Below are 57,671 nucleotides of genomic sequence, written 5' to 3' on the forward strand. Positions count from 1 at the left end.
CATTAAAGGAAATCATAAATCCGTTATTGAAAACCTCTATCAATCAGGAAGAATCCTGACCACTGGTGAAGACGGGCAGGCAGACTTAAGTCTGAAAGTCGAGATCATTGGTTTGGAAAATGACCCGATCACTAAAATTTCAACCACCACTGCCCCTACCGAACCGGAGATTGTAGAAACGGTTTGGAATCCAATGGCGAATCCGGATAATGAAGGAGCAACATCGGCTTCCTGGAGTGTGGCAGCCAACTGGACCGAAGGGGTGCCTACTCCAAAAGTCATCGCCAAATTTAATATTCCTGATGCCATCAACTGTTATATTGATCAGCGCGTGGGAGCAAAACAATTGATTTTGGGAGATGGTGGAGAGGAAGCACAGTCCGCTAAATTGATTGTGAAAAACGGAGGCGCATTGCAAACCTCGGAAGAGTGGTCCGGCTTAGCCTGGACGGCCAATTACGCCGCTGAACTCGTTGTTGAAGAAGGTGGGGAAATAAACTTTGGGGGGCATTTTTGGAATGGCTGGGATGGCCATGCCACTGTCTTCATTCAAGGAGGAATCATTAATGTGAATCAAATGTATGGTACCGCTTTTGATGAGTCCTCTGCCGGAACGAGTATCACCTATGTTGAAGCCGGGGAATTAAACCTGATCGATTTTCATCCGGAAAAGTCGCTTCCTGATGGTTCCGTATGGAACATTACGGCAGGGAGTATTTACATCAAAGGCGACCATCGGGCTACCCTGACCAGCCTGCAGGAATTGGGCAGAATTGTTACTACCGGTGAAAGTGGGGAGGAAGACCGGGAGCTGCTAATAGAGGTTTCCGGGGAAGGAGAACAAGCCTTGACGCGCATTCATACGAAAGAAAAGGTAGGCACTCCTGAACCTCCGTTATCCACGGTGGAGCAACGAGTGATCCTTTCTCCGAATCCAACTAGCGGTATGGTTCTGATTAATGTGAAAAATCAGCAGGAGGGCGATAACTTTGTGGTTTATAATAGCGCGGGCCATATGGTTATGCAGGGAGCTTTAACACCAATGCAAACCAATGTCAACCTACAGGACCTTCCGGCAGGCGTATATTATGTTACTGTATTCACCAGCGGACAAAGGACTAGTCATAAATTGATGAAGCGATAAATGGAACTTTCAACCACGAATTAGCTGTTTAATTGAAGTAAGGGCATTTTTTAGGCACTTTTTGGGGCTTGAAAAATGCCTTTTTTGTATTGAATGAAGAGGGTTTTGTAAATATTCAAAGAATATCTTCTGAAGAGTAAAAAACTAGCACCACGACTTTTTATGATGGCGTAATAATATTTAAATTTAATTTTTATCTTAACCGTTTTAGAAAAGGTAAAATAAATTTGCAGAGAAAATTTTTTTATATGAAGAAACTGTACCTAATCGCTCTGTTTTTTGTAACCTCCAATTGGTGTTTAGCCAAATACGGATTACGGCTTTTTGGTCAGGAATATCCTATTGATGACCGAACGATGTGTCAATTTTTCATCAATCAACCTCCTGAGTTATCGGATAATTTCACGATAGCCTTTGACTTCGCTACGATTGATGATTCCTACAATGAGTTTGGCTATATATTTCGTTCTTTTTCCAATAATGGCAAGAAGATGGACCTGATTTATCAGGTCGTTGATGGTGATTTTATTAAAGTAAGCCTACTCATTGGAAATCAGAAACAAGGGGAGATTTCCTTACGGATTGATCGAAACACCTTAAAATCCTGGACGCGCATCAAGCTTGATTTTGATCTTCAAGCTCACAAATACCTGATTGCAATAGGGGAGCATTCCAATCAGCTCCATTATCAATATTTTAGTTCCGAGGATCGCCTGAAGTTTTATTTCGGCATTAATGACCATCAGTCCATAGCGACACGTGATGCGATTAACATGAAAATCCGAAATGTCGACTTTATTATTGATGGCGACTTTGAAGCAAGATGGCCCCTGACTAATGTGGATGGCTTAAAGTGCCCCTCAGAGGGAGGGCAGTATTGGGCACAACTCCGAAACCCTAAATGGATTCGTAAAGACTTTACCTTTTGGAAGCCATTGATCACTAAAAAGTTGGAGGGCTATGCCGAGGTGGTTTTCAATACGGACCAGCATAAATTATACTTTATCGGAGGAGACCGTTTGTTGGTGATTGACCCGGAAAATATTGCCGAAGACAGTATGGTGCTCTACCAAAATCCGGTTGAACTGGAACGAGGGCATCAGAATTTTATTTATGACGGGATTCGAAAGCAATTATTGGCCTATTCGGTAGATCATATGAGGCTTTATCCTTTTGATAAGGAGCAACTTGAGTGGTCGGAAGAGTTTGATTTTAGTATGCCGGATCGTACGGATTACTTACACCACAATCGATACATCAGTCCGATAGATTCGGGTTTGTATACCATCTTTGGTTATGGGCACCATATGTTTCGTAAATCCATATCCAACTTTTTGGATCGAACCAGAGATAAAAATACGGATCCTTTTCCACGGTATTTGGCAGGTTTTGGACTGAATCAGGAAAATCAGAAAGGATATATTTTGGGGGGCTTTGGTAATGAATACGGTGAACAAAAATACAGCCCGCATTACTTCAGTCAGCTGATGGAATACGATCTCTCTAACCAGAGTTTCAAAGTATTACATACCTATGACACCAGTCAAAGTCAGGGGTATTTTACCAGTGCCAACAGCCTGGTTGTAGAGCAGGATCAGTTTTATGCTATGCTTTTTAAGAAAAATCAGTTCCAAAGTACCCTACAGCTTTTTAAAGGGAGTATAGAAAATGATAGCCTGGAAGCGTTGGCAGATGGCATCCCCTATAAGTTTCATGATATTCGTTCTTTTGCAGACTTATATTACAATAAATCTCTGGATAAGCTGTATGCGGTCACGACTTTTTGCTCGGATAAGGAAACCGTGCTAAACGTCTACAGCATCAACCTTCCCATCCATGTACCTGCGCTCCAACAGGCGAGTGGACACGGGATTTCAGCCTTTTGGAAGATGATGCTTGCCTTTGGAGGGCTACTGCTGTTAGGGATGACTTTTTGGTATATCAGGAAAAACCAATTATCCGTTAAAAAGCCTGCTGGGCTCGCTGAGGAGGAAAAGACCGAAGAAAGTGCAAAAGTGAATCTGCCGACTCCGGCGGTGCAGAAAGAACAAGTGCCGGATCATTCCTTTATCAAGATTCTGAGTGGGTTCTCGGCCTATGACCAGGAGGGCAATAGTATTTCTAAAAAGTTCTCCGGCTTACGTCAGGAATTATTTATCATCCTGGTGATGAATTCAGTGAATGGGAAAAATGGGATCTCTTCGGAGTATTTGGTCGAATATTTTTGGAGTGATAAAAATGCCAAAGATGCCAAAAACAATAAAAATGTCAATGTATCCAAACTAAAGGAATTACTTAAAATGGTTGGCGGACTCGAGGTGGTAAATAACTCGGGATACCTTAAACTTAAAGTGGATGAATCTGTCGCCTATATTGATTATGTGAAATTCTGCAATTTGATAAAGGAAGAACAACTTAGCGAACAAAATCTGGCTCAATTTAAGGGGATTGCGGAAGGACTTTCTAATATCAGATCGCTCAATACCAACGACTGGTATGACAAACTGAAAGCACAGGTAACCACCAAATTATTGGAGTATATTTCCGCACGCTTACATCAGCCGTTACCTAAGCATATGGTCATTGATATGTGTTCAGTGATCTTAAAACTGGATACAGTTAATGAAGAAGCAATGTCCGTGAAGTGCCAATTTTTGGTGGAAATGGGACGGCACAGTTCTGCCAGGGCAACTTACGACAAATTTGTAGAAGAATACAAGACCTTATTTGCTGAAGAATTTGACCTGACCTTCAAGGAGGTCCTTAAGGAAAGCTTTAGTGCCTAAGGCTTTGAGTGCATAGAGTGGTAAGGGCTGCTTCATTGGAGAAGCAGCCCTTATTTATTAGGAAAAAATCTTTTGGAAAACAGGAGAGCGGAGGGCAGATAGCCCTATTAAAATGGGGAGCCGGACATTATTTAAACCGAATTTGGTATGCTTTATCCTTGTTTAGCTACAATGCGGGAAAAAGGAAGGAGTTGTTGCTGTTTCGCTTTTTCCAGCGAAGGGGATGAATGAGCGGAAAGTAAGCTAAAGCGGGTGTTTAAAAGCACTCCATCCGGCTGCAAGTTCGAATTATTGAAAGCAATTTTGGATAATTTCTCCACAAAAGCGATGCTATTCTATCAAAACAATCGGGGATTGCTTATGCAATACTTCAAATATTCGCTGCGAATTTGAGCTTTTAAATGTGCTCTAACTTAATTGGGGCTATTAAAAATCAAAGAAAATACCGGGAATAACTTGAGGTTAAATAACATGAGGTGATCTAATCAATTTAGCGGTGAATAATTCATCTTAAAGGATTTTTAACAAGGTTTTATGCCTGACTTTTCTTCGGTTAAGCAATAATTATGTTCTGTTTAATCGCTGTTATGGTACTACAGGGAGTATATTGCACCTTTTCTGATTGCGGATGATAGCATAAAGATTATGGGGAATGAAACTTCTGCAGGAAGGTTTTCTACTATTTTTTTGCTCATGATGGCGATTTAAAAGTACGGTTAACAATTAAGTAACCCATTATTAAGGTCATTATATCGGGATTAACAGAAGGCTAAGCGTTGCGCCTATATTTGAATCAAATAATTTTTTATTTCATTCTCGACTAAACAATATGAAAGGCATTATAGCATATTTTTTTGCTGTTGGAACGTTGTTGTTCTGTGGGTGTCAAATTCAGAATACCAGTAGTAATACCGCTGGTGTGGCAGGACAAGAGCCCGTGGATTTGGTTAACCCTTATATCGGCAATATTAGCCACTTATTGGTACCTACTTTCCCGACAGTTCATTTACCTAACAGTTTTCTAAGGGTAATCCCTGAAAGAGCAGACTTTACTTCCGATCGGGTAAAGGGGCTTCCCCTGATCACTACCTCTCACCGTGGAGCCTCTGCCTTTATCCTTAATCCTTCCTATTTTAGTGGAACGGAGGCGATAGAGCAGGTAAGCCATTACAGCTATGATCAAGAGACCATCACCCCTTATAGTTATGATGTCCTCCTGGATGAAAAGCAAATTGAGGTGAACTTTACCCTTTCTCATCAATCAGGAATTTATCACCTGACATTTGAGCAGGCGCAAAAGCCTATGTTGGTTGTACATAATAAAAAAGGACAGCTAAAGATTCAGGATGGCGCGATCTCCGGTTATCAGGTAGTAGATAATGAAATTACAGAGAACACCACCAAAGTATATTTATACCTGAAAGCAGATAATGAATTACTACGAACAGGGGTAGTGGAGTCCGGTAAGATTAATGAAGAGCTGAAGGCGCTGAAATCTGAAAAAGGGAGTATTGCAATGGTATTTGATCAGTCTGATAAAAAAGTGGCGGTTCGATACGGTGTTTCCCTAATTAGTGCGGAGCAAGCCAAAAAGAACCTGATGCGTGAGCAAAGCGGAAAGTCTTTTGAGGATTTGAAATCGGCCGCTCGAAATAGTTGGAATCAGGCTCTGGGTAAAATTGAGGTGAGTGGCCCCAACCATGAGGATAAAGTTTTATTTTATACCTCCGTCTACCGGACCTATGAGCGCCCGGTTTGTATATCGGAGGATGGACAATATTTTAGTGCCTTTGACGGAAAAATTCATGATGATCAGGGGAAGCCGTTTTATACTGACGATTGGATTTGGGATACTTATCGTGCTACCCATCCGTTACGCGTGCTAACCGAAAAGGAACTGGAGACTAATATTTTACACTCCTTTATGCGGATGGCGGATCAGATGCCGAATCAATGGATGCCAACTTTCCCGGAAGTGATGGGAGATAGTCGGAGAATGAATTCTAACCACGGCGTGGCCACGGTGTTGGACGCTGCGGTGAAAGGATTAGATGGCTTCGACCTGCGCCATGCTTACGATATGTGCAAAAAGGGGATTACCGAGAAAACCCTTGCGCCATGGTCAGGGAAGCCCGCGGGGGATTTGGATGCATTCTTTTGGGAAAATGGCTATTTCCCCGCACTACGTCCGGGACAACAGGAATATAGTGATTTGGTGCACCCTTTTGAGAGCCGACAGCCCGTAGCGGTCACTTTGGGTACTGTATATGACCAGTGGTGTCTGTCAGAAATTGCGCGTATTATAGGGGAAGAAGAAGATCACCAGTATTTCTTAAATCGCTCCTATGATTATCGTAAGATTTATAATACGCAGACCGGATTTTTCCACCCAAAGGATGATCAGCATCAATTTATAGCGCCCTTTGATTATCGATTCTCCGGCGGGCAGGGACTTAGAAATTATTATGGTGAGAATAATGGTTGGGTTTACCGATGGGATGTTCCTCACAATGTAGCGGACCTGATCAGTCTGATGGGTGGCCGGGAGCAGTTTATCCAAAATTTGGAAGCTACCTTTAATGAGCCTTTGGGCAGAAGTAAATTTGATTTTTATGCGCAAATTCCGGATCATACCGGTAATGTGGGCCAGTTTTCCATGGCCAACGAGCCTTCCTTGCACATTCCGTATTTATACAATTATGCAGGACAGCCCTGGAAGACTCAAAAGCGGGTAAAAACACTGATCCGCCAATGGTTCCGAAATGACCTGATGGGGATTCCTGGTGATGAAGATGGGGGCGGAATGTCTGCCTTCATTATCTTCTCTCAATTAGGATTTTACCCTGTTACTCCTGGTATGCCGGTGTATAATATCGGTACGCCATTTTTCAATGAGGCTACCGTTCAGCTGGGCGAAGGAAAAACCTTTACGGTGAAAGCCAATAATCTGACGGAAGAAAATAAATATATTCAATCAGCCAAACTGAACGGGGAGACATGGAATAAACCATGGTTTCCGCATTCAGCCCTGGAGAATGGTGGATTGTTGGAGCTGGAAATGGGGGCACGCGCCAATTTTGAGTGGGGTGCCCGCCCGGAAGATGCGCCGCCATCTGCAGCCAAAATTATTAAAGGATAAGTAAAGATGATGCAAAAAATGTAAGCCAAATCGAGTAACTAATAATAGTGGCGCCCTTAGCGCCACAACCCTTCAACCCATTACCATAGGACTCAAAAAAATTGTTCAACCTGCTGATTTTTTAGAAAGAGGTAATGGAACCAACTTAACTAGATTATTTTTTTATTAAAAAATCCTATTTATGAGAAAATTACTATTTTTTTTCATGTTCTTCCTCAGCCTTTCGGCCCTTGCACAGCAACGGATTTCCGGAAGTGTGGTGGATACTAACGGGGAACCCTTACCCGGAGTAAATGTGTCGGTGGTAGGAGCCACCGGTGGTACGGTAACGGATGTTTCCGGGGAATTCTCTTTGGAAGTTTCCGGTACCAATGTCGAATTACAGTGCTCTTTTATAGGGATGAAGTCGATCATTGTTCCGATCAGTAAAGCGCAAACTTCTGTTTCCATTACGATGGAGGAAGACTTTGTGACCCTTGATGAGCTTGTGGTAGTTGGTTATGGTACGCAGAAAAAAGGATCCGTGACCGGTTCTATTTCAGCGATCAATAACGATGATCTGGTCAAAGTTTCAGTGCCAGATGTTAACAACTCGCTTGCAGGTCGCCTCCCCGGTGTTCGTGTGCAGCAGTTGTCCAGTGAGCCCGGTGTTTTTGACTCCAATATTGATATTCGTGGTTTAGGACAACCCTTGTATGTAATTGATGGGATTTCGCGTGATCCTGCAACTTTTGCTAGATTAAACCCCAATGAGATCGATAATATCTCCATTTTGAAGGATGCTGCGGCAGCCATCTACGGGGTACAGGCCGCTAATGGGGTGGTATTGGTGACCACCAAAAAAGGTACAGAGAAGGATTTTGAGGTGGACTATTCCTTCCGAATGGGAATCAACCGGGTGACACAGTTTCCCCGACTGGCAGATGCTTACCAGTATTCCACCATGTTCAATGAGTTGCATTATAACGACTTCTATAGCTCTGGTGAATACAAAGGAGAGCCTCGTTTCACCCCGGAGGAGATCGAAATGTATCGCACCGGAGAGTTACCAAGCACGGATTTCATGCGTCTGATTATGAAAGACCAGTCCACCCAAACCCAGCACAACATTGGGTTCTCAGGGGGTAATGAAAAAGTACAGTACTATACCTCATTTGGTTTCTTCGGAGAGAATGGCTTGTGGAAAACCAATTCGCTAAGCTCGAACAAGTATAACTTCCGTACGAACGTAAATGCTAAGCTGACCAAGGACCTGACCTTTGGGGTTAATCTGGGATATATCCAAACTACTCAGGATGGTCAGTCGGAAAGTACCTGGAAAGTATTCCGTAATACCTGGCGTATCGCGCCTACCAACCAGGCCTATGCCAATGGTAACCCGGCCTACTTGCAGCACCCTTATGAGGGAGGAAATAACCCACTAGCCTATGTAGACCCTGAGATCAGTGGTTTCCGAGATCGTAAAGAGAGCTTCTACCAATCTACCTTTAATCTGGACTATGCTGTTCCCTTTGTGAAAGGATTGAACCTGAAAGCGGTGGCTGGCTATGACACAAAAGATGGATTGGATCGCCGATTTAAAAAAGCTTATTCTCAATATGATTATGATGCGGACAATGACCAATACAATGAGGTAGCCAAACTGAATGATCCTTCGGACTTGTCGGAAGGCCGTTGGAAAGAGTTAAACACGACGCTACAGTTGATGGCCAACTACAATAAAGAAATCAACGGACACACTATTGGCGTATTGGCAGTGGCAGAGCAGCGTTTAAAGAAGCTGAGAACCAACAATGGTTATGTTCAGTTTGGTGTTGATGCAATTCCGGAATTGGGTGCGGGTATTATGGAAACCAGTACAGTAGGAAGCCATGTAGAAGAGGTGGCGCGGCAGTCCTTGATTGGTCGTGTAACTTATGACTACAAAATGAAGTACTTGTTGGAGGCCAGCTTCCGTTATGATGGTTCTTCCTTATATCCGGAAGATGGACGTTGGGGGCTTTTCCCTTCAGTGTCTATGGGTTATAACATCGCTGAGGAAAGCTTTATTAAGGATAACGTGAACTTCATCACTAAATTGAAGTTGAGAGGTTCATGGGGTAGAATGGGGGATGATGGTGGAGCCAGATTAGTAGACCACGAGATTGGTTATGTGTATCCCGATGGAGGTTATTATTTCGGAAACGGATTCAAGCCGGCTTTGGGTATCAGAAACTCCGTGAACCCTAACTTTACCTGGTATACCTCCGATACTTACAATGCAGGTATTGAAGCCAGCTTTTGGCAGGGTAAAGTAGATGTAGAGTTTGACGTTTTTGAGCGTCAGCGAGATGGACTTCCTGCCTATAGAAATGCCACCCTGCCAGGCTATGTAGGAGTAAACCTTCCGCAAGAAAACCTGAATGGTGACATTACCAGCGGTTATGAGATTGTCCTAGGGCATCGCAATAGCCTGAATAAAGACTTCAGCTATTTTGTGCGTGGGAACTTGAGTTATACCCGTACTAAGCACGCTTATGTTGAGGAAAACCCGGCAAGTAATCAAAATGGGGAATGGAGAAACACCAGATCCTATCGTTACAATGACATCATTTGGGGCTACAAGACTGATGGTCAGTTTCAGAACTATGATGAGATTTACAATCACGCCATCATGGATGGTGCCGGTAACAGAACGATTCTGCCTGGTGACTTCAAATATGTAGACATGAACGGCGATGGGGTCATTGATGGAAATGACGTTACGCCTATTGCCAATGCTGGAGGCAAGCCATTGCTGTACTTCGGTCTGAATCTGGGCGTGTCTTATAAAAACTTCGATTTTTCAGTCCTGCTACAAGGCGCCGCCAAGTACCGCGTCAAGTATGATGACCAGCTGGGACGTCCTTTCTTCTGGGGATTCGCCACGCCTATCACCGAATTCTGGGATAGATGGCACCTGAATGATATGACTGATCCGGAGAGTGGATGGAACCCTGGCCGTTATCCTGCCATGGGTGAGCGTCAGAACTACAGAAATTCTGATTTCTGGTGGAGAGATGCTTCTTACCTAAGAATTAAAAACGTGGAAATTGGCTATACTGTGCCGGAGAAATTGTTGACTAAGATCCACACCAAAGGCCTGAGATTTTATTTCACCGCCTTCAACCTACATACCTTTACCAGAGGGTTGGATTTTGTAGATCCTGAATATACTTCCAGAGCCTACAGCTACAATTACCCGATCACTATGAATATGAACTTTGGTGTTGATATTAAACTGTAATTGACATGAGAAATTTTTTAATATTATGTTTATCGTTGTCTTTTATGATGACCTCCTGCTCTGATTTTTTGGATCGAGAGCAGGCCAACAGTATGAGTCCTGATGATGTATTTAATAGTCCTGATGCTATTGAAGCTTACTTCATTTCTCTATACAAAGATTTACCGATTGAGTCTTTTAACTTTTGTCAGGGGCATTTGACCAACTTCCCCGGGCACGGAAACCGTTACCTGGCCAACTGGACACAGGAAGCCGTATGGAGTACTACTTATGGCGGGGGCGAGTTTAATAGCAACTGGAATAAGTGTTATACCAACATCCGCCGAATTACCGAGATGATAAAAATCCTGGAATCAGGTGCATTGCCAGACAAGCTGAAAGACAGCTATGATGCCCTGATGGGAGAGGCCTTGTTCCTGCGGGCGTATAACTATTTCACCTTGGCGAAAATGTTTGGTGGCGTGCCGTTGATCACGGAGTTATTAGATCCTACTACTCCTTTAGAGGAGTTGATGATGCCCCGTGATACGGAGTTGGCCGTTTGGAACCTGATTGCGGAAGACTTGGAGTTTGCAGCAGCTAACATGCCCGAAGAAAGCATATATGGCCGTGCTAACAAATACGTAGCCGCGGCTTTGCTTTCCAGATCGATGATTTTTGCGGCTTCTGTAGCACAGTACGGTCAAGTGCAATTGGATGGAATCGTTGGAGTGCCTATTAGTGAAGCGGAGCGATTCTATAAGCTGAGCATCAAGGGTGCAGAGCAAGTAATCAATAGTGGCAAGTATGGCTTAATGACCGGCCCGGATCCGGCACAAGCGTTTTACGAATTGTTTGTTTATCCTGATAATCAGGAGTCTATTTTTGTGAAAGGTTATGATTTCCCGGCGACTCGTCGTACGCACTCTCATGATTTGATGATCTTGCCTGCTCCGATTAATGCTCCTTTGAACTACGGTGGTCGTTTGTCCCCAACCCTTCAAATGGTGGAAGCCTTCGGCTATACGGATGGTAGCTCCGGAGAGTTGAAAATCTATGATGAAACCGGCGCGCCGATTGTTTATGAAAATCCGGAGGATATTTTCAATGGTAAAGATCCGCGCATGTTTGGTTCTTTCATTACCACTAACTCTATGGCTAAGGGTACTCAGATTGTAATTCAGGATGGAGTGGCCTACCGCGAGAATGGGAACTTGAAGATGTTGGTTGGACGTGACCCAAACTTGTACTTTGATGTAGAAACCAAAGACTTTGTGGAAACCAAAACAGATATCCTGGGCACAGGAAATGCCCTGGATCGCCGTAACCTGTCGGGTGTTTTTGCCAAAAAATATATGGATCCTGAGCGTCCGGCAGCCCTTTGCCTGGACTGGAGATCGCAAACCCATTGGATTGACATCCGTTATGCAGAAATTCTATTGAACCATGCCGAGGCCAACTTCCAGTTAGGTAACAATGATAAAGCCCTGAGTTCCATTAACCAGGTACGAGCGCGTGCAGGTATGCCCGCTCATGAATTTTTGAACTTCGATAAGATCAAGAATGAGTGGTTGGTAGAGTTCGTTTATGAAAACAAATACTTCTGGAACCTACGTCGTTGGAGAAGCCTGGTGCCGGATTTAAATACCTTCCAGGCGCAGCGTATCCGATATTTCTATGATATTGATAATGATGGCTATATCTACAAAGTAGAGAACAGAGACGGGATGAAAAATTATCAGGATCGCCATTATTATAATACTATTCCCGGGGATCAAATTCAGGTCAATCCGCTGTTAGTTCAAAATCCTGGCTATTAATCTGTAAATGAACATGAAAAATTTAGCAATATTTTTACTGGCAGCCTTTACCTTGTCTGCCTGTATCAAGGAAGATAACTTTCCCCAGCCAAATGCGACTTTTTATGGAAAGATCATTGATGTTGAAACCGGTGAACCCATCATTACCAGTACTCATGGAGCCGGCGTGGTGCGCTTAATTGAGATAAGTGAAAAATATCCGGACAATACCGCTCCACAGGATATCAATATCGGTGGAACGGGCTCCGGCTTATTTCGCAACACCATGATTTTCTCCGGAACCTATAAGGCCACTTTGCATAATGGACCCTTCCAATATTTGGGTGATACCATTGAAGTGCGTCTGAATGGCACTACCGAGCAAAATTTTGATGTATTACCCAATATGAGAATCAGGGTGGTTAAGGATAGTGAAACCAGCATTACCTATCAGGTGGACCGTCCTGAGGGCATTACCGGTGACTTGCAAAAAATTGCCGTTTTGTACAATACCTGGGAGACGGTGGACTTAGGTACCTCCAACCAGGTATTGGGCAATGCCGAGTTCATCAATGCGCATAGTGGAATGCTTGGTCGCGAATTCAGCTATGATTTCGGCACCAAGTTCGAAGCAGGTAATGATTACTATGTTCGAATCGCCGCCAGTATGTATGGGCAGTGGAATTATAGTCCGATCATACATTTTGCGCTATAAATATTTAGCCCCTCAATGTAGAGGGGCACTCCTATTTCACTACTTATAGTAGAAAATTTAATAATCAGAATTTTTTGATTTTATCCATATGAAGTACCTATATATTTTTATTGGTTTATTATGGCCTTTCTTTAGCCTGCAGGCTCAGGACCTGAAGCATAAAGTCGTAGACAATGACGGATACGAAGGTAAGACGATGTTTGGCTACCAAGGCTGGTTTGCATCGCCTGAAGATGAAAGTGTACGGGCCACTTGGTGGCACTGGGGTAGAAATTTCTATTCTACCGATATTGAGGATCGTACCGTGGATATGCTCCCGGACCTGCGTGAGTTTCCGAAAAATGAAAGAATGAGTACGGGATATGTTTCCAAAGAAGGCCAACCAATAGAAGTATTTTCTTCAGGAAAGAAAGCAACGGTCAAAAGACATATGAAGTGGCTGCGGGATTATGATATCGACGGCGTGTTTTTGCAGCGTTTCATTAGTGAAAACGGGGATGCGGGCGTAATGCGTTTTCGAGATGAAGTCACCAAATCCGTAAAAGAAGGCACCGCCGATTATGGCCGTGTATTTAGTGTAATGTATGATGGTGTGGCCGGAAAATCCAAAGATATCATTGCGGATTGGAAACACCTGGTAGACGACCTTAAGATTACAGAAGGTACCAACTATCTGAATCAGGATGGTAAGCCATTGGTTGCCCTATGGGGATATACTGTTCGGGAAACCGCCACCCCAGCAGAATTGGAGGAGGTGATGGATTTCTTTGAAAATGCACCCGAGGAAAGATACCGCGCTTCGGTCATGCTTGGGGTGAATGATAACTGGTTTAAGAAAACGGAATTCATGCCAAGTTTGAAAAAAGCAAAGGTGATCAGTGCCTGGACGCCTGGTAGATATCGCGACCAGTCGGGCTTTGATGCTTATGTTTGGAATCAATTACGCCCTTCTTTGAACTTCTGCCAGGAGCATGATATTCTTTACGTTCCGGTAGCTTTCCCTGGCTTTTCTTGGGTTAACCTTCAGAATGATGATCCGCAGCACCCACTGAATGCCATTCCACGCCTGGGGGGCGATTTCTTCTGGATGCAGCTTAAAGGCTATGCCGAAAAAAACGTTGGCGCCCTTTATTTGGCCATGTTTGATGAGGTGGATGAGAGTACCTGTTATTTCAAAACTTTAGAGAAGCAATCCGAGCTACCTACTGAAGGACAGTGGTTGGCATTGGATCACGATGGCTATGACCTGCCAAGTGACCATTACCTAAAGCTTGCGGGTAGAGCACGAAAAATCATCGCAGGAGAAGCACCAATTACTGATGAAATTAGCGGGCTGGAAGAGGCCATTATGACGTTGAGAATTATCGATGATGCCAAAGTGGAATTGATCTTCCCAAACTATGGGAATTCCAGTGAATTTGAAGTAAGTGTGGATGGCGGCCAAACTTTTACCTATAAAGTAAAGGCTGCTGAGAGAACTTATATGATTGAAGATTTGGGTTGTGGCACGTTCAATTTTGTAATCAAAAATGCCCAGGGAGAGCACATTCCGATGGGGGAGGTGTCTTTGGAAACTGAAGTACCCGCAAGCCCGATGCCGGCTTCTAATACGGTGAATGTGGCTCCGGACCAAACGTTCAGCTGGACGCAATGCCCTGCCGGGCCTGTGAAGTTCACCAAAGTATTTTTGGCAAAAAATAAGGATTTCAGTGATGCCAGCCTCCAAACTTTTGATGGGGATCAGGCTACGGCCACTTTCGATAATTTGGACATGTTGCAATCTTACTTCTGGAAAGTAGAGATTATCCTAGAAACCGGGCAAAAATTTTCCAGCGAGGTGTGGAGCTTTAGTACTAAAGGCAAGTTGGAAGTGGAGCCTGCAACGGCACCTCTACCTGCCATTGGCGCAGATGAGGTAAGCCTGAGGCCACTATTAGAGTGGGCTGTCGGAGATGAACGCACGGACGCCTTCCGTGTATTGATGAGTGACACGGAGGCTTTGGACGAAGGAGATATCCTTGCGACTGACCTGACCACCCCTGAATTTGAAATTACCAATACCCTGGCGCATGGGGTAACTCACTATTGGCGAGTAGACCAGCAGGTAGCGGGAGACTGGTACCCCGGACAGGTTTGGCGCTTTCTGACCACCTCCAATCCACTTCAAAGCATTCGCCAGCGAGTATTTGCCTATCCGAATCCCACCACTGGTATATTGAACATCAGTGTGGACAATCTTCAGTCCATTAGCGTGATGAATGCTGCCGGACAGCAGCAGCCCGTGAAGGTGCAGGGCTCAAAAGTGGATATGAGTGCACTGGAAAGTGGTATGTATTTTATCCGGGTGGTGGCTGGCAATGAGGTGAATACCATCAAGGTGTTGAAAACATTCTAATCCATAGCCCCAAACTTACTGCGCTCAGCTATTGCCTCGTGCATTTTTGGGGCAGTGACCCTACTTTATTGAGGTGTACATAAATACCATAGTGTATAGAAAGCAGTATGGTATTTGACCTTTTTTTATTTAATACTCCTTTTTTTGAAGTGATTATGAAGAAGTTATTTTTTGTTGTTTTTGTATTATTTTCCCTTTCTGTTTCCGCACAAAAAAATCCGATGTACCCTTCCTATAACAATACTCCGTAGAGTTTTGAGCTATTGTAAAAAAAATGGTGACCTGTATATTTGTATCGCCAAACACCAACATACTAAGTCACCATCAAGAGCATCGAAACACTCCTAGCGCAAATATTCCATAAAATGTTAGACATTAACAAATGGGAGAGGGATTTCATGATAGAAAATTTGAAAGGACTACTGTCTTTCCGTGGTCGTAATAATTTCACCAACATGAGTCGGTATCTGCGGTACAATGAGGCCACGATTAGATCATGGTATGAAAAATATTTCAATTACCTTTTTTTCAATATTGAGCTCATTAAGACACTTAAAGATGAATTGCGCATCATTGCCTTTGATCCAAGTTATGTTTCCAAAAGTGGTCAACTCACCCCAGGTTTAGGGTACTTTTGGTCAGGCTGCGATAATTCAACAAAAAGAGGTCTAGAAATTACTGGAATAGCAAGTGTTGGCCTCGAAAGTAAAACCGCAATGCATTTAGAGGCCCATCAAACCTTTAAGAGTGAGGACGAGTCATTTAATTTGCTGACCTTTTATGCCAATTTGATTTTGTCAAATGTTGAATTGTACAAGCAAGTATCAGATAGTGTGGTTGTTGATGCTTACTTTTCGCGCTTTACATTCGTCGATCCAATAGTAGAAAAAGGGTTTATTGTCATTAGTAAATTGGCTAAAAACGCATTTCTTCGTTACAGAAATACCGAACCACCTACCGGAAAAAGAGGGCGACCCAAGGTCTATGGAGAAAAAGTGAAATTTAATAATCTTGACCAAAGACACTTTACACTATGTTTCAAAAATGAAAACTCGGAGGCTTTCGAAGCAGAGGTTCATAGTAAAAGTCTTAAACGATGGATCAAGTGTGTGGTCGTCGTTACTGAGCTTGACAATGGGAAAACCAGACGAGAAATTTTATTCAGTACAGACATTAATCAAAGCGGTTCCGCAATAATTGAGCGTTATCGACTTCGATTTCAAATTGAGTTTCTATTTCGAGATGCCAAACAATTCACCGGTTTGACTCACTGCCAAGCAAGGAGTAAAAATAAGATACATAATCACATCAATATGTCCCTAACGGCGGTGTCCGTGGCAAAAGCGCTTCACTATTTTGATAATAAAACCGAAGAAAAGGAACCCTTCTCATTATCAAGTATTAAGATGCTATATTTTAATCGAAACTATATCCAAAGAATATTTAAAGGGTTCGGGATTGCCCCCGAACCGTACAATAATTCAGAGCAAATGCTCCAAATAGAGAGATTTGGCTGTATTGCGGCCTAATTCTTTACGGAGTATTGCTATAAAGGACTGGTGATGTGTGGCTATCAAGGGTGGTTTAAAGCTGATGGAGATGCGCTGGGCAAAGGCTGGGGGCACTTTGGTACACATGGGAAGTTTGACCCAACCCACCTGACCATTGATATTTGGCCTGATATGACTGAGTATAAAGACCAGCACCAGACCGCTTTTATCAATGCGGATGGTAGTGCCGCATCTATTTTTAGCTCTGTAGATCAAAGTACCACCGATCTGCATTTTAAATGGATGAAAGATTACCAGATTGATGGTGCTTTTATGCAACGTTTCTTTTCTTATATCAATAGCGAACAAGCCAAAGTTCGCCCGGATGTGGTCATCAAAAACGCCCTGGAGGCTTCTCAAAAGCATGATCGTGCCTTTGCCATGATGTACGACTTGTCAGGATTGAAGGCGGGCCGTGATGACTGTGCCACCGTCATCGAAGACTGGAAGCACCTGGTAGATGACCTGAATGTATTGAATAAAGGTAAAAAACAAACCTATCTGCACCATAATGGCAAGCCATTGGTCGCCATTTGGGGTGTTGGGTTTCCGGACCGTGCTTATAAAATTGATCAGATCAAGCTGGAGGAGCTGATTGATTTCCTAAAAAATGACCCGGTATACGGCGGTTGTTCCGTGATGCTCGGTATTCCTACCTACTTTCGTGATTTGAAAACAGACTGTGTCTCCGATCCTTATTTGCATGAGTTGATCAAAAAGGTGGATGTGGTGATGCCCTGGATGGTTGGCCGTTTTGATAACAATACCTTCAAGCAGGCAGCAAACTATAAGCAGCATATTGCAAAAGACATGAAGTGGTGTGCCGACCGTGGCGTAGATTACGTACCATGCGTTTACCCTGGATTTAGCTGGGGGAATTTGAGTAAAAATTCTGAAAAAAGGAAAGTTGTATATGAGCAAATTCCTCGTCAGAAAGGTGCGTTCTATTGGAATCAAATCTATCATGCCCTGGATGCTGGCGCGGAAATGCTTTACGTGGCCATGTTCGATGAGGTAGATGAAGCTACCGCGATCTTTAAATGTACTGACACCCCACCGACCAATGCCCGCTTTATTGATATGGAAGGCATGCCTTCCGATCATTATTTGCGCCTTACCCAAAAAGCAGGGCAGGCCTTGCGTAAGGAAGTAGAACTGTCCAACCCTGTCCTAAAAATGAGATAGTCATGAAGTTGAAAATTTTAATAGGAGGGATCCTACTGGCCTCCATTGGTTTTCTGGGGGTTTCCAGGGTTAACAAAGTGGAATCACCCGACAGGGATAAGCCCAATATTGTCCTGATTGTGGCCGATGATATGGGCTATGGGGATTTGTCATGTTATGGGGCTGCTCAAGGCTTAACCCCAAATATCGATGTGCTGGCAAGCAAGGGGGTGAAGTATACTCACTTCTATGCTCCTACTCCTTATTGTGCCCCTGCAAGGGCCTCCATCCTTACCGGAAAGCAGCCACTGCATCACGGACTGTTGGAAAACCCGGCTCCGGACGCAGGCATTGATGAGCCGGGCCTTGCCCCCGAAGAAGTTACTTTGGCAGAGCACCTGGTGCCACACGGTTATCGATCCGCCATTATCGGGAAATGGCATCTGGGACATCAGGAGCAGTTTTTTCCGAGGAATCAGGGTTTTGATCATTATTATGGTATCCTGTATTCTAATGATATGCGACCGGTACAAATTTGGGAGAATGAAACGGTAGTGCAGCCGGTAGTAGATCAGCGGTATATCACACAAGACTACACCGATCAGGCCATTGATTTCATTAATCAAAATCAGGAGCAGCCTTTTTTTCTATACCTGGCACATGCGATGCCCCATAAGCCATTGGCGGCTTCCCCGAAATTTTATACCCCTGATACGCCGGATGACCTCTATCAGGATGTGATTCGGGAACTTGACCATCATGTGGGCAGGTTATTGAAACATATTGATGATCAGGGATTGAGAGATAACACCATCATTATTTTTATGTCGGATAATGGGCCTTGGTTTGGGGGAAGTACCGGTAATCTTAAGGGCATGAAGGCCACCAACTGGGAAGGAGGAATCCGGATTCCATTTATCATTGATTATCCTGAAGGGCCTGCTGGGCAAACGGTAGACCAGCCTGCCTGGATTCCGGATATTTTGCCCACTGTTGCGGACCTTGCCGGCCTGGAGATTGATGATCAACAGTTGGACGGCCGCTCGATCATTCCTCAGATTGAAGGAAAAGAGCAGATTGATCGGTTGATTCCCAGTATTCATAATGACCGGGTCATTACCGTCCGAAAAGGAGACTGGAAGCTTTTTGTTGATCAGCCGACCCATTTTAACCTGCCAAAGGATTGGGTTGATCCTCGTGCACCTGATGGTAAAACCATTATCGCTCAAAAGGAACAGTCCCGGCCAGCAGCGTATCCGGGGCTTCGTCCTGACGAGCAGGCCAAAAAAGGCGCATTATTTCACCTGACCAATGACCCGGAGGAGCGTGAGGACTTGTCCGCTCAATATCCGGAAGTGGTGCAGGCGCTTACTGCCGAATTGCAGCAGTTTTTAAACCCAAACCAGCCGTAAAGGCGGTTTAACTTTTTGGAAAAATTTCTACTGGAATGAAAAATATCTTAACCTCTTTAGCTGTCGTCTGGAGCCTATTGTGGACGATGTCTTGTCAGCACAACACCACCATCGATTACACTCAATATGTAGATCCTTTTATCGGAACAGAAGGCTTTGGTCATACTTTTCCCGGCGCTACCACTCCTATGGGGATGGTGCAATTGAGTCCTCAGACAGGAAATTATGCCTGGAAGTATTGCTCCGGATATCAATATACTGATACTTTGGTACGGGGTTATGCCCACACCCAACTCAATGGTACCGGAGTAGGTGACCTGGGCGATGTAATCATTTTGCCTTTCAAAGAAGGTAAGGTGGATAATGTCTTTAAGGTGCCCTTCTCCAAGGAAAAAGAAGTGGCTTCTCCGAATTATTATTCCACCCTGCTTACCCGGGATGATATCCAGGTAGAGCTGACCACCTCCGAGCATGTGGGCGCACATCGTTATACCTTCAACCAGGCGGGAGATTACAAAGTATTGCTCAATATCAACAATACCATGACCGGCTCCGGGAATAAAAATACCACCCAGGTGCTGGAAGCTAAGGTAAACATTGAGGATAACAACACCATCTCCGGTTTTATGCATGTGAGCCGGTGGGTAGATCGTAAACTGTTTTTCGTCATTGAGCTGAGTAAGCCGTTTAAATCTACCGCTTTTGCGGAGGGTTATAAAGACAGAATCATGCTGATGGACTTCCCGATGGAAGCGGGTGAGCAGCTGGAAATGAAAGTCGGCATCTCAACAGTTAACATTAAGGGCGCGAAAAATAACTTGAAAGTGGAAGGCCATCATAAATCCTTTGATCAAATGCTTACCGAAGGGAAAAATAAGTGGAATGAATATTTGGGCCGTGCCGAAATTGAAGGAACGGATGCACAAAAAATTACCTTTTACACCAGCCTGTATCACTTATTTATCCAGCCTAATAATATTGCCGATGTAGACGGACAGTACCGGGGTGCTAAAGGTAAAGTAGCGACTTCTCCATCCAAAAAATATTATTCCACTTTCTCCCTTTGGGATACCTACCGGGCTGCACATCCTTTGTATACCATTCTGGCACCTGAAAAAGATGCGGAATTTGTAGCCTCCATGCTGACCCACGGAGAAGAAAATGGCTACTTACCCATCTGGACGCTTATGGGGAAAGAAAACCATTGTATGATTGGCAATCATTCCGTAGCGGCGATTGTGGATGCTTATCATAAAGGCCTTTTGGCAGGCAATGAGAGAAGAGCGTACCAGTTGATCAAAAAATCCCTTACTACTAACAGCTGGCATAAATATGACTGGGAGGTGTATGATCAATACGGCTATTTACCATCAGATATTTTCACTATTGAGGCGGTATCTCGTACGCTGGAGGCTACTTTTGACGACTGGTGTGCGGCGACTATGGCCAAGGATCTTGGGGAGATGGATGACTATATTTTCTTCACCAAACGAAGTGAATATTACAAAAACCTGTTTGATCCATCTACCGGATTTTTCCGTGGAAAGAATAGTGATTCTACCTGGGTCACCCCTTTCGATCCTTTGCGTAATTCTCATGGCCCTTCCACCGGTGGAGATTATACCGAAGGTAATGCCTGGCATTACTCCTGGCATATTCTGCAGAGCCCGGAAAAGTTGGTAGAGCTTATGGGAGGAAAAGTCGCGATGGCCGAAAAACTGGATGCCCTTTTCACGATGGATGCCCCAATAGATGAGCATGCAGAGGACGTGACCGGACTTATTGGGCAATATGCACATGGAAATGAGCCTAGCCACCATGTAATTTACTTATACAACTATGTGGATCAGCCCCAAAAGGCGCAACAGCTGATTCGTCAGGTAATGGACACCCAATACCTCAATAAGCCGGATGGCCTGAGTGGCAATGATGATTGCGGTCAAATGAGTGCCTGGTATGTTTTTAGTGCCATGGGTTTTTATCCGGTGAACCCTGCATCAGGGGAGTTTAATATCGGAATTCCTTTACACGAAAAAACTACCCTAAAATTGGCAAATAATACCCTTACCATTAAAGCGAACAACTTATCTTCCAAAAACTGCTATGTGAAGTCAGTATCCTTTAATGGAGAGCTGATTACAGATGGCAAGATTCATTATTCTCAGCTGATGAATGGCGGAGATTTAGTGTTTGAAATGGAAGATGAAAACAGCCTAATGGCTTTATTTTAATCATTATTTTTCAATTTAATTTTTTGACATGCGACACCAAAATTTTTTCCTGTTGGGCCTGTTACTCTGCTTTATGAGTATGGGCGCTCAGGCGCAGAAGAGCAAGGCCATATTCAATGGAAAAAACCTAAAAGGATGGCAACTTCTGAATGGAACGGCTGAATTTAAGGTCAAAGACGGGCTGATCGTCGGGACCGTCAATGACAGTGAAGTGAACACTTTCCTGGCAACCAGGAAACAATACACGAACTTCGTGCTGGAATATGAAATGCTGATGGATCAAGGGTTGAACAGTGGAGTTCAAATCCGTAGTCATAGCAATCCTAAAGAGCGAAACGGCCGGGTGTATGGCCTGCAAGTAGAGGCGGATGACAGCGATCGTCAGTGGTTCGGAGGACTCTATGATGAAGCCAGGAAAGGATGGAGGTACCCTATGGAGTATCACCCTGCAGGAAAGATAGCCTATAAATCCGGCGAATGGAATAAGATTAAGGTGGTTGCTCAGGGTAACCGTATTGCTACCTGGGTCAATGGGATTAATTGCGCGAACTTGTTTGAAGAGGCCACCGAAACAGGCTTCATCGCATTGCAGGTTCATCAGGCGGGTAAGGAACATTATGGTAAAACCATCCGGTGGAGAAACATTCAGCTTTCCGAGCTGACGGAGGATGCGCCATTTCCGGCCACTACTGCTCCGGAGGTCAGCTATTTAACCAATACGCTTACTGATAAGGAGCGGCAGGAGGGTTGGAAGTTGTTATGGGATGGCAAAACCACCAATGGCTGGAGAGGCGCCAAGATGGATACCTTCCCGGCCAATGGCTGGTCAATAGACGAAGGAATCCTGACCGTGCATGCCTCCGGTGGTCATGAGTCGACCAATGGGGGGGACATTGTTACCATGCAGGGGTATGAAAACTTTATCCTGGAGGTAGACTTTTGGTTTGCTGAAGGAGCCAATAGCGGGATTAAGTATTTTGTTGATACTGAATTGAATAAAGGACAGGGATCGGCAATTGGCTGTGAATTTCAGATTTTGGACGATGGTCAACACCCTGATGCCAAAAAGGGGGTCTCAGGTAACCGGACCATTGCCTCCTTGTATGATCTGATCCGGGCGGATGCCCAATTTTATGCACCGGCTTTACCAAGAAACAAATATGTGAACCATGGACAATGGAACCGTGCCCGCATCGTGGTAAAAGGTAAGCAGGTGGAACACTGGTTGAATGGTTGCAAGGTGGTGGAGTACCAGAGAGGGACGCAGCAATGGAGAGCTTTGGTAGCCTGTAGCAAATACAAAGATTGGCCACTGTTTGGGGAAGCTTCCAGGGGCTTAATTCTATTACAGGATCATGGCGATGAAGTGAAGTTCAAAAACATCAAGATAAAGGAATTAAAGGCCGATGCAGCGCTTTAATCCGGGAGGTGTTTATTCTTATCCATCAAATTTTTAGCAATGGAAAGTCGTAGAAATTTTTTAAAAAAAGCCTCATTGGCTACCGCCGGAGCGGTATTGGCCGGCAATACAGTATTGGCCAACAGCAATGAAAAAGTCCGTTTCGCTATGATTGGTTGTGGGGGGCGATCCTTGGCGTTGGTCAAGGCTGCCTTTCAGTCCGGTGTGGCGGAAATATCACACCTGTGTGATGTGGATAAAACCAGACTCACCAAACTGACTGCATATACCCGACAGTTTACCGACAAATTGCCCGCTACCGTTGAGGACTTCAGACTTCTGTTGAAGGAAGATTCCATCGATGCAGTCTTGGTCGCGACGCCTGAGCATTGGCACGCTCCCATGGCGATTATGGCCATGCGTGCCGGAAAGCATGTTTATCTGGAGAAGCCCTGTAGTCACAATCCTCATGAAACCGAGGTATTGATCGCTACGCAGCAGCAAACCGGCATGAAGTGCCAAATGGGAAATCAACAACGTTCATCGGTAACCTCCTCATTGGCAATGAAAGAAATCAGTGAAGGGATCATTGGCAAGCCATATGCCGCGAAAGCCTGGTATGCCAATACCCGTAAACCTATCGGTATCGGTAGGGAGGTGCCTGTCCCCGATCATCTTAACTGGGAATTATGGCAGGGGCCGGCGCCAAGAGAAGCTTATCGGGACAATGTACATCCTTACAACTGGCATTGGTTTAGAAATTGGGGTACCGGAGAGATTCACAACAACGGCACCCACGAGATTGATGTTTGCCGCTGGGCATTAGGGGTGGATTATCCCACGCAAGTTACCTCTAACGGGGGGCGGCTGGCCTATGCCAATGATGACTGGCAGTGGTTTGACACCCAAACGACTACCTATCAGTTTAATGGAGGGAAAATGATCACCTGGGAAGGTCGCAGCTGTAATGGCCACTCTCCGAATGGCGGACGTGGTGCAATGATTTATGGCAGCAAAGGCTCCATCTTGCTGGATCGCGAGCAATATGTACTCTTTGATTTGAAAGGGAAGGAAATCAAGCGGGAGCTGGAAAGCAACAAAGGGACTTCGAACAATACCGCTGACACTTCGGGCTTTGATGGTCTTACCGTATCGCATATCACTAATCTATGTGAGGCGATCCGTAATGACCAACCCTTAAATGCCCCTATTGCGGATGCGGGAATTTCAAGCCAGCTGTGCCACCTTGGGAATATCGCTTTGGACCTAAATGAAAATTTAAAGGTGGATCCTGAAACCGGGCGGGTGTTGAATAACAAGCGCGCTCGCAAAATGTGGAAGCGAAAATACGCCAAAGGGTGGGATGTAGTTGAGAATACCAGCATTTAATCACTTTGGCCATGACCGTTGAAACCCTGAATTTCTATGCCATGAATACGCAGTTTGAAGCCCTGTTTTGGACGGAACAGCAAGCGACTCCATTGTCTGCGGCGGCACTGGAAGTACAGCAATGTGTTCAGGCCTTAGAGCAAATATTGAGCAGATATCAGCAAAGCGCTGAAGTTTTTCAGCTGAACCGGACGGCCGCCAGTGGTTCACAAGCGGTCAGTCCGGTGCTTTTTGAATACCTGCAGCAAAGTGTTTCCCTATACGAGCGTACTGAGCGACTTTTCAATATTGGTTATCAGGCTCATAAGCCGCTAACGGACTGTCTGCTACTGGATCCTCGGGGATATCGGGTATTTTTTGAGGAGGATTCCCTGTCGCTGGACTTCGGTGGTATCGGGAAAGGAATCGCCCTGAAGAATGTGGCCACTATTTTGGAAAAGTACCGGATTGAAAATGCTTTTGTGAGCTTTGGAGGCAGTTCTGTATTAACCAGAGGCAGGCATCCGTATGGGGATTGCTGGTTATTTGACCTCAGAAAATATCAATGGGAAGATCCGCTGAAAATGACCGACAGCGCGCTGTCGATCAGTGGCGACCAGTATTATGATCAAGGTGACCAATTACACATTATTAACCCCCAAAGTAAACGAAAACAGCATCGCCACCAGCTGGTGGTTGTGCAACATCATTGTCCTATGGAGGCAGAGGCGCTTAGTACCGCTCTAATGGTGGCGGATACACTACAGCAAGCGGCCATTGTTACTGCCTTTGATATGGAAGCATTTTTTATGCTTTAAATTTTTTTGATATGGAAAATAGAAGATCATTTTTGAAAAAAACCGGGATGGTGGGCGCAGCTCTTGCCCTGGGTGCTGCACCTGTCCTTGGAAGGTCTGGCAAGTCAGCGGTGAAGATTGCCATCATCGGAACCGGAAGCCGGGGAATGCTTTTATTGAAATTTTTGTTATCCATTCAGCAAAATCATTCCTTTCAATTGGCGGCATTATGTGACAATTATGCGCCTAACTTAAATGCGGCCCTTCGGGTATGTCAGGAAAAAGGTAAGGCGCCTACTGTTTATGAGGACTTTCAGGAAATGATCCATAGCGAAGCACTGGACGGGGTTATTATTGCAACACCTTTACATACTCATGCCCGGATTGCCATTGCTGCCATGCGCGCGGATATACACGTGATGTGTGAAAAAGCCATGGCGCGCACCCTGGAAGATACGCGCCGGATGTATGAGGTTCATCAGGCTACCGGTAAAATCTTATTGATCGGCCATCAGCGCACCTTTAACCCCAAGTACCTGAAAGCGATGGAAGATATTCATGCCGGTAAGCTGGGGGAGATTGGGCAAATCAAGGCTTATTGGCACCGAAACAATGACTGGCGCAGGCTTTTGCCCGAAGGGCAAAAGCAGCTGGAACGGCAAATCAACTGGCGCCTGTACAAGGAATATTCTGCCGGGCTGTTCACCGAGCTCATGACCCACCAGCTACAGGTAGCTAACTGGGCCTTGCAAACTTCGCCGGTCACGGTGCGGGCAACGGGTAGTATCCGCTATTGGAAAGATGGCCGGGAGGTGCCGGATAATATTGCGGTGATTTTTTCCTACGCCGACGGCACGCAGTTTATCTATGACTCCATGACCAGCAGTAGCCTGATTGGTGTCGAGGAGCAGATTATGGGTAGTAAAGGCATGATGGAGCTGGAAGCAAATAAAATTTTTTGGGAAGAAGCGGAAAAGCAACCCAAGCCGGAAGTCATTAAGCAGTTGGCTGCACAAATTAAAGCTGGCAAAATGGAGCCGGTAAAGGCGGGGGGCAGCAGCTGGAAGCTGGAAGAGGCGGCGGTAAAGGCCGATGGCCCCATATTGGAAAATGCCGGCACTGATGATGGCACCATCAACCTGCTGGCGGGTTTCATTTCCTTCTTGCATGGGGAGCCCTTTCCGGAGTGGATGAGCCGGTCCGCCTACCAAGCCAGTGCTTGGACTTTATTAGCCGAGCAGGCCATGGAATCCGGGAAGGCATTGGCTATGCCTCAAAAATTTCAAGTGTAAAGGACACCAATATTTTAATCGAGCATCTCATTTATTATTGATACTTACTTCATGAATTTCCTTCCAATATACCGGATCATCGTTTGCATGGCCTTCATTTGGGCTTCCTGCTTCTCCGGAGTCAACGCACAGCATCAGCAAGACTTGGTCCAACTGGTGAACCCATTGATGGGCACCATGTCGGATTTTAGCCTTTCTAACGGGAATACTTACCCGGCCATTGCTACCCCCTGGGGTATGAATTTCTGGACTCCCCAAACAGGGAAAAATGGGGACGGATGGACCTACAATTATACCGCAAAAACTATTCGGGGCATCAAGCAAACCCATCAACCGAGCCCATGGATCAATGATTACGGGGCGTTTTCACTTATGCCGGTTACCGGAGTCCCCGTATTTGATCAGGAAAAACGGGCTTCCTGGTTTTCCCATAAAGCGGAGGTGGCACGTCCGGATTATTATAGTGTTTATTTGGCAGATCATGATGTGCAGGCAGAGGTGACTCCGACCACACGGGGAGCACAGTTTCGCTTTCATTACCCTGAAGCGGTGGACAATTATCTGATTGTGGATGCCTTTGACGGCGGTGCTTACATTGAATATTTACCAGAAGAAAATCGCATTATTGGTTATGCTAAAAATAACCACGGAGGAGTACCTGAAAACTTTAAAAATTATTTTGTGATTCAACTGACCGGTGAGGTGGACTTCGTGAAGGCCTGGAAGGGGGACCAACTCACGGAGCAGTCCGCATTGGAGGGCAACCATGTGGGCGCCCTGATCAAGTTTAAGGAAAATGGCCACCGGCAACAGGTGAAAGTCGCGTCCTCTTTTATCAGTTATGAACAGGCTTTACTGAATCTGCAAAGGGAAATCGGGAATGATTCCTTTGAACAAACGCAGACCAAAGCCCATGCACAATGGCAAAAGGAATTAAGCAGGATTGTGGTCAGCGGTGGGACTATCGAGGAACAGAAAACTTTTTATTCCACCTTGTACCGTTTGTTGTTGTTTCCACGTAAATTTTATGAGTTTGATCAAAATGAGCAAATGGTGCACTATAGCCCCTATAATGGTGAAATTCTGCCTGGCTATATGTTTACGGATAATGGCTTTTGGGATACCTTCAGAGCAGTATTTCCTTTCTTCACACTGATGTACCGGGAAATGGATGCTCAAATTATGGAAGGATTAGTCAATACCTACAATGAAAGTGGATGGTTGCCCGAGTGGGCCAGCCCGGGGCATCGGGATTGCATGATTGGCTCCAATTCTGCGGTATTGATTACCGATGCCTATGTCAAAGGTATTCGAGGATATGATATTGAAACCCTTTTTGACGCCATAATCAAAAATACCAAGGGGCATGGACCTGTAAAATCCGTGGGGCGTTTTGGTGCCGAATTCTATAATACCTTGGGTTATGTACCTTACGATGTAGACGTGAAAGAAAACACGGCTCGTACCTTAGAGTATGCTTATGCCGACTTTTGTATTGCTGTGTTGGCAGACTCATTGGGAAAAGCCAGAAAAATTCGTCAGCGATTCCAGCAACGCAGTCAAAACTATCACAACGTATTTGACCCCGAAACCAAATGGATGCGCGGAAAGAATAAAAATGGCACTTTCCAGTCTCCCTTCAATCCGCTAAAATGGGGAGATGCCTTCACCGAAGGCAATAGCCTGCATTATACCTGGTCGGTATTTCATGACATCGAAGGATTGATGAAGCTGATGGGGGGCGAGGATGCTTTCGTGGCAAAACTTGATGAGGTTTTCGAGATGCCCCCACATTATGATGCCTCCTATTATGGTTTTCCCATCCATGAAATTCGGGAGATGCAAATTGTCAATATGGGGAATTATGCACATGGTAATCAGCCGATACAGCATATGTTGTATCTGTACAATTATGCCGCAAAGCCATGGGAGTCTCAGCAGAAAGTACGGGAAGTGATGCGAAAGTTGTATCAGCCTACCCCGGATGGCTACTGTGGCGATGAGGACAATGGGCAAACGTCAGCCTGGTATGTTTTTTCCGCTATGGGCTTTTATCCGGTGTGTCCGGGGACTACTCAATATGTGATCGGTAGTCCGCTATTCGATAAGGTAACCCTGCAGCTGGAAAATGGCAATACCTTTGAGGTGGAAGCCAAAGACAATGCGCCAAATCATCCCTTTATCCAAAAGGCGAGATTAAATGGACAGCGCTATGACCATACTTTCATTGAGCATTCGGATATTCTCAAAGGGGGGAAACTGGAGTTTCAGATGTCTGACCAACCTAATTACGAACGTGGAACAAATATAAAGAATCGCCCCTTCTCCATGAGCAGGGACGTCCTGCAGTAAGCGACTTAGCCAGAATAATTCACCCTTAGATTTATAAGCCCATGCAAAGAATTTAAGATCAACATATTGCAATTTTATTTGCTGATTTTATAATAGCCCCAATTGGGGTGAGCTTGTTTTCTCCTCATTCATCTGCTTCGCTGGAAAAAGCACCAAACTGGAAAAATTCCTTTCTTTTTCTCGCTTTGCACATCATTGAGGGTTTCAACAGGAATAATTCGGTTTAGCATTTGTCCAGACACTCAATTTCCTTGCGTTTTAATTCCTGCTTTTTGGTCGTTGCCTCCTGATAATGGGGGGCGACCGAAAGTGGCAATGAGCAGAATTGCCCGGGCATTATTATATAAATTTTTCAATAGGCACCCTTGCCATGATAGGCATCAACCAATCCCTGAGGAGGGGGAATGTAAAAAGGAGGTGTGCAGCATTTGGACAGTGCTCACCTCCGTACGACTATATTTTTTAGGCAGTAAAGCAGCAGCCCCTTATTTAGAAGACAACATCATGTTAGAAATTTGAAAATATCCTGATTGCGCCGGGAGCGCCTCGCAGTTTCGTTTTCGATTTCTGATTTCATTTTTGGGCTTAATATCGCCTTAAAGTGAGTACCTAATTTTTTCACTTATCCTTTACTGATCTTTTTTAAAACTAAATGATGGAAAAAATGAACCCAAAATTAATGATCAAACTATTGATTTTGCTATTGACCACTCAGGTAGCGGTGGGGCAAAATGACCTAAGTAAAAAAATGATGATGGGCTATCAGGGTTGGTTCCTTACTGAAGGGGACGGTTCTGGTCCTAATGAGTGGCGACACTGGTCGCATCGGCTTGAAAAGCCGAATGCCGGCAACTTGCATGTGGACATGTGGCCTGATATGAGCGAGTACACCACAACTTATGATACAGATTTGCATATCAATGGGGAGGTGGCCAAAGTGTTCTCTTCTCATGATTACAGTACCACCAAGCTCCACTTTGAGTGGATGCGAGACTATAATGTGCATGGAGTGTATCTACAACGTTTTTTGGCGGAAATTAAAGACCGTAGATTCTTTGAGGCTCGTAATCATATTCTGGGGAACGTCATACAGGCTGCTGCCGAAACGGGTAGAAAATTTGCGCTGATGTACGACATTACCGACTGTAACAATTCCGATATCTATGAACAAATGGTGGCCGATTGGACCTATGTTAAAGACAATTATGCTCCTTTTGATCAGGCTCAATATGCGCGACAGGAAGGGAAGCCGGTGATTGCCATTTGGGGCTTTGGTTTTGATGATGGCCATCATGACTTCACTAACCAAAAGATCGCGGACATCATCGCGTATTTCAAAGCGGAGGGCTGCTATATCGTCGGAGGGGTACACGGCAATTGGCGTACCGGTGATGGCCTAGCCAGTAATCATGACGACTGGGGATGGGTGTATGAGCAACTGGACATGATTACGCCATGGTCCGTAGGCTCCTATGGCACCAATGCGGACGTTGATGCATGGCAGCCCAAAATAATAGCTGACCAGCATTGGTGTAAAGCCAATGGGCGTACCATTGATTACATGCCGGTGATCTGGCCCGGATTTTCGTGGAGCAATCGTTATCCCGGTAAAGTATTTAACCAGATTCCGCGCCGGGGAGGTGACTTTTACTGGCATCAGGCTTTTAAGGCGATAGAAGCCGAGGTAGATTTCCTTTATGGCGCCATGTTTGATGAGCTCGATGAAAGTACAGCCATGTTCAAAATGGCGGCAGCCAAAGATCAATTACCGGACCAGGCAGAGGATATCCTGATTGCTTTGAACCAGGAATCTCAGGAAGCTTATTATCCTACTGACTGGTATTTGCAACTGGCAGATCAAGTACAGCTGATGCTCGAGGGCAGCCTGGCCCTGACTCCTAGTATTCCAATTGATCCGGCGATCAATGCTTCGGACTATTTTTCTTCCTGTGACCAATTGGATGCCTGGACTTCCAGTGGTAGCCTGAGTCGCAATACCCAGGAAAAAATGCAAGGAACTGCGGCTTTGGAATTTACTGGTAGTGCCACCGAAGAATTTCGTCAGGTGTTTGCTCAAAAGCATCGTACCGGCTTGAATAAGGAAAATGCTCAGCTGAATTTTTGGTATTATATCGATGACGTGAGTCAATTGCAGATGGACGGACAAATAGAAATTGGTAGTGCCGGCAAGGCGGACGAAAGTGAGTATTATTGGCGTCTTTCAGATCTGAGCTTACAGAATGGCTGGAATGCCATCAGCCTGGAGGTGTCGGCGGCTTTTCTTACCAATGGCGGGGCCGATCTTAATGCTCTGAATTGGTTCCGGATTTATTCGGTTAAATCCGGTAGTGTCACCACAAGAATTGACGGCATCCGCCTGGTGAATAAATTGGATCTGGGGGCAAGCCTGGACCCTTGCGACGAACTTTCCACCTGGTTAACTTCGGGTAATAGCGCGATTCATATTAATACCGCCGATCAAAGAGAGGGGGAGGGTTGTCTTCAGTTTGATGGCAGTGGCACGGTGGAGTTTTCCAGAGTATGGACTACGCCGGTAGATGCCAATGTCAACAGCGAGAATGGTTATTTGAAATTTTGGTATTATGTCAATGACATCAGCAAAATTAATGGGGATAATCAAATTGAGATCGGTAGTGGCGCAAAGGCCGACCATCAGGAATATCACTGGCGCCTAACGGATTTAAACCTGACCAATGGCTGGAATAAGGTGGTATTGCCATTAGCCACTGCGAGTATTACGGATGGACCTGTTGACCTGACCGCAATTAACTGGTTCAGAATTTACGCCCAAAAAAGTGGGGTAGTCAAAACGATTGTGGATGATATCCGATTCGAGGCTAACCCTTCCGTGGATAATTTTAGGGAGCTGGCGGAGCCGGAAGTAGAGCCAATGAGCATGCGCGCGTTTCCTAATCCGGTTACTGGAGGTCAGCTTTATCTTCAGCTGCCAAAAAGAAGTGAGGAGTCGCTGGCATTGGTGAAAATATTTGATCTCAACGGAAAGGAAATGCTTCAAAAGCGGGTCGAGTACCATTCGACGACATCGATGGACATAAGTCATTTGCATCGATCCGGTATCTACCTGCTGATTGTCCAATACGATGGTAAAGTTTATACCAATAAAATCCTGATACGATAATCGTAGTGGGGAGCAGCTTTCATCTGCTCCCCTTGATTTAAACGAAGAATGAATATGAAATACCTGTCCCTTACTTTGACGTTGTTCTCGGTCGCGCTGGCCGGGCTGTGCAAGCCTCGTGTCAAGACTGAAGACCAACGCCCTAACCTGCTGTTTATTATGACTGATCAGCAACGCTTTGATGCGCTGGGAAGGGCGGGGAAATTTGATTTTCTACAGACCCCACATCTGGATCAGCTTGCCAATGAGGGAGCCTATTTCACTAAAGCTTATACGCCTTGTGCCGTTTGTGCGCCGGCACGTGCCTCTATATTGACGGGCCAAACGGTAGAAAATCATGGTATCCGACGAAACGATTATGCCTATTTTGATCCGAAAGAAGGGAGTTATTGCGATGAACCTACCTTTGATCAGGTACTGGTGGAACGAGGCTATTATGCAGAATATTGGGGGAAGTTTCATTCTCCATTAAAATTAGCCTCACCATATAGTACCTTTGACTATTCCGTCAATAGCGAGGGGCGGTACACTCTGGAGGACCGAAAGCAATTCGTAGCCCTGATGAAGCAAGCCGCTGAACATTATCAGCCCCAATCCCATGAGCTGAAAGATCCCTTTTTCTTGAATTACTACAGTCCTGATCCCATTGACCTGCGCTATGGAAAAGCAGCAGACTTCCGGAGAAAACGTAGTGATGGTACCTTTATGCCGCTAATACAACCTGACAACCATGGTAAACTTAATATTCCTGCAGAAAAGAGCCTGACCGCTTTCCAAACACAACAGGCCATCGCCGCATTGGAGCGAGCAGCTGCTCAGGAAAAACCCTTCAGCATCACCCTTTCTTACTTCTTTCCACATGCCCCTATGCTCCCTACTGCCCCCTGGTACGGGATGTATCCCCCAGAGGAGATGCCCATTCCCGAGAGCCTGGAGGACCCGATGACCGATAGTCCATATTTGCGGGAAAATGGGCGGGACCTCATGCCTGAGTACCGCGATCCTGAGAAGATAAAGTACATGATGTCTAATTATTTTGGATTAATCTCAGAGGTGGACCATTATATCGGAAAGCTGATGCTTGCGCTGGACAGTCTGGGATTTGCTGATAATACGCTGATCATTTTCACGAGTGATCATGGTGAAATGCTCGGTAGCCATGGGATGCGGGAGAAAAATGTATTTTATGAGGAATCTGCCCATATTCCTTTGATCGTATGGTATCCTCAAAAAATAAAGCCTGTGGTGGTGAATAGCCCCATTTCCCTGATCGACCTATATCCCACCATAATGGATTATCTCCATATGGATGGAGGAAAAAGAGACGGCTTGTCATTGAAGGGATTAATTGAAAAATCACCAGCGGCCGAGCGCTCTTATGTGGTCACTGAATGGGATTTTCACGGTCCGGTGCAGCCGAATTATATGGTGGTTGCGGACGGTTGGAAGCTCATGACTTCTTATGCTGAAAATCGCCCCGACCTGGATGTGCTCTACCACCTGAAGGATGACCCGCATGAAATACACAACTTAATGAAGGGGCCGGATAGGGCAGTATACCGCGAAAAAGTAGCAGAACTGAAGGCCTACTTGGTGGAATGGCTGCAAGAGAAAGGCTCTAAAAGAACGGGTATTATTTCTAGCAAAAAACTGAGTATGCATTTGGAGCAGCCCGATGGTCCGCCTGCCTTTCGGCAATCTCATGAAGTTTTAAAAGGCAAGCGCTGATTTGCTCAGAGGTCATTTGCGAAAAGGGCCATTTACTTAACCTGAAATAAGTATGCTTGAATCGAGTCGGTAAAAGGGGTAGGAATTGTTCCTTATTTCGTTTTTTTCCAAGGATGCAGAGGAATGGAGTGCAAGCAAGCTTAGCCCAATAGAGGGTATATAATCAAAGAGAACTACCTGTAGTTGAGTGTCTTGAATTGGGGTAGCTGTGAGTAATTCGGGTTAAATCTAGCAGTGCATCATTCAGATTGAAGCAGGCTTGACTTCCTATCCTGCATTATCATGGCCTGAATGTTAATATAAATAATTATTAATTAGAATAATTTTTAAAGATGAATAGGTTGATTATTTACATTTTTTGTACCGCTTTATGGAGCCAAGCCTCATTCGCCCAATCAAGATTAAATCGTCCTAAATTGGTGATGGGAATCGTGGTGGATCAGATGCGCTACGATTATCTTACCCGTTATTATGACCACTTTCAGGAGGAGGGAGGCTTCCGATATTTAATGCATAAGGGCGTCAACTTTACCGATATGCATTATAATTATGCACCTACCACCACTGGCCCGGGGCATGCTACGGTGTGGTCTGGTGCGGGCCCTGCCTTTTCCGGTATAGCCAATAACCATTTTTACATGCGGGAAGAGGGGAGAAAGGTATACTGTGTGAATGATGATCGCATGCATACCATTGGACAAAAGAATGGATCAGGGAAAAAGTCTCCTCACCGTATGCTAGTGACAAATCTGGCGGACGAGTTGAAACTAAGTAATAATCACCAGTCGAAAGTATTTTCTGTCAGCCTAAAGGATCGATCAGCAATTTTGCCGGCAGGCTATATGGCTGATGGAGCTTTTTGGTATGATACCGAAACAGGCTATTTTGTGAGTTCTTCCTTTTATATGAAAGCCCTGCCGCAGTGGGTTGAAGATTATAATGCGGAACAACGCTCCGACCAGCTATTGCAACAACCCTGGGATTTACTACTTCCAGAAACGGCTTATGCGGTTTCCATTGCGGATGATAACCCTTATGAAGGGACTTTTTACGGGGAAGATAAGCCGACCTTTCCTCATGATATACCCAATATTGCCAAAAAAATGCGACAGGATAATATCCCGCCTTACCGGATGCTCATCTGTACACCACATGGCAATACGCTGGTGACAGAAATGGCGAAAAAAGCCATCATGTCGGAGGAACTGGGAAAGCATGATTATACGGACATGCTTGCAATCTCTTATTCTTCTACGGATAAAATTGGTCATCAATTCGCACCCGCTTCCAGAGAAGTACAGGATACTTACCTGCGCCTTGACCGGGAGTTGGGCGATCTTTTTCGATTTGTAGATCAGCGCATTGGTCTCGATAATGTATTGATTTTCCTAACGGCCGACCATGCCGGCGCACAAAATGCCACCTATCTGTCGGATCATAAATTCCATAATGCCAAGTATGTGGAAACGGGGCAACTGGTGACTGAGGTGGCAGAAGCATTAACCCAAAAATATGGGGAAGGGAAGTGGGTACTCGACGTTGAAGGGGAGCAAATTTATCTGAACCGCCCGCTGATCAATGAGAAAGGATTGGCGCTGAATGCCGTGCAGGATTATGCTGCACAAATTGCCCTGACGCAACCTTCCATTCAGGATGCACTGCCACTACACCTGTTAAGGGCAGCTACTTTTACAGATAATTATAAAGCGTTGCTGGCAAATGGTGCGCATCCTAACCGATCAGGAGACATTTTTCTGGTTTTCCATAGCGGAGTGATCTTAGGCAAGGGGACTAAAGGGACCTCCCATTCGATGACCTATAATTATGACACCCATGTGCCGCTTTTGATGATGGGACATGGATTACCCCAGGGGAGGGAAGTCCATCAAAAAGTGGGCGTGACGCAAATTGCCCCTACTATCGCCAATCAGTTGAAAATAAGTGCACCCTCCAGTGCTTTTTCCCCAATACTTCCACTGCAATAAGTATTCACAACCAATAAATAACCTGCAATATGAAAAATTTAATTATCTATTTTTTGGCGGTGCTGATGACCATATCTGCCTGCGCCAAGACTGAAGACAATGCCGCTCCTGTGACTGACCGTTCAGCGCTACAGGCGGCCATCAATGAGGCCTATGAAGCACTTGCCCTGGCAAAAGAGGGGACGGAAGTGGGGGATTATGAAGCTGGAGCCATGGGAGAGCTTGAAACAGTTTTAGAAGCCACTGAAGAGGTTTTTCTCAATGAAATGGCCAGTCAGGAGGAGATTGATGCTATCGTTGGGACGATAAAAGAGGCCATTATTACTTTTGAAAGCAAAAAAATTACAGAAGCACCAGGGCCATCAAAAAGTAAGATTCGATTTGTGCTACAGGGTGACACTCAAAAAATTGTTAATCAGGCGCCAGAGAATTACCTTAAAACCATGGAGGCTGTGATGGCAGATACTGAAATGACAGATGTGGTATGTTTCCTGCAAATGGGAGACTTAACGGAAGACGGTTTGGAAAGCAACTGGAAGGTAGTACAGGAGGGCTGGAATATGTTTGATGGCTTTGCCCCTTATGTGCTCAATGTCGGAAATAATGACTTGATGAATGGGGGAGAAGCTAAATTCAACCAGTATTTTCCTTTGAGTAAATTTCAGCAATGGGACTCCTTTGTAAGTAATTACGATCAGCACACCAACGTGGCACATGAGTTTACCGCCGGAGGAGTGGATTGGCTGATCATTTCACTACGCTTTCAAAGAAGTGAAGCCGTGGGAGCCTGGGCCGAAAACCTGATCAAAAACAATCCGGATAAGAACGTCATTTTGATTCGACATGATGCCAATGCTGATGGCAGTGATGCGGTAATGTGCAAAAAGTATGATAACGTGGCCCTGGTTTGTTGTGGGCATACCGCTTCCAGCCACCAGCTACAAAAGCATCATTCGGGATCTTCTTTGGGTTGGCTGAAAGTTTGCCACCACAATAAAGATCGTGACGATTATTTCTGTATTCTGGATATTGATGTTGATGCCGGAGAAATGGAGATGCGTTATTATTCTCCGCTAAAAAAAGGATATGGAGACCATTTGACGCACGAGGTGACCGGTGCTTATGGAAAACCCGTAAAATGGACCGGTTTTGATTTTGTACGATCGAATAAATAATATTAACATTCCTGCTGTTCAGGTATAGGGTTTTCCAACATAAAAGAAGGGCTTGGTCATCGACCAAGCCCTATCTTTTTTTTGAATGCGCTATTTTGGGAGATTACCCGATTGCTCTCAATAATATATGAAGTTTCATTTGCCTGCAGGAAATAAAGAAACGCATTGGGGCTATTGAGTAAAGTAACTCTTTAGCCTTAGCCCTGAGGTCAAGATTTAGAGCATGGGCTAGGAGCCTGTCGGATTTAACTAACTCCTAAAAAAGTTGTAAATTGAAGCATGATAAATTTTCGAGGAGGAGATAGAAAGCAATACAATTTGATGCCGCACGATGTCAATGATTGGTTACCTGAAAATCATTTGGCAAGATTTGTCGTCGAAATTATAGATCAGCTCAATCTTTCATCTGTCTATGCCAGCTATAAAGGCTATGGAAAAGATCCATATGACCCAAGGCTATTGCTTGGGTTGATTTTCTATGGCTATTGTACAGGTATTTTCAGTTCTCGCAAAATTGAAGCAGCCACTTACGACTCAGTCGCTTTTCGATTTATCGCAGGCAATCTTCATCCTGATCATGACACGATTACAAATTTTAGGAAGACCCATCTTGATAAAATTGAGGATTGGTTTGTTGAGATTTTGATGATTGGCTCCCAAATGGGATTAGTGAAGATGGGGAATGTATTTGTTGATGGCACTAAGATTCAGGCAAATGCATCTAAGCACAAAGCGATGAGCTACAAACGCGCTTTAGAGCTTGAAAAGAAACTAAAAGCGGAAATAGCAACGCTATTAGAAAAGGCTGCTGAACAGGACGAAGAAGAGGTAATGGTTAACATTCCGGAGGAAATAGCGCGACGTGAGGAAAGGTTAAAGAAAATTCAGGAGGCTAAAGCCACTATAGAATCCAGAAGAAAAGAAGCTTATGAAGATGAACTTAAGGATTACGAAAAGAAGGTAAAGAAGAGAGAAGAAAAAGCTCGTAAAACTGGCCAAAAACCAAGAGGACGATCGCCCCAAAAGCCTTCAGAAACTCCCCAGGATAAAGACCAGGTCAATTTTACAGATAAGGAGTCTCGCATAATGAAATCAAAAAATGGTTTTGAACAGTGCTATAATGCTCAGGCGGTTGCTAATGAAGACATGGTAATTGTGGGTCAACATTGTAATAATCACGCCAACGATAAAAAGGAGCTTTTGCCAGCCATTGATAGTGTGCCAGAATCATTGAAGGAAGAAATAGAGGTAGTAGCCGCTGATTGTGGGTACTATTCAGATGATAATATTAAAGGTTGTCCGAAAGGGATAACGCCCATAGTACCAAAGTCAAAGGCGGAAACACGATTAGAGCTTGAAGAAAGATTAAACAACCGAACAACTACAGAGGAGGAGATTTATCGGAAACGAAAGTACAAAATTGAACCAATATTTGGCATCATTAAAGAAGCTCTTGGGTTCAGGAGATTTTCATTCAGAGGAGAAAAGAAGGTTAGCCAGGAATGGGGATTGGTGTGTCTATGCTATAATATAAGACGCTTACTTAAGCTAAAAGTAGCCTGAAAAGGCAATTAAATAGCCTAAAATAAACCTGTTTGTGCATCAATAGAGATGAATATCTTAATATATGAAGCGAAGTGTCGATTTTTAAGGCACTTTCTGCCTCGAAATAGAAAAACCGCAGAATTTCAAATTTTTGCGGGGACAGTCAGGTGACGATTTGGGGTAATCCGACGGGCTCCTAGGTAATCCAATAAGTCACCAATCATTCCATCGTGTTCCACTAAACCATCCTGGTAAACAAATCCTGTTTTCTTCGACGCTTCTTTTAAGTGAGTAAAAACGTGCATGCGAGATGCATTTAACCATACAAAAAATGGTGTTTCATCGTCTACAGCTTTTTTCATAAATTGCTTAGACGCCCCAATAAATTCATCATCAACCGTTTCCATACGTTTTTTAGTTAATGGTCCGGTATCTCTGATTGAACCGTCTGCTGTTGAGTGAATTACGCCACGTGGCCCGTATTTTTTTCTAAACTCTTCACCCTTTGGGTAGAATGGAGATTCTGGCTCTTCCTCAGCATTTAAGTGGTATAAATTACCAAAAAACTCATCAAAACCATGGTTGGTTGGAAGATATTCATCGCGGTCTCCCAGGTGGTTTTTACCAAACTGACCTGTACGATAACCTTGATCTTTCAGCGCAGCAGCAATAGTAGGATCTAATTCAGAGATTCCCTGAGGTGCACCAGGTAATCCAACTTTAGATAATCCTGTACGCATAGGGTGCTGACCTAAAATAAATGCCGAACGGCCTGCAGTACAACTTTGCTCGCCATAAGCATCTGTAAAACGGATTCCTTCGTTTGCAATACGATCTATATTAGGGGTCATAGCGCCCATTACACCATTATGGTAGGCACTTAAACTAAACCAACCCACATCATCTCCCCAAATAACTAAAATATTGGGTTTATCATTTCCCTTTTTTGCGTAAGCAAAACAGGCACTTACTACGCTTAATATTGCTATAACTAATACTCTTTTCATAATTATAAAATCAGAATTATTTTTCTTCAAAAAACCAATAAAATTTTATTTGACGAAATTATATATTACCTCAGTAAGCTATTCGGATTTTTATGACAATGAATTTTCCAAAAACGCCAAAGACTGGGAGCATTAGATATAAATTTGATGAAATTGCATATTATGGCGATATGACCTTTTTTATCGCAGGTTCAATCCAGGTTTGGCTTTATGAGTTAATTCAATTGCGTGTTTTCCTACTTTCACCTTATTATTCGAATTTGTGTGGTATTCGAAACAAATCAAAATTGAATTATTATAGTCGATTATGGCGGTTTAAAAACAATATATGTTGTTTGTCAATAAGTTACGGTGTGTTCATTAGAGGGAATCAGATAACAGTCTTCAACGGTAAAATTTTCTTCGTGTTTTCATATTCTGCAAGTTACAATTTATGCGATATATGCTGTCCGATTATTGGGGGTAACTTTAGTAACAACCCGCTCTACTCAGAAGAGGTAAATGGTTTAATTTTGGTGAAATTAATGCGTAATTTTATGTGATTGTTTTTGTGGAAGAAAAGTATTGATAAATAATAGGTATAATCTATGTAAAACACGCAAGAAACCGAATAAATTTTCTGCGTTTCCCGTTCTTTTTCGCTCTTCATAAGCAATTTTTATTACATTTTCAACTGTTTGATCTTCAATAGTAGTTTTTATCTTTGTGATAGTTGCTTGTAATTTCCGTTCCGTCTCAAAATGGAGTTTTCATTTTCCAATATGCAGTGAGTGAGGGTGATATGGTTTTTTGTTTATGCTGCATGTCTTTGTCTGGGATACGCTGGAGGGCTTGTAAACTCAGTGGATTCATCGTTTATGTTAAACAAATATAGGTTGGGCTTTATCCTTTCTTTCATGAATTGATTAGTTGAGGTGTTGATTCAACTATATATTTGTCGATCTTTGAATCTGTTTTCCTGGAGGTATGTGCTCTTAATAGCGTAAAATAAATCTCTGAAAATAGTCAAGAAATATGGTTTTGTAATCCCAATATAGGGAGAGGGCTGTGAGAGACTACATGATATTCGACGAAATATTTACTATTATTTTGTTTCCAATTTGTACTATAATACATACCTAAACGCTTATAATTAATTTTTATTCTTAACCTACAAAAAAATGAAACACGTTAATTTTTATGCAGGATTATTTGCCTTAATTACTTTATTTAGCTGTAATTCTGATAATGTTGTAAAGAACGAACCATCGGCCAATGAAGGCCAGATTTCTCTTCCTGCTCAGGCTCCGGAATACACCAGTGTGCCAGTGGAAGGGCAATACATTGTGGTACTGAATGAAAATGCATTGGGAAATGCTGCTTCTCGTATGGATGTACAAGGTTTTTCGAAGACCATGATGCAAAAATATGAGGTAGAAATTACCGAAGAACAACGTTACTTTAGTAATCGTAGCTTCCAGGGGTTTACCGCCAGGCTAGATGCTCACCAACTTAATAAAATGAGTAGTGATCCCATGGTGAAATATGTGGAACAAGATCAGATGATCACTCTGGCGCCGATGCAAACTTCTGAATATGTGGCTACCGCCAGCCAGACCATTCCATACGGTACTACCCGAGTGGGTGGAGGTAAATCTGCTTCGCCCTATACTGCCTGGGTAATTGATACCGGTATCCAAATGAATCGCCCGGATCTGAATGTGGATGCCAGTCGTAGTAAATCTTTTGTGGGTTGGTTTTTCCCAAATCCTAATGATCAAAATGGTCATGGTACCCACGTAGCGGGAACTATCGCCGCAAAAGATAATGATATCGGAACGGTAGGCGTTGCTCCGGGAACCACCGTAGTAGCGGTTCGGGTGCTGGATCGTAACGGAAGTGGTACCATTTCTCAGGTGATTAATGGCGTGAACTATGTTGGAAATAACGCCCGAATCGGAGATGTTGCCAATATGAGTTTGGGTGGTGCCAACTCTACCGCTTTGGATGATGCCGTAAAAGCTGCCGCTTCCAAAGGAATTGTTTTTGCTGTTGCTGCTGGAAATGAAGCGCAGAATGCGAACAATGTTTCTCCTGCCAGAGTAAATGCCGCCAATGTTTATGCCATCTCCGCTATGGATCAGTATGATCGTTGGGCTTATTTCTCAAATTTTGGTTCAGCAGTAGATTTTTGCGCTCCTGGCGTTTCTGTTACCTCCACCTGGTTGAATAGTGGTTATAATACCATTTCAGGAACTTCCATGGCAACCCCGCATGCAGCTGGTGTTTTGCTCTTTGGTTCGCCTTCTACTGATGGCGTAGTGCAAAATGATCCGGACGGTGTGCCAGATCCTATCATCCATATATAATATTTATCTAAATACCCTTCGCGCGTTTAGGTGATTGGGACGGTGATTTGTTTTTCAAATCTACCGCCCCTTTTTTTGTTCCCAATAATAACGCATTTAACATAATGTCATAGGAGTCTTTTTTTCTCTTTTTTTTGATGGAAGTGTTATTAGGGGGGCTGCTGCCGCTCAGGCGTCAGCACCAGGCTGGCGCGGCTCACCTCATCGGCCCTGGCGGGCCGCTGTGGTTCAGACAAGCCCGCTTCATCCTTGCCCCTGCGGGGCTTCGCCCCTGTATTCCTCGAGTTTGGTCGGCAGAGGGATAGAGGTATTGTTGGAGCTCCTTTTCCCAGCCTAAACGCTTAGCGGCTCGGGAAAAGAGCGACTACCGATAGCCCGACCGGAGCGTAGCGGAGGACTGCCCCAATAAAAAATGAGTGTTAATGGAATGAATGTCAGTGTGATGTGGTTTGGGGTTGGTAGAAGGGTATTAAAAGCTTTTGCGCCGTGCAAGTCCATAAGGTGGGGATTTGAAAGCGTAAAGAAATAAAATGAAACACCTTTTAGTGTGCCTGCAGGTATTTAGTCCTGCACGGAAAGGTTGGTCAGCCACCGTAAGCGAGTATTGCATAGTTGGTAGAAATGCCAGCATGAAGCGTATACAGCGAGTGCCGAAGGCGTATTGTTAGCCTCGAAATATAATTCATTGTTGAAGCATTAACCTTAAGCATAGTTGGTGCAACATCAATGTAGCATTAATGACAAGTAGCATTGATTCGACCGGGGTCGTAGTCTACGTCAAAGGTACAATAGGCACGCATGGAAACACGGGAGAGCCTCCTGCCTCCACACGAAGCAAGGGTCAATATGGAAATGCCCTACCGAAAAATTTCCAAATCAGCATGGTCTATATGTTCACCATGTCTGATGCTAAGAATGAGAGCATATCGTAGTGGTATCAGTACCGAGGGAAACCGAAGGGAATGAGATGGGCAAAGGCAGTCTTAGCATCTCCATAGTACCGTTTGAAAGCTGGGAAATCTTTACCCAAGAAAGCCAGTAAGTAGGGAAGGGGAAACCTGGGCTAAATCGGTCTGGGGGATGCCTTAAATTGGGTCGATAATTTAGAAACATTAAAACAAGCACCGGATGCAACTAAAAAGATGTCAACAGTAGAATTAGAGATAGCAGCACGAGCAAGAAAACACAAGAACACTGCATTGACGAATGTAAGCCAGTTCATAGACGAAAATATGCTAACAGATTGCTTTCACAGCCTGAACAAGAATAGTAGTCCGGGCGTGGATGGTAAATGTTGGTATCATTACAATCTTGAATCTGAAACTCGGATCCCGTCACTATTAACCGAATTTAAAACGGGGAAGTATCGAGCTCCTTCTATACGTAGGGTTTATATCGACAAGGGAAAATCAGGGAAACGCCCATTGGGCATCCCGACCATTGAAGATAAGATACTTCAGGAAAGTGTGCGCCGCACCCTGAATCCCATTTATGAAGAGGAATTTAAGGCCTTTTCATTTGGATTCAGGAAAGGATATTCTGCACATCAAGCGGTAGAATATATGTTTAGGGATTAAGCTTTAAAGGACTGCATTATATCATTGATGCTGACATAAAGAATTACTTTGGATGCATCAATCATGCACAACTTCGTGAATTTCTTGACTTACGGGTCAAAGATGGCGTGATACGCAGAACGCTAAATAAATGGTTAAAAGCAGGTATACTGGAGGATGAGCAGTTGCAATATCCAACAGAGGGTACCCCTCAAGGAGGGTTAGTATCTCCCTTGCTGAGTAATATTTATTTGCATCATGTACTGGATGAATGGTTTTGCGAGCAAATACAGCCATTATTAAAGGGAAAAAGTACTATAGTCCGCTATGCCGATGATTTTGTATTGGGTTTTGATAATGCTTCGGACGCCGATCGGGTAATGCGTGTTTTGCAAAAGCGATTTGAGAAATTTAATCTTGAATTACATCCTGACAAGACAAAAATCATAAACCTAAAGAGTGAAAGAGGCGAAGGTGAAAGAGGCTTTGATTTTCTGGGATTTACACATTTTCTAAGCGCAAGTCGCAACGGAAAGATGATATTGAAAAGAAAAACAGCGAGTAAAAAGCTGAACCTCTCACTCGTTAAAATGCAAGACTGGATAAAGTCAAATCGGCATCGTAAACTCGATGAAATCATTTATGAATTGAATTTGAAATTACGAGGATACTATAATTACTATGGAATCACCTTCAATAGCAGAAGTCTGCATGCTTATTATCACCATGTTCGGCGTATGCTCCATAAATGGCTAAATCGCAGAGGTGGACGTCCTGCATGGAATTGGGAGCGGTACAACCGCTTAATTACAGAATGGAGGCCACTACTTAAACCAAAAATCTATCACAGCTTTCAGAAAGCGAAACCAGTTTAGGAGGAACCGTATGCGGGAAATCCGCTCGTACGTGTCTGTGAGGGAGCGGGGAGGTAACAACCCGCTCTACTCGGAAATCCTGCTTAACCGGAATTTAGCACCGCCAGCATTAATGAATGAGGGTAAGTAATTTGGTTATAGGTGTTAGTGGACGTTTGCTCTTGTTTTATAAGCTGTATTTTTTTCCACTGGATTTAGTATTTCACCTTAGTGAGTTGCTTCGGTTGCGTTTGCTGTTTTTTAAAGTAGTTCATATTATGACATGCTTACCTCCTTCTCTTTTTTGGAAAAATCTCAAAAGAGATCTCCAATCCTTCCTTTTTCCCGCCTTTCAGCTAAACGAGATTTTATTCATGAATCATTCGGCTTAAGGGAGTTGCGCTTCCGCCCGCCATTATTGCCTCAAATGCTGTATTTCTCAGGGAGCAAACTGTCCCGATAGGGGGAATTGGAAAAATTAGCGGGCCAGTTGCATCGGAAAATTAATATTTTATAACTGGCTTAAAATCAAGTAAAACTACCAAATGTAACCCGTGTAATGGGTTACAAAACTGTTTCATTGCATGGATTGACCCAACTAAAAAGGCAGTGGGACGTTCGCCCGCTCACTGCTGGTTAAGTTTGTTACATATTTTTTTACCAACACCTTAACTATAACCTCATACTTTATGAAAAAAAGAATTTTAACTCTGGGCGTAGTCGCGCTTGGCCTTCTGGGAGGAGGCTGTGTAAGCGAAGATATCGATGGATTGCAAAAGCAAATTGACGAGTTGAACGGAAAGATCGGTGATCTGGAAGAGACTCAAAAGCAGGATTTGCTTAATGCCATGGCTGCCATGGAAGCTAAGCTGGCTGAGATGGCCGCCAATGGCGATGCGGATTACACCGCACTAATGGAGCAACTACGCCTGATGCAAGAAGAAGTGGCCAATAACGCTTCTGCAATATATTATGGTAACTTAACTTCGGATGTTGAATATGCAGCTTTCGAATCACAAGGAGCCACCATTGTTACCGGCCGTGTGTTGATTAACGATGTAAACCAGCTGAGTAAATTGGCTGGAGTGAAAATGATTGGAGGGGAGCTTTCATTAATGACTGCGGTCAATAATATGGAGCTTGATGCCCTGCAATCTGTTGGTGGCGATCTGATAGTTTCTGGCGTTGAGGAATCCTCATCGCTTTCGCTGCCTTCACTTACTTCTGTAGCAGGAAACCTGACGGTAAAAGATAATACGGAATTAACTGCCGTAAACGCAGCCGAATTGGTGTTTGTAGATGGAGGTTTGTCTTTGGAAATGAACCCTAAATTGGAGGCCTTTACCTTGCCTAAATTGGATCAGGTTAAAGAGATCAATATCAATGAAGGGGTGAAAGTTTCAAATTGGCAAACTGATCCGGGGCCACTGGCTAATTTAGACCTGTCCTATGCCAATGTGACCGACGGGGTGAATATTCAGTATGTGGCTGGAGGAGCATTAACGCTTGGTCAAATTGGTGGGGGCTTGGTAATGGAAAATACCGGCATCTCCAAATTGGAGGCCAAAACGACGATGTTGGACGGTGGGCTTACGCTACAATATAATAGCAGCTTAAGCGAAGTGATGTTGGATGAGGTAGCAAAGGTTTATGGAGATATTGTCATTAAGTTTAATAATGCCGATAGTGGTATCGGAGGAGGTATTAGTGGCGGTATGACTTCCCTACCTGCATTTGAAAAATTAACCGAAATTTATGGCAATGTTTACGTGGTAGCGAACTCAAAAATGAATGAGTTGGTTGGTTTCAATGCTGTGACTAAAATTGAAGTTCCTAATGACAATAGTGGCGATTCCGGTAAAATTGAAATTACGGACAATGGAAGTGAAATCCCGGTAGTGAATGTGTTTGAGGCGCTGGAGACTGCTAAAAAAGGATACTCTACCATTGACGTTATTGTAAGAGTCAAAACCAATTGGCTAAAATCATTCTCCAGCCTGAAGAATGCGCGAAAAGTAGAAGTTGACCTTGAAATTCCTACGGACGGGACAGGTGGTATTGGCATTGGTAGCAGTGCAGTTAATAGTGCGAATTATACCGATGCGAAATTTCAGGGATTTGATGCGCTGGAATATGTGCACGGCATAAAGTTAGATCTATCCGATGTGACGGATTTCCATGATACAGCATTGGGGAAATTGTCCTCCTTCAGATCGTATCAGAATGATACCTATTATATCTATTTAAGCATGCCGGAAGAAGGCGTAAGTCTGTGTGCGATGAGCTCTTTACTGAATGCGATTAAAGATGGTGACTTTGATAACAACTTTAATACCTCTTCCAGAGAAGCCATTTTCACCGAAGGGTGGACGCATGTTGACCGCGATACTGCCGTAGCGCGATTAACCGCTGGCTGCCAATAATCAGGCAAACACAAACAAACCATATAACCGCAACAAGGGTGCTCAGCACCCTTGTATTTTTTAACCGATGTTACATTAAAAAACTATAGAAAATCAAGCATTATTTACAAAAGTCTTAGCATTAAAAAACAACGCAACACACAATATATAACAGAATTTTACAACTAACATTTATCCAATGAAGAGAATTATTGGATCGCTATTTTTCTGCTTAACCTTAGTAGGTCAGGTCATTGCACAGGGCATTCAGGTTAAGGGAAAGGTGACAGACGATCAGGGGGAATCTATTCCCGGAGTGAACGTGCTGGTAGAAGGTACCGCACAAGGTAGTATTACCGATATCGAAGGAAATTATCAAATCACGGTGGATAGCCAGGAGGATTTTTTGGTCTTTTCTTTTGTGGGAATGCAAAACCAAAAACAGCAGGTAAAAGGGCGATCCATCATCAATGTGACGATGCAAAGTGACGTTACGGAATTGGAAAATGTAATGGTCGTGGCCTATGGTACTGCTACCAAGGAAGCCTTCACCGGAGCGGCGGAGGTAGTCGGGAATGAGGTGATCGAGGCGCGTCCGGTTACGTCTTTTGAAAAAGCATTGCAGGGTACTACTGCCGGACTGATGGTCTCCAGTTCATCCGGGCAGCCAGGGGCAGGATCTACCGTACGTATTCGTGGTATTGGTTCCTTAAGTGCCAGCAGTAGCCCACTTTATGTATTAGATGGTGTGCCGATGTCGGGTTCTATCTCGGATATTAACCCGAATGATATTGAAAGTGTAACAGTACTGAAAGATGCGGCGGCTTCTTCTCTTTATGGTTCACGAGCAGCCAATGGGGTGGTCATGATTACCACCAAATCCGGTAAATCCGGAACCACGCGCATCTCCGTAAATAGCCAGGTGGGGGTTTCTAATCGTATTTCCGATGGATACGCCCTGATGAACAGTACCGATATTTATGAGCATAGCTGGAGAGGTTTATACAACCAGGCGGTGATTGATGGTAAGAGCGTAGGGGAAGCCCGCACCTTTGCACACGATAATGTACAAAGTATTGTAGGATTTAATCCCTTTGGAGTAGATAAGCCGTTGGATGAAAACGGAAGATTAATTCCGGGAACACAAGTATTGACCGATACGGACTGGAGAGATGAGGTTTACAAAACCGGTGTGGTGCAAAACCACAATGTGAATATTTCCGGAGGTAATGATAAAACCAAGGTATTCTTTTCTTTGGGATATTACAGCGATAACGGAACGGTGCTAAGTTCCAATTTTGAGCGTTACACCAATAAGGTGAATGTAACGCACAAGATTAATAACTTCCTGACTGCCGGGATCAAAACACACCTTTCCTTCTCTAACACAGAAGCCCCTCCGGGGGGAACGGGCGGATCCAACCCGGTGCGTGCAGCCGAAGTCATCAATGCAGCATCACCGGTCTACAATCCGGATGGTTCTTATAACTGGGAAAACAAGGCCATTTTCGATTTTAACCCGGTGGGTTTATCAAAAATGGATGAATATAATTACACTACCAAGCGTGCCTTGGTCAACACTTACTTGAATGTGGACATCGCGGAAGGATTGGCCTTCCGCACCACTTTTGGTATTGATAATAGCATTGACAACGGGATGAACTATTATAACCCTTTCCATGGGAATGGCTTTGGGGTGAATGGTCGTTCATCTAAATATGCTGCTGATAATTTTGTGTGGAATATTTCCAATATTCTAACCTATAATAAGCAGTTGAATAAGGGGAATCTGGAATTATTATTGGGACAGGAAGCCTTGAGCGAAACCTCTCAATACATGAGTGCCGAGTCTACCGGATTTGGCGTGCCGGATCGTCCGGATTTGGGCTGGGGATCGACGCCACAGATGCCCTCGAGTTATTCGGCTTCCTGGGCGATGGTGTCCTATTTGGCACAGGCCAAATATGACTATGAAGACAAGTACTTCGCCAGTGTAAGTTTGCGTGGAGATGGTAGCTCCCGTTTTGGTCAGAATAATCAATACGGGCTGTTCTACTCTGTTGGAGGTGGTTGGAGAATCATCGAGGAAGACTTTATGAATGCCTTGCCATGGCTGAGCGATTTAAAGCTGCGTACTTCCTACGGTACTTCCGGTAACAACAGTATCGGAAACTTCGCTTCTTTGGGACTATATGGTAGTGGTGCAAATTATGGTGGATTCCCGGGAATTACGCCGATTCAATTGCCCAACCGTGACCTGAGCTGGGAGAAAATCTCTTCTTTCAACATTGGACTGGAAACGGCATTCTTCACCAAGGTGAAAGCGGATTTTGAATATTATGTCAGAAATTCGGACGGACTATTATTCTCCAAGCCATTGTCGGCAGGTACTGGTTTTAGTTCCATTTTAACTAACCTGGGTGCCATGACGAACTCCGGTTTTGAAGCCACGGTGACTTATGACTTTCTACAAAAGAAAGACATTTTTAGCTCGGTGTCTTTTAATGTTTCCACTAACCGCAACCTGATCAAGGCCCTGACCACGGACAGAATTGTTTCCGGCACCAAATTACTGGAAGAAGGAAGCAGCATCTACCAGTTCTACATGCGCGAGTGGGCCGGGGTAAACCCGGATAACGGTCGCCCGATGTGGTATGTCAACGAACAATCGGAAGACTTTGAGCAAACGAATCCGGGAGGAAATAACTTCGTGGATCCCCATGGCAGTGGTCGTATGGTAACCAGTGAATATACCGAGGCCGGTCGTGTGCGATTGGGCACTTCCCTGCCGAAAGTTTTCGGGGGATTGAACTACTCCCTGACTTATAAGAATTTTGACATGGCGCTCTATTTCTATTATAGCATTGGGGGGCAAATCTACAACGGAGATTACGCTACCAATATGCACGATGGGGTGCAGCCAGGAAACAACTTAGCCAAAGATGCCCTGAATGCTTGGACACCGGAGAATCGCTATACTGATGTACCTCGCTATGTGGTCAACAGTGAGGATCAGGGAAATGAGATGTCCAGCAGATATTTGGAGGATGCTTCTTTCCTTCGACTGAAGAACGTTTCCATTGGTTATAATTTCTCTCCTGAAGTATGTAATCGTTTGTCTGTCTCCGGCTTAAGAGTATTTGTTTCCGGCGAGAACCTTTGGACGATTACCGGATATAAAGGATTCGATCCGGAAGCCGCCATCAACGGTACCACAAGCAATGCCATTCCGGGGGTGAAAACCCTTACGATGGGTATTAAACTGGATATTTAGAATTAGTGATCATGAAGAAGATATTTTATATATTTTTCCTTACCGTACTAAGTCTCGGTGCTTGTACGCAGGACTTTTTACAAAGAGAGCCCTCAGATGCCATTGAGGATGACCGCGTTTTTGGGTCTTATGTAACGGCCAAAGCGGCCCTGGTGGGAGCCTATAATCAGTTGAGTGTCTATTCCTTTGATGGCTTGTTCATTCCCATTATGTCGGACATTATCGGAGAGGATGTGATGATCAACTCGGTAGACAACTGGAACTGGTTCGTGGCGGTCTATCAAATGAATGTCCTGCCAAACTATACTTTTGCGGACTCCCCATGGTGGACCTCCTACAAAATGATCTATGATGCCAACCGCATCATCGAAAATGCACAATCCGTACCGGATGCCACAGATGCGCAGCGCAATCAGTTGGAGGCCGAAGCCCGGGTACTACGGGCCTACGGGCACCTGAAGTTGGTGCAGATGTTTGCCCCGGCTTATAAGGAGGATCCTTCAGCCATGGCCATTCTGAAAGCGGACCGCATCAGAGGCATCAATGAGGAGCCGATGCCACGTGCTACGCTACAGGAGATTTACGATTTCATGATTGAGGATCTGAACATCGCCTCGGGCATGTTTGAAAGTATATCGGAATTGGAGGATGGAAAATCAGTAGGTTTCTTTACCAAAAGAAGTGCGCAAGCCCTGTTGGCACGTGCTTATTTAAATATGGAAGACTGGGAATCCGCCAAAAATGCGGCAGTGGAAGCCCATGAAGGATTGGAATTAATGACGGCCAATGAGTTATTGGGCGGTTTCATGATGCGTAACCGGGAAACGATCTTTACGATTGCTTACACGCAGGATAACAACAATGTTTATCTGACCATCCCTTCTTTCTACTGGCCGGTAGCCGGATACAGCTCCATGCGTGCCAATGATGATTTTGTGGACTTATTCTCCGGACAGGATTATCGTTCTAACTTCTTCCTGAGAGATAATGAGATCGATGAAAACAGACACCTGATCCTGAAATATGGTCATAATATGGTGGTCGGTAATGCCGAAAGAATCAGTATTCGGGCATCTGAAATGGTTTTGATCGAAGCAGAGGCCGAAGCCGAATTGGGTAATGATAAGGCTGCTCAGGAAGCTTTACACCGCATACAGATGCGTGCCAATCCTAGTGCGCCCATCAGCACCGCCACCGGGCAGGCGCTGATTGATGAGATCCTTGTAGAGCGTAGAAAGGAGTTGTTTGGTGAGGGTTTCCGTTGGAATGACATTAAGCGTCGTTCGTTGCCATTGAAGCGCACCGGGGATCATTGGGTAATGATTGACATGGATATTAATGATCCGGATTATTACAAAATGACCTTCCCGATTCCTCAATCCGAAATGGATGCCAATCGCAATATGATTCAAAATCCAGGTTATTAAGGTGAATTATTCATGAAGTGGAATAGATTAGAAATAAATTTTTGGCTGGTGGCCGGGCTTTTTGCCCTGGCCTCGGCCTGTTCCCAACAGGACGAAGGGGTGAACCTCAACCCCAATGCCGGACCTAGCTTTGAAGATATTGAGAACGATCAGTATTGGGTGAAATTGGCCGCTGTGCCAGCACCGGCAGGGGTAAATGGTATTTGGCGCATTTATAATGGAGAAGAGGGGGTATTGGAAAACCCCACGGATCCGCAATCCAAATTTTCCGGTGAGCCCGGGGAATCCTACCTGTTGGGTTGGGAAATGAGCAGCGGGCAGGAGGTGAAAGTGGATGAAATCTCGGTTTCGTTTAAGGCACTTAACCCGCAGATGCTCCATGAGCAGCAGGACACTACCCATCATAATTTCTCTGTTCATTTGGAAGCAGAAGCACCAAAGTATGGCGCAGAGGGCTATTGGGAAATTATTGAAGGAGAAGGTGGCCGTATTGAAAATGAAAAGGAAGCCCTGGCCTCTTTTATCGGGGAACCGCAGAAGGCCTACACCCTTCGCTGGAACCTGACATATGGTTCCAAAAAAGTGTATCAGGACTGGTCTTTTGTCACTGATGAATTACAGGCGCAGGCCGGCCCGGACCAATTGGATATCAAAACCAGTAGAGGAGCTGATCCTAAGTTCTTCACTTTGGAAGGCTTTTTACCGGCCGGTGCGCAGGCGAAATGGGAAATCATTGAGGGAGAAGGCGGTCGTGTGGTGACTGATGATAACCCCAATTCCCTGTTTTCCGGAAAAGCAGATGAAAATTATAAATTGAAGTTTGATGTCATGCTTGAGGGACATCAGTCTGCGGATACGGTACAGTTACGTTTTCGTGGCAAATGGGGCGTATGGGAAGACCCTCGCGATGCCCAAACCTATCGATTCACCGAATTGAATGGCCTGGAGTGGATGGCAGAGAATTATAATTATGCGGCCTATCCGGGCGATAGCTCTTTTTATTATGGCTTTGCACACCGATCGGTGATTTATGAGGAAAACGGTGAGCCGCACGGCTATCCGGTAGAAACGGAAGAAGACCGTAAGAAATTCGGCCGACTATACCGCTATGAAACCGTTTGGAGTCAGGCACCGGAAGGCTGGAGATTGCCTACCAATGAGGAGTGGCAAGAATTGGTCAATAGTCTTGGTGGAGGTCCTTATGCAAAGGCCAGCATGGTTGAGGGGGGCGCTTCTGGATTGGACCTGATTTATGCAGGTGAATTGAACTTCAACAGCGGACAGGATCCCGCACACCGGAACGTGTTCATGAACCTGGAAAGAGGGACCTATTATTGGACAGCGGACTACAATCCTTATTCCGGGGCGACCAATCTGATTCAGGTATTGAAATCAGAAGCGGAGATTGGATTTGGAGCAGTACCCTTCTTTTATTTTGCTTATCCGGTACGCTACGTTCGCGACATTCAGCCTTAGTCCTAATTCGATGAATATTTAAGACGTATGAAGATATTATTTCAATTTATATTAATTTGGCTATTGAGCTTTAGCGGTTTGCTGGCCCATAGCCAAACGCCCCGGATGGCGGATGAATATATCCCCGGAAAGGTGCGCATCAAGTTCAAGCCTGAAAGTATTAATCAGGCTTCGAATTTACGCCTTGCGCCGGGTGAAGAATCCCCCTTTATCGGTATCCAATCGATAGATGCCGTATCGGAAAAGGCCAATATCATAAAGATGAAACGGGTATTCCCTTTTTCCGAAAAATTTGAAGCCAAACACCGTAAGCACGGCTTGCACCTGTGGTATGAGCTGGACTTCGATGAGGCCACTAATCCGGAGGAAATCGTGAAAGCCTATGAAGGATTAGGCGACCTGGATTTGGTTAAGCCGGTCTTTCGTAAGATTAATTTGGGTGCGGATCAGGAAGCGGTGGCATTCAAAACTACTGCAACGGAAGATTCTGTCATGTTCAATGATCCTATGCTGGAGCAGCAATGGCATTATGAGAATGATGGAACCGTGGGATTGGCGGGCTACGATATTAGCCTGGCAGAGGCCTGGAGTCAGGTTTCCGGTAGTAGCGATGTGATTGTGGCGATTGTCGATCAGGGAGTAGATGTTTTCCATGAAGACCTGAAACAAAATATTTGGGTGAATGAAGCCGAATTGTATGGAGAGCCCGGCGTGGATGATGATGGCAATGGTTATATCGATGATATATATGGCGTAAATTTCCGTCTGGGAGGAGAAATTACGCCCGGAGACCACGGTACGCACGTGGCCGGTACGGTAGGTGCGGTGAGTAACAATGGCATCGGGGTTTCCGGTGTGGCTGGTGGAGATGGAAGTGGCAATGGCGTGAAAATGATGTCCTGCCAGGTCTTTGATGAGCGCGCACCGGGTGGATCCAATTTTGCCGAAGCCATTATTTATGGGGCAGACATGGGGGCGGTGATTTCGCAAAACTCCTGGGGATATAACCTTCCCGGCTATTATGAGCCGGAAGTTTTGGAAGCCATTCAGTATTTTATTGAAGAGGCCGGTACCGATGCCAGTGGGAATCAGGTAGGGCCGATGAAAGGGGGGATTGTCATCTTTGCTGCTGGTAATGCTTCCACGAATGAGAAAATTTATCCGGGAGCATTCGAAGAAGTGTTGGCCGTGGCCGCAACAGGCCCTTCCGGCTTGCCTGCTCCTTACACCAACCATGGAGATTATATTGATATTTCTGCTCCTGGTGGGGATATGTCTAATTTCGGTAATGAAGGCGGTATTTTATCTACCCTGAGAGGGAACAAATACGGCATGATGGAAGGAACCTCCATGGCCTGTCCGCACGTTTCCGGAGTGGCCGCTTTGGTGGTGTCTGAATTTGGTGGAGAAGGCTTTACGGCCGAAACCCTCAAGCGGATTATGCTGAACTCAGTGGATAAGTTCGATTTTGATCACGGAGGAAATTTCGGTAAGGGTGCACTGAACGCCAGAAAAGCTTTGTTGGATGATAACCGTTTGCCTCCTCGTCCGATTGACGATTTGCGTGCGGCGGAGGTTTTCCATAATGAAGTGACCCTGGAGTGGACGGTTCCCTCTGATGAAGATGGTAATAATGCAGCCCTCTATTATTTGGCGATTTCTGATCAGGAAATTACGGCTGAAAACTTTGAGCAATTACCCCGATACATCATTCAAAATAATTTACAGATCGGAGAAACCTTCGATTTGCGCATCAATGGACTTTTTAAAGAGACGGACTACTGGTTTGCCTTAAAATCCGAGGACTCTTTCGAAAACCTGTCGGAGATCTCCAATATTTTAGCGGTTACCACTACCCGTGTACCTGCTTTTATGGCCGATACCCGCAAGATGCAGTTTACTATTGATGTTAACGAGAACACTACCGATGCACAGGAAATGAAATTCTCCAATGTGGGAGACGGCATCATCTACTGGCAGGGATCGGTGCGTAATGAAGACATTTTTAATTTACCGGACAGCTTGCAAAATGCCGCTGCGGCAGCTACTACTACGCAAACCATTACCTACGAAGGGCCAAAAGCGCCTGAAACGGAAATGGCAAGTATGATGGCCGGGGTGCAGCAATTGCAGGAACAAACCTTATCGGTAGAGGAGAACATGTTGGCTCAGGGCAGTTGGGACAATAAAAGCCATTGGGATGGAGATGTGACTGAATTTGTCTATGGCATGTCCTATGAGAGAGGCTTTGGTCCGGCATTCCTGGCCGGAACAGGAGATTCGAATGCGGGATTGATCTTTGCCACGCGCTTTGATTTGCCCTGGGGCTATGAATTTAACCTCACTCATATTGAGGCTTTGATGTTTCCTACGAGCTCCTCACTTCCGATCAATATTGAGATTAAAAAAGGAGGGCGCAACAATCTGGAGGAAGCGGAAACCGTTTACACGCAGGAGTATTATGCCGATACGGCCAATGTTTTCCAATATTACCGCATGCCTTTGTACCGCCCACAGATGATTCAGGAAAATGAAACTTTCTGGGTAGTGCTGCATTTCCCTAGAGAAATGGCCAATCCTTTGGCCATGGAGCTTACCGGAAACGAGGAACTCTTCAAATTCATGTATTCCCGGAATAATGGCTTGTATTTCGAACCGGCTTATTCCTTCCTACAACGCTCCGCAACGCCAATGATGTCGGTATTAAGTAGTGGGACGGATGGCTCTTATGTTTTTCTGAATCCGAAAACCGGAGAGATTGAAGGTGGGCAGCACCAGCAGGTGGAAGCCACCATTGATGCCGAACACCTGACCAATGGTTACCATTTGGCGTCCCTGGGTATTTGGACGAACGATCCGAACAAGCCTATCTCCAATGTAGAGGTACTGGTAGAGGTAAAGGGACAGGTACCGGCAGTAGACCTGGAGAAAACACATGAGGTGAAGGCATTCACACAGTTAGAAAATGAAATTTTGCTGGAGATCGAAAATATCGGCTTCGCGGATATGCATATTGAAGGGGTGGCCCTGGAAAATTCTGCCAATACCATTGAGATGGGCTGGGAAGCAGACAGCGTGGTGGAGCTTCAGGCGCTAAAGTCTATTGAGCTGCCTTTATTATTCACGCCTGTTAATAAGGGCATCGTCAAGGAAACGGTTCTATTGAAGACGCAGGAAGGTGACTTTAAAGTTTTTGTAGATTTTCTGGTGGAAGAAGCACCGGAACTGAACCCTGGCTTGAGCGAATCCAATGTGACGATCGCTTATACCGATCAAAAAGAATTGGAGTTAACCATTTCCAATACCTCTGCAGAGGGAGATCTGGAGTTTGATCTAAGTCAATACAGTGATCAGCACCATGCCTCGGGGAACTTGTTGACGAAATTGGATTATGCCATGTCTGCCAGTGAGCATCCTGAGCAAATAAGTCAGTGGGCTAAGCTAAAGGACTTTGGGGTGGAATACAACCGCGACAGTGCTGATCTGAGCATTGATCTGGAGATGCGTTTCCCATTCTTTGAGCAGGTCATGACCCATGCTTCCTTTAACCAGAATGGAACTTTTACCCATTATATCAATGGAAAAATGGAGGCCTTCAAACCTCAGGGAGCCTGGATTTGGGTGGATAAGGTTTATCACCATAATTTTGGAGATTATGCAGCCTTTCATGTCATCGGAAACTGGATGGAAAATAACAATGGTATCCGGGTGAGAGATCGGGTGGAGTATCAGGTGTTGATGCACCGTGACGGTACGATACAATACCGATATGTGGATGTGAGTGCAATTAAAGCTGATGATGACTATCGTATTCTTTTAGCGGGCCTTGATCACCAGGATAAAATGGTTTACCGTGATGAGGATCAACAGGATCTGGAAGTGAAAAATGGTACCGTGATTACCTTTGCACCTACAGTGCCCCTGTCCATGGTGCGTACCGCTACTCCTGCCAAGGGGAAAGTTCGTCCGGGAGAGAGTGCTACGGTAAAGGTGACCCTGGATCCTTCCTATTTCCAGCTTTTTGAAGGGCATTATCAGGATGAAATCATTATTACCTCCAATACGCCGGCCAAAGAAGACCGTCTGCCATTGGAAATCGAAGTAGAAGGTGAAGCAGCCGTATTATTTCCGGAGAAGGTGGTCTTAGATTCTATTTTTGTGGATATCGCTACGCCAACACAGATAGTGGTTGAAAATACGGGGAGTGCCTCCATGACACTGGATGCGGCCAGTACTAATTTGGCCGAATTGACGCTGGATGTTGACCTCAGTCAAAGCATTACCATTCCGGCAGGAGCCAATACGGTGCTGCCCCTGACTTTCTTACCTTTAGAGGATAAGGAGTATAATGGTGTGGTGGATTTGGAGCTTACGGTGAACGGGCAGGCCACAACAGCATCTGTGGTTTTCCAGGCTTTCAGTAGACCTGACAGCAGATTTACCCACAATTTGCCGTTGCCTATCAATGAAGACCTATCTCAGTCGGGCAAAAAAATGATTCCTTTTGCGCTGACCAATACCAGTGAGGAAGTGCCATTGCATTATGCCTTCACCAATGGATTGTATAGCAGGGTATATGCTGACGAAATTGCGGAAGTCGATTCCCTTTTCACCGCCTATGGAGACTATGGTTATTCCTGGATTTACAGCAGTGAGGAATACCCTTTCTACAAATGGGATGACCTGAAAATGAAAGGCGAAAAATTGAAATGGGAAGAGGAAGGTAAAACCAGTACGCTGGAATTGCCATTTGAGTTTACCTTCTTCGATGAGGCATTTGACCAGTTATGGATCTCAAAACGAGGCTATGTTTCAGTAGTAGAGCAGGAAGATGATTTGCCTTTTACTGGATTTTCAGATGAAGATCAGTTTGCTGGTATCATAGCCCCTTATGCAGGCTCCCTTATTCCGACAGAAGGGGAAGAATATATCTTATATCTTGTCGAT

At 44.7% G+C, this 57,671-nt stretch carries 30 protein-coding genes (2 of these 30 only partly in view); 29 read left to right on the top strand and 1 reads right to left on the bottom strand.

Translation table 11 applies throughout. The features are described from left to right. The 21 genes from AAA970_RS18715 to AAA970_RS18815 all read left to right on the top strand — a co-directional run. Positions 1 to 1,144, top strand: partial view of a T9SS type A sorting domain-containing protein gene (locus AAA970_RS18715; protein WP_338238422.1) — the final stretch only. Its footprint begins 2,054 nt before the window's first position; only the last 1,144 of its 3,198 coding nucleotides appear in the window; the start codon falls outside the window, past its left edge; the stop codon is at positions 1,142 to 1,144. Positions 1,145 to 1,392: 248 nt separating this feature from the next. Continuing rightward, positions 1,393 to 3,930: a hypothetical protein gene (locus AAA970_RS18720; RefSeq protein WP_338238423.1), complete on the top strand. Its 2,538-nt coding sequence runs from the start codon at positions 1,393 to 1,395 to the stop codon at positions 3,928 to 3,930. Between the two features lie 829 nt (positions 3,931 to 4,759). Further along, complete coding sequence (locus AAA970_RS18725) at positions 4,760 to 7,069, top strand: GH92 family glycosyl hydrolase (protein WP_338238424.1); 2,310 nt, start codon at positions 4,760 to 4,762, stop codon at positions 7,067 to 7,069. A gap of 181 nt (positions 7,070 to 7,250) precedes the next feature. Then, positions 7,251 to 10,334: a SusC/RagA family TonB-linked outer membrane protein gene (locus AAA970_RS18730; protein ID WP_338238425.1), complete on the top strand. Its 3,084-nt coding sequence runs from the start codon at positions 7,251 to 7,253 to the stop codon at positions 10,332 to 10,334. A gap of 5 nt (positions 10,335 to 10,339) precedes the next feature. Beyond that, entirely contained in the window at positions 10,340 to 12,133 is a 1,794-nt protein-coding gene (locus AAA970_RS18735; RefSeq protein WP_338238426.1) for a RagB/SusD family nutrient uptake outer membrane protein, read from the top strand. A 13-nt stretch (positions 12,134 to 12,146) separates the two neighbouring features. Further along, positions 12,147 to 12,827: a DUF3823 domain-containing protein gene (locus tag AAA970_RS18740; protein ID WP_338238427.1), complete on the top strand. Its 681-nt coding sequence runs from the start codon at positions 12,147 to 12,149 to the stop codon at positions 12,825 to 12,827. 88 nt (positions 12,828 to 12,915) lie between these two features. After that, entirely contained in the window at positions 12,916 to 15,222 is a 2,307-nt protein-coding gene (locus AAA970_RS18745; protein ID WP_338238428.1) for a T9SS type A sorting domain-containing protein, read from the top strand. Positions 15,223 to 15,587: 365 nt separating this feature from the next. Beyond that, positions 15,588 to 16,751, top strand: a complete 1,164-nt coding sequence (locus AAA970_RS18750) for a transposase (RefSeq protein ID WP_338235692.1) — start codon at positions 15,588 to 15,590, stop codon at positions 16,749 to 16,751. 33 nt (positions 16,752 to 16,784) lie between these two features. Continuing rightward, on the top strand, positions 16,785 to 17,957 hold the full coding sequence (locus tag AAA970_RS18755; protein WP_338238429.1) for a glycoside hydrolase family 99 protein: 1,173 nt from the start codon (positions 16,785 to 16,787) through the stop codon (positions 17,955 to 17,957). A gap of 2 nt (positions 17,958 to 17,959) precedes the next feature. After that, on the top strand, positions 17,960 to 19,348 hold the full coding sequence (locus AAA970_RS18760) for a sulfatase-like hydrolase/transferase (RefSeq protein WP_338238430.1): 1,389 nt from the start codon (positions 17,960 to 17,962) through the stop codon (positions 19,346 to 19,348). A 35-nt stretch (positions 19,349 to 19,383) separates the two neighbouring features. Next, the gene (locus AAA970_RS18765) at positions 19,384 to 21,579 is read left to right on the top strand and encodes a GH92 family glycosyl hydrolase (protein WP_338238431.1); all 2,196 of its coding nucleotides are present in this window, start codon (positions 19,384 to 19,386) and stop codon (positions 21,577 to 21,579) included. 28 nt (positions 21,580 to 21,607) lie between these two features. Next, a complete protein-coding gene (locus AAA970_RS18770) occupies positions 21,608 to 22,999 on the top strand; it encodes a 3-keto-disaccharide hydrolase (RefSeq protein ID WP_338238432.1) in 1,392 nt (463 codons plus the stop codon). Positions 23,000 to 23,038: 39 nt separating this feature from the next. Continuing rightward, a complete protein-coding gene (locus AAA970_RS18775; RefSeq protein WP_338238433.1) occupies positions 23,039 to 24,367 on the top strand; it encodes a Gfo/Idh/MocA family oxidoreductase in 1,329 nt (442 codons plus the stop codon). Between the two features lie 11 nt (positions 24,368 to 24,378). After that, on the top strand, positions 24,379 to 25,164 hold the full coding sequence (locus tag AAA970_RS18780) for an FAD:protein FMN transferase (RefSeq protein ID WP_338238434.1): 786 nt from the start codon (positions 24,379 to 24,381) through the stop codon (positions 25,162 to 25,164). Positions 25,165 to 25,175: 11 nt separating this feature from the next. After that, a complete protein-coding gene (locus tag AAA970_RS18785; protein WP_338238435.1) occupies positions 25,176 to 26,435 on the top strand; it encodes a Gfo/Idh/MocA family protein in 1,260 nt (419 codons plus the stop codon). 51 nt (positions 26,436 to 26,486) lie between these two features. Next, complete coding sequence (locus tag AAA970_RS18790) at positions 26,487 to 28,787, top strand: GH92 family glycosyl hydrolase (protein ID WP_338238436.1); 2,301 nt, start codon at positions 26,487 to 26,489, stop codon at positions 28,785 to 28,787. Positions 28,788 to 29,451: 664 nt separating this feature from the next. Next, positions 29,452 to 31,947 (top strand): T9SS type A sorting domain-containing protein, encoded by a 2,496-nt coding sequence (locus tag AAA970_RS18795; protein ID WP_338238437.1) that lies wholly within the window; start codon positions 29,452 to 29,454, stop codon positions 31,945 to 31,947. 54 nt (positions 31,948 to 32,001) lie between these two features. Continuing rightward, positions 32,002 to 33,675, top strand: a complete 1,674-nt coding sequence (locus tag AAA970_RS18800; protein ID WP_338238438.1) for a sulfatase-like hydrolase/transferase — start codon at positions 32,002 to 32,004, stop codon at positions 33,673 to 33,675. Positions 33,676 to 34,007: 332 nt separating this feature from the next. Continuing rightward, positions 34,008 to 35,660, top strand: coding sequence for an alkaline phosphatase family protein (locus AAA970_RS18805; protein WP_338238439.1), 1,653 nt, complete (start codon positions 34,008 to 34,010; stop codon positions 35,658 to 35,660). A gap of 29 nt (positions 35,661 to 35,689) precedes the next feature. Continuing rightward, positions 35,690 to 36,835, top strand: coding sequence for a metallophosphoesterase family protein (locus AAA970_RS18810; protein WP_338238440.1), 1,146 nt, complete (start codon positions 35,690 to 35,692; stop codon positions 36,833 to 36,835). Between the two features lie 279 nt (positions 36,836 to 37,114). Continuing rightward, positions 37,115 to 38,398, top strand: a complete 1,284-nt coding sequence (locus AAA970_RS18815) for an IS1182 family transposase (protein ID WP_338238441.1) — start codon at positions 37,115 to 37,117, stop codon at positions 38,396 to 38,398. A 125-nt stretch (positions 38,399 to 38,523) separates the two neighbouring features. Here AAA970_RS18815 and AAA970_RS18820 read toward each other — a convergent pair whose 3' ends face one another. After that, positions 38,524 to 39,387 carry a sulfatase-like hydrolase/transferase gene (locus tag AAA970_RS18820; RefSeq protein WP_338238442.1) on the bottom strand — a complete coding sequence of 288 codons (864 nt, stop codon included), beginning with the start codon at positions 39,385 to 39,387 and terminating at the stop codon, positions 38,524 to 38,526. Between the two features lie 1,160 nt (positions 39,388 to 40,547). Here AAA970_RS18820 and AAA970_RS18825 point away from each other — a divergent pair. From AAA970_RS18825 to AAA970_RS18860, 8 genes are all read left to right on the top strand, one after another. After that, on the top strand, positions 40,548 to 41,735 hold the full coding sequence (locus AAA970_RS18825) for a S8 family peptidase (protein ID WP_338238443.1): 1,188 nt from the start codon (positions 40,548 to 40,550) through the stop codon (positions 41,733 to 41,735). A gap of 1,142 nt (positions 41,736 to 42,877) precedes the next feature. Then, positions 42,878 to 43,312 carry a hypothetical protein gene (locus tag AAA970_RS18830; protein ID WP_338238444.1) on the top strand — a complete coding sequence of 145 codons (435 nt, stop codon included), beginning with the start codon at positions 42,878 to 42,880 and terminating at the stop codon, positions 43,310 to 43,312. A 20-nt stretch (positions 43,313 to 43,332) separates the two neighbouring features. Further along, complete coding sequence (locus AAA970_RS18835) at positions 43,333 to 44,166, top strand: reverse transcriptase domain-containing protein (protein WP_338238595.1); 834 nt, start codon at positions 43,333 to 43,335, stop codon at positions 44,164 to 44,166. A 668-nt stretch (positions 44,167 to 44,834) separates the two neighbouring features. Further along, a complete protein-coding gene (locus AAA970_RS18840; RefSeq protein ID WP_338238445.1) occupies positions 44,835 to 46,568 on the top strand; it encodes a hypothetical protein in 1,734 nt (577 codons plus the stop codon). A 178-nt stretch (positions 46,569 to 46,746) separates the two neighbouring features. Beyond that, positions 46,747 to 49,821, top strand: coding sequence for a SusC/RagA family TonB-linked outer membrane protein (locus tag AAA970_RS18845; protein WP_338238446.1), 3,075 nt, complete (start codon positions 46,747 to 46,749; stop codon positions 49,819 to 49,821). Positions 49,822 to 49,832: 11 nt separating this feature from the next. Further along, positions 49,833 to 51,248 (top strand): RagB/SusD family nutrient uptake outer membrane protein, encoded by a 1,416-nt coding sequence (locus AAA970_RS18850; RefSeq protein ID WP_338238447.1) that lies wholly within the window; start codon positions 49,833 to 49,835, stop codon positions 51,246 to 51,248. 12 nt (positions 51,249 to 51,260) lie between these two features. Beyond that, a complete protein-coding gene (locus tag AAA970_RS18855) occupies positions 51,261 to 52,724 on the top strand; it encodes an FISUMP domain-containing protein (RefSeq protein ID WP_338238448.1) in 1,464 nt (487 codons plus the stop codon). A 27-nt stretch (positions 52,725 to 52,751) separates the two neighbouring features. After that, on the top strand, positions 52,752 to 57,671 hold the 5' portion of the coding sequence (locus tag AAA970_RS18860; RefSeq protein ID WP_338238449.1) for a S8 family serine peptidase. It continues 2,601 nt past the right edge of the window; 4,920 of the gene's 7,521 nt are visible here — the first part of the coding sequence; its start codon is at positions 52,752 to 52,754; its stop codon lies off the right edge, out of view.

The sequence above is a fragment of the Persicobacter diffluens genome (genome assembly GCF_036244895.1).
Taxonomy (GTDB): domain Bacteria; phylum Bacteroidota; class Bacteroidia; order Cytophagales; family Cyclobacteriaceae; genus Persicobacter; species Persicobacter diffluens.

Bases quoted from the DNA above. Each gene is read 5' to 3' on its own strand.
- AAA970_RS18740 (WP_338238427.1), top strand. From the start codon at position 12,147: ATGAAAAATTTAGCAATATTTTTACTGGCAGCCTTTACCTTGTCTGCC.
- AAA970_RS18820 (WP_338238442.1), bottom strand. From the start codon at position 39,387: ATGAAAAGAGTATTAGTTATAGCAATATTAAGCGTAGTAAGTGCCTGT.
- AAA970_RS18785 (WP_338238435.1), top strand. From the start codon at position 25,176: ATGGAAAATAGAAGATCATTTTTGAAAAAAACCGGGATGGTGGGCGCA.
- AAA970_RS18770 (WP_338238432.1), top strand. From the start codon at position 21,608: ATGCGACACCAAAATTTTTTCCTGTTGGGCCTGTTACTCTGCTTTATG.
- AAA970_RS18795 (WP_338238437.1), top strand. From the start codon at position 29,452: ATGAACCCAAAATTAATGATCAAACTATTGATTTTGCTATTGACCACT.
- AAA970_RS18805 (WP_338238439.1), top strand. From the start codon at position 34,008: ATGAATAGGTTGATTATTTACATTTTTTGTACCGCTTTATGGAGCCAA.
- AAA970_RS18840 (WP_338238445.1), top strand. From the start codon at position 44,835: ATGAAAAAAAGAATTTTAACTCTGGGCGTAGTCGCGCTTGGCCTTCTG.
- AAA970_RS18775 (WP_338238433.1), top strand. From the start codon at position 23,039: ATGGAAAGTCGTAGAAATTTTTTAAAAAAAGCCTCATTGGCTACCGCC.
- AAA970_RS18765 (WP_338238431.1), top strand. From the start codon at position 19,384: ATGAAAAATATCTTAACCTCTTTAGCTGTCGTCTGGAGCCTATTGTGG.
- AAA970_RS18720 (WP_338238423.1), top strand. From the start codon at position 1,393: ATGAAGAAACTGTACCTAATCGCTCTGTTTTTTGTAACCTCCAATTGG.
- AAA970_RS18790 (WP_338238436.1), top strand. From the start codon at position 26,487: ATGAATTTCCTTCCAATATACCGGATCATCGTTTGCATGGCCTTCATT.
- AAA970_RS18810 (WP_338238440.1), top strand. From the start codon at position 35,690: ATGAAAAATTTAATTATCTATTTTTTGGCGGTGCTGATGACCATATCT.
- AAA970_RS18730 (WP_338238425.1), top strand. From the start codon at position 7,251: ATGAGAAAATTACTATTTTTTTTCATGTTCTTCCTCAGCCTTTCGGCC.
- AAA970_RS18815 (WP_338238441.1), top strand. From the start codon at position 37,115: ATGATAAATTTTCGAGGAGGAGATAGAAAGCAATACAATTTGATGCCG.
- AAA970_RS18745 (WP_338238428.1), top strand. From the start codon at position 12,916: ATGAAGTACCTATATATTTTTATTGGTTTATTATGGCCTTTCTTTAGC.
- AAA970_RS18845 (WP_338238446.1), top strand. From the start codon at position 46,747: ATGAAGAGAATTATTGGATCGCTATTTTTCTGCTTAACCTTAGTAGGT.
- AAA970_RS18855 (WP_338238448.1), top strand. From the start codon at position 51,261: ATGAAGTGGAATAGATTAGAAATAAATTTTTGGCTGGTGGCCGGGCTT.
- AAA970_RS18830 (WP_338238444.1), top strand. From the start codon at position 42,878: ATGTCAACAGTAGAATTAGAGATAGCAGCACGAGCAAGAAAACACAAG.
- AAA970_RS18735 (WP_338238426.1), top strand. From the start codon at position 10,340: ATGAGAAATTTTTTAATATTATGTTTATCGTTGTCTTTTATGATGACC.
- AAA970_RS18760 (WP_338238430.1), top strand. From the start codon at position 17,960: ATGAAGTTGAAAATTTTAATAGGAGGGATCCTACTGGCCTCCATTGGT.
- AAA970_RS18800 (WP_338238438.1), top strand. From the start codon at position 32,002: ATGAAATACCTGTCCCTTACTTTGACGTTGTTCTCGGTCGCGCTGGCC.
- AAA970_RS18780 (WP_338238434.1), top strand. From the start codon at position 24,379: ATGACCGTTGAAACCCTGAATTTCTATGCCATGAATACGCAGTTTGAA.
- AAA970_RS18750 (WP_338235692.1), top strand. From the start codon at position 15,588: ATGTTAGACATTAACAAATGGGAGAGGGATTTCATGATAGAAAATTTG.
- AAA970_RS18850 (WP_338238447.1), top strand. From the start codon at position 49,833: ATGAAGAAGATATTTTATATATTTTTCCTTACCGTACTAAGTCTCGGT.
- AAA970_RS18725 (WP_338238424.1), top strand. From the start codon at position 4,760: ATGAAAGGCATTATAGCATATTTTTTTGCTGTTGGAACGTTGTTGTTC.
- AAA970_RS18755 (WP_338238429.1), top strand. From the start codon at position 16,785: ATGTGTGGCTATCAAGGGTGGTTTAAAGCTGATGGAGATGCGCTGGGC.
- AAA970_RS18825 (WP_338238443.1), top strand. From the start codon at position 40,548: ATGAAACACGTTAATTTTTATGCAGGATTATTTGCCTTAATTACTTTA.